Origin of the sequence: Fibrivirga algicola (genome assembly GCF_011742925.1) — a bacterium.
Taxonomy (GTDB): Bacteria; Bacteroidota; Bacteroidia; order Cytophagales; family Spirosomataceae; genus Fibrella; species Fibrella algicola.
In genome coordinates this window covers 403701-461371 of sequence record NZ_WAEL01000007.1, presented here as the reverse complement: position 1 = coordinate 461371, position 57671 = coordinate 403701, and the positions used below count along the sequence as shown (strand labels likewise).

At 50.1% G+C, this 57671-nt stretch carries 43 protein-coding genes and 1 tRNA gene (2 of these 44 cut by a window edge); 24 read left to right on the top strand and 20 right to left on the bottom strand.

Annotated features, from left to right (window positions below):
* Both F7231_RS20055 and F7231_RS20050 read left to right on the top strand, forming a co-directional pair.
* A protein-coding gene (locus F7231_RS20055; protein ID WP_085413868.1) for a glutamine--tRNA ligase/YqeY domain fusion protein crosses the window boundary here: on the top strand, positions 1–1194 show its 3' portion. It extends 522 nt beyond the left edge of the window; the window shows 1194 of its 1716 coding nt (coding positions 523–1716); its start codon lies off the left edge, out of view; its stop codon occupies positions 1192–1194.
* 235 nt (positions 1195–1429) lie between these two features.
* Positions 1430–2224, top strand: coding sequence for a hypothetical protein (locus F7231_RS20050; RefSeq protein ID WP_166693295.1), 795 nt, complete (start codon positions 1430–1432; stop codon positions 2222–2224).
* 97 nt (positions 2225–2321) lie between these two features.
* On the opposite strand, the gene F7231_RS20045 is transcribed toward F7231_RS20050, so the two are convergent.
* The 3 genes from F7231_RS20045 to F7231_RS20035 all read right to left on the bottom strand — a co-directional run bounded on the left by F7231_RS20045 (position 2322) and on the right by F7231_RS20035 (position 5966).
* Complete coding sequence (locus tag F7231_RS20045; protein ID WP_166693294.1) at positions 2322–4424, bottom strand: vWA domain-containing protein; 2103 nt, start codon at positions 4422–4424, stop codon at positions 2322–2324.
* A 151-nt stretch (positions 4425–4575) separates the two neighbouring features.
* The gene (gene fabG, locus F7231_RS20040) at positions 4576–5322 is read right to left on the bottom strand and encodes a 3-oxoacyl-[acyl-carrier-protein] reductase (protein WP_085413871.1); all 747 of its coding nucleotides are present in this window, start codon (positions 5320–5322) and stop codon (positions 4576–4578) included.
* Positions 5323–5498: 176 nt separating this feature from the next.
* Positions 5499–5966 (bottom strand): hypothetical protein, encoded by a 468-nt coding sequence (locus F7231_RS20035; protein ID WP_085413872.1) that lies wholly within the window; start codon positions 5964–5966, stop codon positions 5499–5501.
* Between the two features lie 373 nt (positions 5967–6339).
* Here F7231_RS20035 and F7231_RS20030 point away from each other — a divergent pair, with 373 nt between their 5' ends.
* On the top strand, positions 6340–7884 hold the full coding sequence (locus F7231_RS20030; RefSeq protein ID WP_166693293.1) for a hypothetical protein: 1545 nt from the start codon (positions 6340–6342) through the stop codon (positions 7882–7884).
* A 38-nt stretch (positions 7885–7922) separates the two neighbouring features.
* On the opposite strand, the gene F7231_RS20025 is transcribed toward F7231_RS20030, so the two are convergent.
* The gene (locus F7231_RS20025) at positions 7923–9425 is read right to left on the bottom strand and encodes an ATP-dependent DNA helicase (RefSeq protein ID WP_166693292.1); all 1503 of its coding nucleotides are present in this window, start codon (positions 9423–9425) and stop codon (positions 7923–7925) included.
* Between the two features lie 204 nt (positions 9426–9629).
* On the opposite strand from F7231_RS20025, the gene F7231_RS20020 reads away from it, so the two are divergent.
* From F7231_RS20020 to coaD, 4 genes are read left to right on the top strand one after another with little or no spacing between them, the layout of a single operon-like run.
* Positions 9630–10067 carry a CBS domain-containing protein gene (locus tag F7231_RS20020; RefSeq protein WP_085413875.1) on the top strand — a complete coding sequence of 146 codons (438 nt, stop codon included), beginning with the start codon at positions 9630–9632 and terminating at the stop codon, positions 10065–10067.
* A 55-nt stretch (positions 10068–10122) separates the two neighbouring features.
* Positions 10123–10620 carry an NUDIX domain-containing protein gene (locus F7231_RS20015; protein ID WP_229364929.1) on the top strand — a complete coding sequence of 166 codons (498 nt, stop codon included), beginning with the start codon at positions 10123–10125 and terminating at the stop codon, positions 10618–10620.
* Positions 10621–10629: 9 nt separating this feature from the next.
* On the top strand, positions 10630–11514 hold the full coding sequence (locus F7231_RS20010; RefSeq protein ID WP_085413876.1) for a DUF3822 family protein: 885 nt from the start codon (positions 10630–10632) through the stop codon (positions 11512–11514).
* Between the two features lie 32 nt (positions 11515–11546).
* Positions 11547–12005 (top strand): pantetheine-phosphate adenylyltransferase, encoded by a 459-nt coding sequence (gene coaD, locus F7231_RS20005; RefSeq protein WP_085413877.1) that lies wholly within the window; start codon positions 11547–11549, stop codon positions 12003–12005.
* 69 nt (positions 12006–12074) lie between these two features.
* On the opposite strand, the gene F7231_RS20000 is transcribed toward coaD, so the two are convergent.
* The 5 genes from F7231_RS20000 to F7231_RS19980 form a co-directional block, all read right to left on the bottom strand.
* Positions 12075–13130 (bottom strand): saccharopine dehydrogenase family protein, encoded by a 1056-nt coding sequence (locus F7231_RS20000; protein ID WP_166693291.1) that lies wholly within the window; start codon positions 13128–13130, stop codon positions 12075–12077.
* Positions 13131–13333: 203 nt separating this feature from the next.
* Entirely contained in the window at positions 13334–13900 is a 567-nt protein-coding gene (locus F7231_RS19995) for a 50S ribosomal protein L25/general stress protein Ctc (protein ID WP_085413879.1), read from the bottom strand.
* A 96-nt stretch (positions 13901–13996) separates the two neighbouring features.
* On the bottom strand, positions 13997–14938 hold the full coding sequence (locus F7231_RS19990) for a ribose-phosphate pyrophosphokinase (protein ID WP_085413880.1): 942 nt from the start codon (positions 14936–14938) through the stop codon (positions 13997–13999).
* 59 nt (positions 14939–14997) lie between these two features.
* Positions 14998–16047 carry an AMP-binding protein gene (locus F7231_RS19985; protein ID WP_166693290.1) on the bottom strand — a complete coding sequence of 350 codons (1050 nt, stop codon included), beginning with the start codon at positions 16045–16047 and terminating at the stop codon, positions 14998–15000.
* 1 nt (position 16048) lies between these two features.
* Positions 16049–16507, bottom strand: coding sequence for a QcrA and Rieske domain-containing protein (locus F7231_RS19980; RefSeq protein WP_166693289.1), 459 nt, complete (start codon positions 16505–16507; stop codon positions 16049–16051).
* Positions 16508–16631: 124 nt separating this feature from the next.
* Here F7231_RS19980 and F7231_RS19975 point away from each other — a divergent pair, with 124 nt between their 5' ends.
* The 3 genes from F7231_RS19975 to bshB1 all read left to right on the top strand — a co-directional run bounded on the left by F7231_RS19975 (position 16632) and on the right by bshB1 (position 18817).
* The gene (locus tag F7231_RS19975; protein ID WP_166693288.1) at positions 16632–17087 is read left to right on the top strand and encodes a DUF2452 domain-containing protein; all 456 of its coding nucleotides are present in this window, start codon (positions 16632–16634) and stop codon (positions 17085–17087) included.
* 89 nt (positions 17088–17176) lie between these two features.
* The gene (gene menB / locus F7231_RS19970) at positions 17177–17998 is read left to right on the top strand and encodes a 1,4-dihydroxy-2-naphthoyl-CoA synthase (protein WP_166693287.1); all 822 of its coding nucleotides are present in this window, start codon (positions 17177–17179) and stop codon (positions 17996–17998) included.
* Positions 17999–18094: 96 nt separating this feature from the next.
* On the top strand, positions 18095–18817 hold the full coding sequence (bshB1, locus tag F7231_RS19965) for a bacillithiol biosynthesis deacetylase BshB1 (protein ID WP_166693286.1): 723 nt from the start codon (positions 18095–18097) through the stop codon (positions 18815–18817).
* A gap of 87 nt (positions 18818–18904) precedes the next feature.
* On the opposite strand, the gene pdxH is transcribed toward bshB1, so the two are convergent.
* The gene (gene pdxH, locus F7231_RS19960; protein WP_085413886.1) at positions 18905–19546 is read right to left on the bottom strand and encodes a pyridoxamine 5'-phosphate oxidase; all 642 of its coding nucleotides are present in this window, start codon (positions 19544–19546) and stop codon (positions 18905–18907) included.
* A 784-nt stretch (positions 19547–20330) separates the two neighbouring features.
* Here pdxH and F7231_RS19955 point away from each other — a divergent pair.
* Entirely contained in the window at positions 20331–22760 is a 2430-nt protein-coding gene (locus tag F7231_RS19955; RefSeq protein ID WP_166693285.1) for a DUF349 domain-containing protein, read from the top strand.
* 142 nt (positions 22761–22902) lie between these two features.
* Positions 22903–22975, top strand: a tRNA-Thr gene (locus F7231_RS19950).
* A gap of 1256 nt (positions 22976–24231) precedes the next feature.
* Here F7231_RS19950 and F7231_RS19945 read toward each other — a convergent pair.
* Positions 24232–24432 carry a hypothetical protein gene (locus F7231_RS19945; RefSeq protein ID WP_085413888.1) on the bottom strand — a complete coding sequence of 67 codons (201 nt, stop codon included), beginning with the start codon at positions 24430–24432 and terminating at the stop codon, positions 24232–24234.
* Positions 24433–24833: 401 nt separating this feature from the next.
* Here F7231_RS19945 and F7231_RS19940 point away from each other — a divergent pair, with 401 nt between their 5' ends.
* Complete coding sequence (locus F7231_RS19940) at positions 24834–27296, top strand: PAS domain-containing protein (RefSeq protein WP_166693284.1); 2463 nt, start codon at positions 24834–24836, stop codon at positions 27294–27296.
* A 523-nt stretch (positions 27297–27819) separates the two neighbouring features.
* Positions 27820–29664: a sensor histidine kinase gene (locus F7231_RS19935; RefSeq protein WP_166693283.1), complete on the top strand. Its 1845-nt coding sequence runs from the start codon at positions 27820–27822 to the stop codon at positions 29662–29664.
* A 195-nt stretch (positions 29665–29859) separates the two neighbouring features.
* Here F7231_RS19935 and F7231_RS19930 read toward each other — a convergent pair whose 3' ends face one another.
* The 5 genes from F7231_RS19930 to F7231_RS19910 form a co-directional block, all read right to left on the bottom strand.
* Positions 29860–31008, bottom strand: coding sequence for a cystathionine gamma-synthase (locus F7231_RS19930; RefSeq protein ID WP_085413890.1), 1149 nt, complete (start codon positions 31006–31008; stop codon positions 29860–29862).
* A gap of 54 nt (positions 31009–31062) precedes the next feature.
* The gene (locus tag F7231_RS19925) at positions 31063–32439 is read right to left on the bottom strand and encodes a cystathionine beta-synthase (protein ID WP_166693316.1); all 1377 of its coding nucleotides are present in this window, start codon (positions 32437–32439) and stop codon (positions 31063–31065) included.
* Between the two features lie 65 nt (positions 32440–32504).
* Positions 32505–34730: a B12-binding domain-containing radical SAM protein gene (locus tag F7231_RS19920; protein ID WP_166693282.1), complete on the bottom strand. Its 2226-nt coding sequence runs from the start codon at positions 34728–34730 to the stop codon at positions 32505–32507.
* An 84-nt stretch (positions 34731–34814) separates the two neighbouring features.
* Positions 34815–35855 carry a tetratricopeptide repeat protein gene (locus F7231_RS19915; RefSeq protein WP_166693281.1) on the bottom strand — a complete coding sequence of 347 codons (1041 nt, stop codon included), beginning with the start codon at positions 35853–35855 and terminating at the stop codon, positions 34815–34817.
* Positions 35856–35858: 3 nt separating this feature from the next.
* Complete coding sequence (locus F7231_RS19910; protein WP_166693280.1) at positions 35859–37787, bottom strand: PAS domain-containing sensor histidine kinase; 1929 nt, start codon at positions 37785–37787, stop codon at positions 35859–35861.
* Positions 37788–37996: 209 nt separating this feature from the next.
* On the opposite strand from F7231_RS19910, the gene F7231_RS19905 reads away from it, so the two are divergent.
* Positions 37997–38239 carry a hypothetical protein gene (locus tag F7231_RS19905; RefSeq protein ID WP_085413894.1) on the top strand — a complete coding sequence of 81 codons (243 nt, stop codon included), beginning with the start codon at positions 37997–37999 and terminating at the stop codon, positions 38237–38239.
* Between the two features lie 65 nt (positions 38240–38304).
* On the opposite strand, the gene F7231_RS19900 is transcribed toward F7231_RS19905, so the two are convergent.
* Positions 38305–40209, bottom strand: a complete 1905-nt coding sequence (locus tag F7231_RS19900) for a M61 family metallopeptidase (RefSeq protein WP_166693279.1) — start codon at positions 40207–40209, stop codon at positions 38305–38307.
* Positions 40210–40343: 134 nt separating this feature from the next.
* On the opposite strand from F7231_RS19900, the gene F7231_RS19895 reads away from it, so the two are divergent.
* The 6 genes from F7231_RS19895 (at position 40344) to trmB (ending at position 49287) form a co-directional block, all read left to right on the top strand.
* On the top strand, positions 40344–43376 hold the full coding sequence (locus F7231_RS19895) for a tetratricopeptide repeat protein (protein WP_166693278.1): 3033 nt from the start codon (positions 40344–40346) through the stop codon (positions 43374–43376).
* 4 nt (positions 43377–43380) lie between these two features.
* Positions 43381–45042, top strand: a complete 1662-nt coding sequence (locus F7231_RS19890) for a TonB-dependent receptor (RefSeq protein WP_166693277.1) — start codon at positions 43381–43383, stop codon at positions 45040–45042.
* 20 nt (positions 45043–45062) lie between these two features.
* Complete coding sequence (locus tag F7231_RS19885; RefSeq protein WP_166693276.1) at positions 45063–46256, top strand: HU domain-containing protein; 1194 nt, start codon at positions 45063–45065, stop codon at positions 46254–46256.
* A gap of 130 nt (positions 46257–46386) precedes the next feature.
* Positions 46387–47325: a hypothetical protein gene (locus F7231_RS19880; RefSeq protein ID WP_166693275.1), complete on the top strand. Its 939-nt coding sequence runs from the start codon at positions 46387–46389 to the stop codon at positions 47323–47325.
* A 3-nt stretch (positions 47326–47328) separates the two neighbouring features.
* Entirely contained in the window at positions 47329–48618 is a 1290-nt protein-coding gene (locus tag F7231_RS19875) for a bifunctional folylpolyglutamate synthase/dihydrofolate synthase (protein ID WP_166693274.1), read from the top strand.
* A 3-nt stretch (positions 48619–48621) separates the two neighbouring features.
* Positions 48622–49287, top strand: a complete 666-nt coding sequence (trmB, locus tag F7231_RS19870) for a tRNA (guanosine(46)-N7)-methyltransferase TrmB (protein WP_166693273.1) — start codon at positions 48622–48624, stop codon at positions 49285–49287.
* Between the two features lie 47 nt (positions 49288–49334).
* On the opposite strand, the gene gap is transcribed toward trmB, so the two are convergent.
* Positions 49335–50330 carry a type I glyceraldehyde-3-phosphate dehydrogenase gene (gene gap / locus F7231_RS19865; RefSeq protein WP_085413901.1) on the bottom strand — a complete coding sequence of 332 codons (996 nt, stop codon included), beginning with the start codon at positions 50328–50330 and terminating at the stop codon, positions 49335–49337.
* Positions 50331–51456: 1126 nt separating this feature from the next.
* Between gap and F7231_RS19860 the strand changes: the two genes are divergently transcribed.
* The 3 genes from F7231_RS19860 to F7231_RS19850 all read left to right on the top strand — a co-directional run bounded on the left by F7231_RS19860 (position 51457) and on the right by F7231_RS19850 (position 54203).
* Positions 51457–52284 (top strand): 2,3,4,5-tetrahydropyridine-2,6-dicarboxylate N-succinyltransferase, encoded by an 828-nt coding sequence (locus tag F7231_RS19860; RefSeq protein ID WP_085413902.1) that lies wholly within the window; start codon positions 51457–51459, stop codon positions 52282–52284.
* Positions 52285–52415: 131 nt separating this feature from the next.
* A complete protein-coding gene (locus F7231_RS19855; RefSeq protein ID WP_166693272.1) occupies positions 52416–52877 on the top strand; it encodes a helix-turn-helix transcriptional regulator in 462 nt (153 codons plus the stop codon).
* 234 nt (positions 52878–53111) lie between these two features.
* Positions 53112–54203, top strand: coding sequence for a YncE family protein (locus F7231_RS19850; RefSeq protein WP_166693271.1), 1092 nt, complete (start codon positions 53112–53114; stop codon positions 54201–54203).
* Between the two features lie 244 nt (positions 54204–54447).
* On the opposite strand, the gene F7231_RS19845 is transcribed toward F7231_RS19850, so the two are convergent.
* Positions 54448–55926 carry a tetratricopeptide repeat protein gene (locus F7231_RS19845; protein ID WP_085413905.1) on the bottom strand — a complete coding sequence of 493 codons (1479 nt, stop codon included), beginning with the start codon at positions 55924–55926 and terminating at the stop codon, positions 54448–54450.
* Positions 55927–56085: 159 nt separating this feature from the next.
* Positions 56086–57671, bottom strand: partial view of a DNA gyrase subunit A gene (gene gyrA, locus F7231_RS19840; protein ID WP_166693270.1) — the 3' portion only. Its footprint extends 952 nt past the window's final position; only the last 1586 of its 2538 coding nucleotides appear in the window; its start codon lies beyond the right edge, outside the window; its stop codon occupies positions 56086–56088.

Genomic DNA, 57671 nt, shown 5'->3' with positions numbered 1-57671 from the left:
GCCAAGGTGTTGCGCGCCAAGATCGATATGGCCTCGCCGAATATGCATTTCCGCGACCCAATCATTTACCGGATCAAGCACGCGCACCATCACCGCACGGGCGATACCTGGTGTATCTATCCGATGTATGATTTTGCCCACGGTCAGTCTGATGCCATTGAGCAGATCACCCACTCGGTATGTACGCTCGAGTTCATTCCACACCGTCCGCTATACGACTGGTTTATTGAGAAACTCAACATTTTCCCGTCGAAACAGTACGAGTTTGCCCGTCTGAACCTGACCTATACGGTGATGAGCAAACGTAAACTGAAAAAGCTGGTTGAAGGTGGGTTTGTGTCTGGTTGGGATGACCCCCGCATGCCGACACTGGCTGGTATTCGCCGCCGCGGCTACACGCCCGACAGCCTTCGCGAGTTCTGCGAGCGCATCGGTGTGGCCAAACGTGACAACCTGATCGATGTCGGGCTGCTGGAATTCTGCATTCGCGAAGAGTTGAACCGTACCACCGACCGGGTTATGGCTGTGGTTGATGATAAGCCGATTAAACTGGTGCTCACCAATTACCCGGAAGGGCAGGAGGAGACGCTGCATATCGAAAACAATCCGGAAGACACCACCTCAGGCACGCGGGCTGTTCCGTTTAGCCGCGAGTTGTATGTGGAGCGGGATGATTTCATGGAAGTGCCGCCTAAAAAATACTTCCGCCTGGCCCCCGGTCAGATGGTTCGGCTGAAAGGCGCTTACATTGTTCGGTGCGACGAGGTGGTTAAAAACGACGCTGGTGAGGTGACTGAACTGCACTGCACATACATACCTGAAAGCAAAAGCGGGCAGGATACGTCAGGAATCAACGTAAAGGGAACGATTCATTGGGTGTCGGTAGCGCATGCTGTTCCCGCCGAGGTACGTCTCTACGACCGTTTGTTTGCCGTAGAGAATCCGGCTGTTGAGGAGAAGGAAATGGAGTCAGACGATGATAGCGCGTTTCTGTCGTTGCTGAATCCAACGTCGCTGGTCGTCGTTAAGGCGCTGGTTGAGCCAAACCTGGCCGATCGGGCCGTAGGGAGCCGCGTGCAGTTCATGCGCAAAGGGTATTTCTGTGTCGATGCCGATTCAACGCCGGGTCATCTGGTGTTCAACCGCACCGTAACGTTGAAAGACGCCTGGGCCAAGGAAACGAAGAAAGGGTAGTAACCAAAAACGTTTAATGCCTCAGGTTTCGGGTCTCGGTTAATCTACTTGTTCGCTAATTGGCCGACAAGCAGAGCACCCGAGCCCTGAAACTTGAGGCATTAAACGTTTTTCTGTATCCGTTTATCACTTTTAATTCTCGATTTACAACCAGTTTTTCATTTTTGTACTCTATTGAGTACCAAACTAATAGTGGTACCTCTTCACACCAGGTGAATCGCAATCAGGCTGAGTTATGAATCGACTTGTTTACCCTTTTCGGCAACTTCTCTTAGTACCGGCCTTTGCTACCTGGCTGGTTAGCTGCACCCCAACACAATTTGTCAGGCTGCAGCCGGTATCAGGCCCTGTGGCCACCGTCGATGGTCGGCTGGTGACGAAAGCAAGCGTCGATAGCGTGGAAGTGGTGGCTTCGTTCGAGCGGGAGGATATGGAGTACCTGGCTCTCGATATAGAGGTAAAAAACCGCACGCAGTCTCCAATCGATGTAAACCCGGCTGATTTTCAGATCGACCTGTTGAGCGCCGATCGGCAGCCGCTACGCCTCGGCGATCAGGTTTCTATTCGGCAGGCCGCCGATCCAAACTACGAGTTAGGGCGAACCGATGTCAAGATCAGAAAAGAGCAACGGCGGTTAAAAACGGCCAAGATTCTAAATACAGTAGCGATGGTTGCTGTGGTTGCCAGCGATATTGCGTCCTCTTCGTCGCGGAGCACGAATCGTGATTTCAGAAGCTGGGCTTCGAACCGCGCTTCCCATGATGCCGTTTACAGCCTGATTCAGGCAAAGCGCGTCATTGACCACGGCGTATTTGCCGACCGGATGCAGCGTTTTCAATTTGAGGAATACCGCTGGCGTGAATTGGCCCTGAAGCGGTCGGTGGTGCAGCCGGGCGAATCGGTGCGGGGGTTTGTTTACCTGCCCAAAGTGAAAGAAGCGACCTATCTGAACGTCGGCTACCCGGTTACCTCAGGTACGTCTGTTCAACTGCTTTTCGAACAAAGCCTTACGAATGCCAGGCCTAAATAGGGTTTGCCGTTTGATGTTTGTGGTTTGACGTTGCTCCGCTAATCAACTATTGCATTGAATTAGTGGAGTAAGGTCAAACCACAAACGGCAAACCATTTTAATACCCTCCGTTATACTTTCTGAGTGCCCATTCAGTAGCGGCCAGCGTTAGGATCAGGAAGAAGAGCCAGCGCCAGTTAATCAACTCATTGAGTGCTTCGGTGCTGCTCAGGCGGGCCGGGTTATCACGTTTTGTCAGGTCGTTTACCAGGCTGGCGGCACTGGCAGCATTCCGGAACGTACCCCCCGTTTGTGTCGCTAGCTGCCGAAGCAGGCCGTGGTCGGCCGTCGTGTTCAGTGCTTCCAACTGCACATCACGCACAATAAACTGGCCCGACGACTGCTCGGTCCGGTTGTTTAGCGTTGCCGATGCTTTGTAGCGATACACCCCGTCGGGCAGGCGGCTGATATCAAAGCGGCTGTTGGCTACAGTAGGGGTGTAGGCGTACGACCGCGTTACTTCGCGCTCGTCTGTTACCTCAAGTTTGATCGGAATATCGTAGAGCCGCTCGTAAATATCATTGTACAGTTCGGTTTCAAACGATACCGTTTCGCCCGCAATGAACTCGTTCCGGATTGGGTACACCCGCAACTTACGCCGGTCTTCTTTGACCGAGATGAGTTGCAGTACCTTTTGAATCAGTTCATCCACTACTTCCTGTTTGTCGGTCAGGGCATATTCTTCGAGTCGCCATTGCCAGATGCCTTCACCCAGCAATACGGCCGCTTTTCGGCTGCCCGTTGTATTAAGGGCCAGCATGGGTTTGGTGGTGCGCACGGTGCCAATCTGTTGCCACAACACCGTTTCTGACCCCGGAAGCAGCTTGTATTCACCGTAAGGCGAGGTCAACGGAGGGAGCTTATCCAGCAACTCCAGCTTCGACGGGTCGAGGTTCAACTGCTTGAAGTTACTGTTGAAGTAGGCCGTGGTTTTGTCGACCTGGTTGGGTGGCCCCAGCACACTGATGACCGGATTGATCGGGTTCAGCGCGGCCGTAGATGACTGTGTACCAACCACAAACAGTGTTGGCGTATTTTGCGCCATCAGTTTCGCCACCGCCGCATTGCCCAGATTTGTGATGTCGGGGAGCTGGTGGAGAATCAGCAAATCATAGGTTTTGTCAATGGGAATGCTGGTACCTTCGGCGGTGGTCAGCGTCCGCACGTCGACTTCGTAGTTCTGGTTTTTTTCCAGAATAGACCGCAGTGCCTTCAAGTCAGGATGGGGGGCAAGGCCGAGCAAGAGCACTTTCTCGCGCCCGTCAATCACTTCAATGTACACATCCTGCCGGTTGTTGGCGGTGCTGAATTCACCTGACTGAGGGAGTACCTCCACGGTCAGTCGCTGCACGCCCTTCTGCGTAGCCGAGGTCTGGAAACTGACCTGCGCAAAGGTCTCTTTTCGATCGAACCGCACGGTTTGCCGACCTACTTCGCGCGTGCCCTGCCGAAGCACAACTACCGCACTACGCCCTTCGAACCCGTTGCTAATAATTTCGGCCCGTACCGGGAAGGCATTGTTCAGGTACGCTACCCGGTTGGCGATCACGCCCTTGAGCGAAACATCTTTTTTAGCTACGGTATCGCCCAGTCCAACCGCGTGTACGGTGAATGGGTAGGCCGTGAAGGTAGGCGAGAGGCCCTGATTGGCGATGCCATCGGTTACCAGCACCACGTCGGTGAGGTGTCGGCCTTCGTAGTCGGAGCGAATTCCGGTCAGCAGCGAAGCCAGATCAGTTGTTCGCTGCCGAAAGGGTAACTGAGTCAGGTCGTCGCCCGCTGTGGTGTCTGACAGGGTTCGAATGGCTACCTCATATCCTTTGTCCGTCAGTTGCTGGCGCAACGTGTTCAGGAAGGTCAGCGTCTGGTTCAGGGCCGGCCGACCCGCCGCCGCCACTGACTCCGAGTTGTCAATCGCTAAAACGACCTTGGGTGCTTCGGTACGGGTCTGAAAACTACGGATTAACGGGTTCAGCAACAGGAAGGCAACCAGGCTAACGACAACGAACCGCAACACGGCAAGCCCCCAGTTCAAACTGCGCCCCCATCCGCCAGGTATTGACTTTCCGGGTAGCGGCTGGTACATCGCCACTGCGTAGACGGCTCCGGCCAGCAAACAAACCGCTACCCACCAGGGCGAACTTTGGAAGATTAGAGACATAGAATGGATAGTCGTAAGTCGAAAATAGCCCTAAGCGGCCCGCCGCTGCGGTATAAAAAGTCAGCGTAGCCTTGTCTTGCACAAGCGGACAAGATGCGTCAGAAAGATGGTTCTGACGCTCTTGACAGACTGCTACGTCGACTAAATCTTTTTACGTCAACATGCCGCCATCTACCTGAAGTACCTGGCCGGTGATGTAGCGCGACAGATCGGAGGCCAGGAAGAGACAGGCATCAGCGACCTCTTCGGGTTGACCACCTCGTTTTAGCGGAATCTGCTGTTTCCATTCTTCCACTGCTTTCTCATTCAATTCGCCGGTCATTTCGGTTTCAATGAACCCCGGAGCGATGGCGTTTGACCGAATATTTCGCGAACCCAATTCAAGAGCCACTGACTTTGTGAAGCCGATAATCCCTGCTTTCGAGGCGGCGTAGTTGGCTTGCCCGGCATTGCCACGTAAGCCTACTACCGAGGTAAGGTTGATAATAGAGCCGGCTTTTGCTTTCATCATGGGCTTGATAGCCGCTTTGGTGAGGTTAAAGACCGATTTCAGGTTGATGTTAATCACCGTATCCCACTGCTCTTCAGTCATTCGCATCAGCAGGCCGTCACGGGTGATACCAGCATTGTTGATCAGAATGTCGAGGCGACCAAAATCGGCCAGTACCTGCGTCACTAATTCATCGGCGGCTTTATGGTCTGAGGCGTCAGAGCGGTAGCCTTTTGCGGTAATGCCGAATGCGGCTAACTCAGCTTCAAGGGCCTGTCCTTTCTCAACACTCGAGAGGTAGGTGAAGGCGATGTGGGCGCCTTCCTGCGCGAACCGCTGGGCAATGGCCCGACCAATTCCACGCGATGCGCCCGTGATGAGGGCGACTTTTCCGGTAACTAAATTCATGCAGGTAGATAATTGACTCAAAAATACGCCAGGGCTTATATCGAACTGTATAGGGAAGGAGTCAACTGGACGTGATTTACCATAAAAAAACCGTAATTCGTAGCCCAGCAAGCAACGATCCTATCCAGGTACGTTACCCAATTGGCCAAAATTACGGTTTTGTGAGGTGATGGTAACTATTTTTTCGTGCCTGTCAGTGATGTTACCAACTTCAGATCTACATCTTCAGAAACACCCGTGTACGTCACTTTCTGTTGGCCTCCCTCACGCACAAACATACCTGTGGCACTGAACTGGCCTGTGAAGGAAGTTCCATTCAGAATAATTGGCTGGGTCTTTTTATCCAGTACGGTGAACGTGCTATCAACCAAACTGGCTCTTAGCTTCTCTTTCATACCGGGCGCATCGAAGTCCAGGAAGAGTTCGTTCGGGCTAGTTGATTTAGTGACGGCTAGTGTACCCGTGTAGGTTTCCGGCGTTGTGGCTTTAGAACCGAACCGGATAACGACACTATAGCCAATGTCATACGTACCCACCATGCGGTCGCGTGGGTCAACAGCTGGGGTGATTAGTTCTTCAGTTGTTGTTTTGCAAGAAGAGGCGAGACCCGCAATCAGAAGTAGGCAGAGAGCCAATCGGTTCATAATGTTGGATGTTATGGGTTATAGTTTCTCTATTAACTATAAACACAATTTGGTTCAAAAATCGTACCCAGGTTTTACCATTACCGGAGTCTTTGTAGTAACGTACTGGACGGTTAAAATGAGATTGAATGTGCAAATATCTTTTTAAACGATTCAGCGATCTGATTGCTACCCATTGATTATAGAGCTGAACTACTGGCTTTAGGGTGCCAGGTAAAACTTGCCTATAATCTTGTCAAATCAGTTACTAGACCACGTTAATGTAAGGTATGTGTAGGATAAATTTCTTAAGTGTGGCTTGCGATGGGGAAAGGGAACTTCTAGTTTTGGTGCCACCATTAGCGACCAGTTCCTACGTTACGTCCTGCCTACCGTGAAGAAATTCGAACGATTTACAGATTATGCTACCCTATTTTATCTAAGTCTTCCTGTTCTGATTTTTCTTGTCGGCTGGCTTAAACTGATCATAGGTATCCCATTAGCTCTGCTGCTCTGTGCTGGTGTAATTGCTTACCTAAGCAGAATAAATACCCGGTCGGTCAATTGGCAGGCAGTAGCTAAGCCGCAGATCATGCTGACTTTACTGGTTGCTTTCGGTTGGGTGTATCTTTCCGGTATTGGTGGCTATTCAAACCAGGACTGGGATCATCATTACCGGAACGCCGTCTTCAACGATTTACTACAATTCGACTGGCCAATCTATTTCAAGTTTGCTCCCGACTACACGTTCGAATTTTTGGCAGGTCACAAAGCCGCACTCAATTATTACTTTGCCTATTGGCTTCCGGCAGCACTTATGGGCAAGTGGGCTGGACAGGGGGTAGCCAACGCCAGCCTGTTAGCTTGGACGTACCTGGGGGTGTTGCTTGTCTGCTTCCACCTGTTCAGACTACTCAACTCGAAACATCTGCTACTAGCAGTGGTTCTTTTTGCCTTGTGGAGCGGATTGGATGTGCTGGGCAAACTGCTCATTCAGCGACATCTGGTTGGGTTCAATGAGCCGATAGAAATCTACTATTACTTCTCGTATACCTCGTTCACTACCGATTTATTCAACGTATTCAATCAGGCGCTCCCCGCCTGGATAGTTACGCTGTGGGTGCTGACGTATCGGGAGCGAATTCCGGTGCTGCCTATTGCCCTGTTATTTCCGTATGGTCCCTTCCCATTTATCTCGCTGACGCTATTCTACATTCTCTATTTTATTGTAGAAAACTACGACTACTGGCGCTCGACTTCGACGCTTGCCTTTATTCAAAAGTCCTGGTCGCGTATCGATTTAATCAGTGCGAGTGCCGCCGTTGTAGCGATAGGTTTTCCCTTCCTGGCCTTCTATAAGGCGCACTTTCCGGTAAACATTAACCAATTTTTTGGTGCCCGATTGGTTGGTGAATCCATGTCGACCAGCTTGATAATCATCGGATTTTATGTACTCACGTTTAGTCTGGAAGCCGGTTTGTTTTACGCGTTGATTCGCTGGATTTCTCCCGCAACCTATAAAGCGCACAAAACCGTGTTCTGGTTGTCTTTCCTGCTGCTGCTTTTGATTCCATTGTGGGAGGCTGGACTCTGGCGGGATTTTGCATCGCGGGGATCTATACCGATGCTCACTGTGCTGGCCTTTCTGATGATTCGGGCGATTAGTCAAGTGATCGAACAGCGGCCAATCCAACTCTCAATGGTCGTTGTGGCGGTTGTGTTGCTACTGTCCTGGTGCACTCCGTTTTGGCTGCTGTTGAAAGCGCCTGCCGTTGGGGAGACTCCCCGTTTGCGTAACGATGTTGTCTCGCTTGGGAATACAAAGGCCAGTCTGGACTCGGATAAGGATGGCGTACTGTCAAGCTTACCCTATTATTATTCGGTTGACCCGCAGCACAAATTTTTCTACCGACTGCTGGCAAAAAAACAGGCTCCCTAGCAAATGCCAAGGAGCCTGAAAGCCAACACCTAACGGAATTAGACAAAGAAATCGGGGTTGAAATTCATCAGAAAGGCTTCGTCGGTGGCGCGGGTAAGGGCCGTGTACAACCAGCGAATAAACTCCTGATTAGTTTGGCCTTCCGGCAAATAACCCTGATCGATAAACACTGCACTCCACTGCCCGCCCTGGGCTTTGTGGGTGGTGAGGGCATACGCGAACTTTACCTGTAAAGCACTCAAATACGGGTCTCGACGAATTGCTTCCGATCGCTCTTTCTTGTTAGTAATGTACTGGTAGTCCTGCGATACACTCTCGTACAGGGCTTTGTTCTGCTCCTGGCTCAGCGAAGGCGTAGAGGTATGCAGTGTATCGAGAATGATTTTTGCTTCAAAATCGGGCTGGTCTTCGTAATCGACCAGATGCAACGTTACCGTGGCAAAACGAAAGCCGTGCATTTCCTCCTGCCGACGTACCTTCATCACTTCCGCAAATTCACCGTTAGCCAAAAAACCCGCCGGTGAGTCGTCGCCGAGGATCGTGTAGTTATTCCGCGCAATCATCAGCATGTCGCCGGCATCCAGTTCGTCTTCGCAGTTGTCGATCATCCGCCGGATAAACTGATTGTATTGCACTGCCATCTTGTTGGAGCGGCACAGAATGGCGGTGTTTTCACGACCATACTTGTTGTAGGCGTACCGAATGCCGTCTTCCAGCTTGTTGAGCGGCATTTTGAAGAGGTCCTGGAAAGGCTTCGTTGTGATTTTGATGGGTAACGAATCGGTCGACGAAGACGGAGAGTCGTCGCTCATTAGCCGGTCAAAATTTACGGGTGCTGGCTCCTGCGACGGATTCAGGATATCGTCGGAAAGTAGTTGACGCAGTTCGGTGGCATTGTACAGAATACCTGATTCAACGTCTTGCCGCATCACCTCAGTTAATTCCTGTTCATAGACGGTCATATCGTAGGAGCGCGCCAGAAAGCCCCGATCGAGTGCGGGGCTACCATCGCGGCCAACGGGGGGCAACTGGGCCGTGTCGCCCACCAGCATAAGTTTGTTGCCGGGGTTCTCAAATACGAACGAGATCAAGTCACTAAGTAGTCCTTTTCCGCCAAATTCGGCCTCATCGGAGATCATAGAGGCTTCATCGACGATAAAAAGCGTGTCTTCGTGGTAGTTTTTCTGGCGCTGAAAAGCCAACGTACCTGAGCCTTGCTCGGCCACCTGCCGGTAAATCTTACGGTGAATCGTTTGCGCTGATTTTTTCGAGTAGTTCGACATCACCTTGGCGGCCCGGCCAGTCGGAGCCAGCAAGACGGATTTATAGCCAAATCGGGGTAGCACTTTGATGAGCGTACTGATCAGTGTGGTCTTACCCGTACCGGCATAGCCTCGTAAGAGAAAGCAATCGCGGTAATGTTCAAAATCTTCGCGGGTGATGAATTCGCCAATCTTTCCAAAGAATGAAAGTTGCCCTTCTGTTGGCTTGTACGGAAACCGTTTAACTAAAAGTTGGGTTGCCGTTTGCGTTTCGTTCATAGCTCTAAGTTACAAAAAAACGGCCAGAAAGAGAAGGAACAATCGGGACAACTCCGTCATAAAACCAGGTCTTGTAAGGAGGGTTCGACGCGTCTAAACGACCAATCGAAGCGAACGGAAGGCCGCAAAACTGAAAAAGAGGTGTGTGGTTGCGTCGACGATTAAAAATGCATAGATTCAGCCTTCCATTAACCCTTCACTCGTATGAATATCAGACAAGTACTCCAGCGCAAGACGATTAACACCATTTACTCAGTTGCTCCCGGCGAGACCGTGTACGCCGCGCTGGAACTGATGGCTGCCAAAAATATTGGTGCCGTGCTCGTTATTGAAGGGGGCGATCTGGTCGGTATTTTTTCAGAGCGCGATTACGCCCGAAAAGGTATTTTGCAGGGACGAGCCTCGAAAGACACCACAATCCGCGATGTGATGACGGCCAATGTGATCACAATCACCCCGGAACAATCGCTGGAATCATGCATGGTGACCATGGCCGACAAGCACATTCGCCACCTGCCTGTTATGGACGGAGAGAAGCTGGTGGGCATCATCTCGATCAATGACGTAGTAAATACGATCATTCATGATCAGAAAGCCCGCATCAACTCCCTGGAGAGCTACATTACCGGTAGCTCGTACTAAAAGCGGCATCTAAAAGGTTTGCGTATCTTTACCCTCCGTTTAACTCAACGCAACATTGCCTCAATCGTCCAGCCACTCGCATACGTTGGTGACCGACCTGTACGGGAACCGACTTCGACTGCGTGTATGTGGTCTCTACCGCGAAGGCGATCGGTTACTGATGGTGAAGCACCGGGGCCTGGGTACGTCAGGTACGTTCTGGTCGCCTCCGGGTGGCGGCGTTGATCTGGGCGAAACGGCTGTGGCTGCTGTGGCGCGTGAAGTACGCGAAGAAACCGGCCTGATTATTGAACCACTACGGCTAATCTGTGTGTATGACTTCGTTGCCTTACCGCTGCATGCCGTTGAATTGTTTTTCGAGGTACAGCGAACCAGCGGGACGTTACAAGTTGGACAAGACCCGGAAATGAATGCCGCCGATCAACTTATACTTGACGTGCGGCTCATGACGTTCGAACAGATAAAGGCCTTGCCAACCCACGATGTTCATGGCCTGTTTGACCGATGCCACTCGCTCGATGAGCTCTTCGGATTAAATGGGTATATTAATTAATACAATAAAATGGTTACTCTTTCCACACTTTCGCCTACGTTGTCTATCCGGCCCGAGGTCTTAACGCCCAGCCAGGCGGCAACGTCTGTGCTGTGCCTGGAACTGGCCGCGCAGCGTCTCCGGATTACGCTGCTTGATCCACAACGGCGGATGGTGTGGTTGGATGAGTACGCACAGCCCTCGCTACTCACTGAACAATCATTATTAACGTACCTGCCTGCTGTTTTTAAGGATCACCCGCTGCTGAGCTACGATGAGTTTCAGCACGTGAGGGTCTCGGTGCTATCGCCGGCTTTCACGCTGATTCCATCCTCATTGTATCGGAAGGAGTACGCCAGCAGTTACCTCGCGCTGATGCGCGGGCACCAGCCGCCACCAAACGAGCTGGCACATGCCTATGAGCATAAAGAAGGGTTTGTCTCCGTGTTTGGTATCGACCGCGACGTGACCGAGTTCATGGGCGAACAGTATCCCATGCAGCCATTTACGTACGTGCATCAGCACACGACCCTGATCCAGGCTACCCGTGCTGTCGACCGGCAGTTAACGACGAAGGAGAATCTTTTCCTGTACTTCGAAGACGAGTATGTAACCGTTCTTTTTCGCGATGAGCATCAGTTGAAGTACTGCAACCGGTTCGGGTACAAGAATGTGCAGGACCTAACGTACTACGTGCTGTATGTGCTTGATGAACTGGGCGTTGATCCCGAAGCCGTCCACGCGTTCGTTTACGGCGAAAGCACTCCCTTTGCCGAAAGTTACGTGGCGCTCTCCCGCTTTGTGCCCACGATGAGTATTGGTCAGCTACCTCCTGGTTTGAACCCATCTCCTGAACTGGAGGAACTGCCCGAACATCGGTATCTTGGGCTTCAGGGGTTATGTTTGCTGGGCTAAAGTCATCCTACACGCCAGCACGCACGTCCCTTATGTCCCGTATTGCTCTATTTCCTGGTTCGTTTGACCCTTTTACAAAAGGACACGAAGATATCGTCCGCCGTGGGCTGCACCTTTTCGACGAGGTAATTATCGGTATTGGTCGCAATGCCAACAAGCAGCGTTATTTCACCCTGGAACAGATGACCGCCTGGATAGAAGGCACGTTTCGCGATGAGCCCGCCGTACGGGTAGTTAGCTATGATGGTCTCACCGCCAACGTAGCACGCCAGCTAGGAGCCCGGTTCCTGCTTCGTGGCCTGCGTAATACAACGGATTTTGAGTACGAGAATGGGATCTCACAAGTAAACCGGTACGTCTACGAAGAAGTTGAAACCGTCTTCCTTATTACGTCGCCGCATTTGGCCCCTATCAGTTCCAGCATCATTCGTGATTTGCACCGTTACGGCCAGCCGGTAGATGCCTTCCTGCCGTACAAGCTGGAAAAGTGAGCGATTGGCATTCAGTAGGGTTCGGCCTCGTTGACAGAAGCCAACGGGGCCGAACCCTACTGAATGCCATTAATCGTTGAAAAAGCTTCCGTTCACCGTCTCCAGATAGGCTTGTAGCGGTATGTCTTCCTGCTTTAAAAAGCCTTGCTGAGGCAGTTTACCATCAGCTACCAACTCCACCACGGCCGCAATGGAGCCTGCGGTTGTCCAGGAAATAGCCCGCCACGATTGCCCATCGATAAGCCTGGGGTGGTAGGCCCGGTAAAACTCTTCGCGGCTCAGCTGCCCGTTCCGCCAGCCTTCAACTACGGCATACACGTACACTACGTCATCCTGCACGGGTGGTTTGGCTTCGGTCAGAATTTTCTCGGTTAGCTCGCGCTGATCTTTCAGGATCAATTCATAGAGCAGAAACCGCATGAGCTTGCAATGGCCGGGGTAGCGGATGGTTTTGTAGTTCAGTGTATCGACTTTGCCTTCGTAGGTCTCGCACAACGTACCCAGCCCGCCCGAGGTACTAAACGCCTCAAACTCCTGCCCTTCGATATTAATTACCTCAATGCCGTCGAGCGCAGGCACCATCTTACGCTGTCCGTTGGCAATGACTTCGCAGTCGTTGAGGTACTCGTTGATGACTCCCGCTGGCGACCAGGTAAATGAATAGCCCAGCAAGCCGTTTGGGTAACGGGGGAGGGCACCAACCCGAAGTTCAATGTCGCGAAGTCGGTCGAACCGGTTAGCCAGGTCGGAGCCGACAATGCCAATCAGACCAGGAGCAAGGCCACACTGGGGAGCCATCACCCCCTTTGCCGTATTTGCCATCTCCCGAATGGCGTCGGTAGTAGGTACGTCTTCGGTTAGATCGAAGTAATGAATGCCTAATTCATGGGCAATACGGGCAATTGGCAGGTTGAGGTTGTAAGGAAGGCACGACACCACACCATCGGCATTTCTGAGGGCGCTATACAGTGCGGCTGTGTCGCTAACACTGCCAAGATGGACGGGAAATGGTAATTCTTGTACTGGTTTTTGACGATCGAATCCACTGATGGTGAACCGTTTATGAAGGAGGAGGCCCACAAGCGACCCTACTTTGCCAAGACCAACGACAACAAGGTTTTGCATAGCGTTTGATGGTTGATGAAGTAAAACTTTAGCTGCACAAACCACCGATAAAAAATCCACATCCCCAAATAACACGAAAAGCCGACTCATCCGAGTCGGCTTTCGCGTATCTATTAGCTTAGAATTGGTTTACCGTCTGCTGTCATTCTGCTTAATACTCAATCGGTAATAAGCAGCGTAACAGCAAACGGCAAACCAATAAATTACTTCGCCGAAACCTGGCCACGCAGTGCACGTGGGATTTCGATGCTGGCAACAGGGTTAGCTGCTTCTTCCAGCATGTCGATGCCGTTCAATTCGATCTGACCAACCCGAACAACTTTGCCCAGATCAAGTTTCGATACGTCGACGTCGATGTATTCGGGGATGTTGTCAACTGGTCCACGAACGCGCAGTTTCCGCATCCGGGTAACCAGTTTGCCACCTTTCTGCACACCGGGAGCTGTACCGTTCAAGCGAACAGGAATAGCTACTTTAACAGGCTTATCGGTTACCAACAGGAAGTCGGCGTGGATCAGCGAGTCATTTACCGGGTGGAATTGAGTTTCCTGTAAAATGGCACGGTACTCTGCGCCTTCGATGTTCAATGTGATGTCATACACATCAGGTGAGAACACCAACGGACGGAATAGAATGGCAGGAACTGTGAAGTGAACCTGCTCAGCGCCTCCGTACAACACACAGGGTACATTACCCTCGGCACGAATGGCTTGTGATTCCGTCCGGCCGAGATTCGCTCGTTGATACCCTACAATCTCGATTTTTTTCATGATGTATCACGGACTGTTGTCCGTATTTATTACTGGTAAAATGTGGTATTCAACCATCTACATCGCCGAGCCAAACAGGACTCGGGCAGCATCTAGTTAGTACCGTATAAAAAGTGAACTAATAGATTCGTGGTCACGGATACGGCCAATGGCTTTCGCGAATAGTTCCGCTACCGACAGTACCCTAATTTTTGGATTTGGCTGACTCAGTGGCAGCGTATCGGCTATCACTAATTCTTCCAGCACCGAATTGGCAATGTTTTCGTGCGCTTTGCCCGACATAATGGGATGCGTACAAATGGCCCGTACTGACTGCGCGCCCTTGTCGAGCAGAATTTGTGCCGCCTTGCACAGGGTACCTCCCGTGTCGATCAGGTCATCAACCAGAACCACATTCATGCCTTCTACATCACCAATTACCTGCATCGAAGCAATTTCGTTAGCGCGCTTCCGGTGCTTGTCGCACAGGACGATTTCGGCATTGAAGTGCTTGGCAAATGTGCGGGCGCGGTTGGCGCCACCAACGTCTGGCGAAGCAATGATGAGGTTTTCCAGCGCCAGACTTTTTATGTAGGGTACGAATACTGATGTACCTTCCAGATGGTCGACGGGGAAATCGAAGAAGCCCTGAATCTGACCCGCGTGTAAATCGATGGTCATCAGCCGGTCGGCACCAGCGGCGGCCAGCATGTTGGCGACCAGCTTGGCAGCAATGGCTACGCGCGGCTTGTCTTTTCGATCCTGCCGGGCATAGCCGAAATAGGGGATAACGACCGTTACGTAGTGAGCTGAGGCGCGGCGGGCGGCATCAACCATCAGGAGCAATTCCATCAGGTTATCGCCCGGCGGTGGAGTCGACTGGATCAGGAACACATCACAACCCCGAACTGACTCTTCAAAGCTGGGCGACATCTCGCCATCGCTGAAGCGGCGGCAGGTGTATCCGCCCAAGTCTTTTCCGTAATAGTGCGCAATTTTTTCCGCGAGGTACGTGGATTGACTGCCTGAAAAGATTTTGACGGGATTAAACGAAGCCATGTTGCGGTGCCTTAATTTCCCGCAAAAGTACGGATTTAATCGCAGGAAATCCAGCTTCGTTAGGCCATATCTTGGATATATGGCGCAACAATGCGCTTACGGTCCACCTTACCCGTTGCTGTTTCTGTAAATACAGGTACGTTATACAAGGATTTCGGTACCGCATATAGACCGACTGATTCGCGAACCGACTGCTGAATGGTTGCCCACTGGGTTGCGGTCAATTCAGTGTCCTCCAGAAACAAGACAACCCGCTGCCCAAGTCGCTCATCCGAAAGACCCGCCACAAAAAGCCGGGTTGTTAGCCCCCAAGCGGTTAGTTGTGTGTCAATCGCTCGCTCAACCGCTTCTGGTTGCACCTTCACGCCACCGGTATTGATGATCGAGTCAGCACGACCAAGCAACTGGAAACATACCTGACCAGTCGGCGACTCGGGTGTGACCAACTCGACCACGTCGTTAGTCTGAATACGCTCAAAATTAGAAGCCGCGGCAGTGATATGCAGACAGCCCCTTTCATCAACACCAACGTCAACGCCGGGTAATACTGTGAAGAGATCAGTTCGTTGGGTGCCATTCAGGCGGCGTATGGCAATGTGCGATACGGTTTCGGTCATACCGTAGGTGCTGTAAACGGGAGCCTCAATTACTTGAAGGGCTTCTTCCAGTGCAGGGCTGGTAGCAGCGCCGCCTACCAACATGGCCTTCATTCGGCTCAGAATCGGTAAGGCCACTGGCTCGCCGTGCTGATCCAGATCAGTAAGCATCGTTTGCAGTTGCAGGGGGACGAATGCCGCAAAATCAAAGCGCGTGCTGGCCGGATCGAACGTACCCAGCGGGTTGGCTGATGGCTCTACGATCGTTAGCTCCAGCCCAAGCACTTCGCCTCTGACCAGCATCATCACCCCGGCAACATAGCCTGTATTTAGGCAAACCAGGGCTTTGTCACCAGTCTGTAGGCCAAACGTCTGTCCGGTCAGGCGGGCCGAGGCTTCCATCTGGGCACGCGTTAAGTTGATTGGTTTCGGCGTTCCAGTTGAGCCCGACGTGTGAAGGGTGAATTGCAGCTGGCCGGCCCGCCAGTCGGCCAGAAACGGATGTTCGTCCATATTATCCCTTCACCCGAATCTCGCCGGTGGTTTGGTTGACGGTTACGGTGTAAGTTTTTAAGGCAACGGAAGCCGGACCGTTAATTACGGCGCCCGAGGTACTGAACATCGACATATGGGCGGGGCAGTAGAACCGGTTATTAGTTCCCTGAAACACCAGCGCATTCCTGTCGTGCGTACAGATCGACGATACCGCGATAAACTCGCCCGTCAGCGTCTGGGCAACGATCACATTCTGTTCAACAACGTACCCACCCTTTGTTTGTAGATTGCTGTAGGGACTGTTGGCCCAGTTCACCGTAAAATCGACCGTGGCGGCGGGGGCAGGGTCACCGCCGTCTGTACCGCAGGCAGCTATACAGTTGGTGAAGGCTATAAGGCCAATGCTTGTACCAACCAGTCGCACAAAATCAGTGCGTGTCAGGATGGTGGCAGGTGTGGGAGCAAGTGGATTTTCCATAATACTGGCGTCGGGATGATACCCAAATTAAGTACTTTTGTGGCATAAAACCGTATCTGAACGGTCTGACTTTATCAGCAACACCGCCCGAACAATCCCACAGACAGGTGGTTACTAACACAGTATGGAAGAAGCCAAAATCGTCAATCCGATTTCGCCCGATAAAGTGACGGATCGGCCCGGACTGCTTGAATACGCGCACACGGCGGGTGGAGCGATCATTCGGCCGGAAGACAAAGGCAAAATAACCGGCCGTGCCGTGGCGGCTATGCGTGAGCAAACCGACATGCAGATCGCGCAATTGTATAAACAGATGCAACTGCTCGCCGAACAAGCCACGGCTATTCGTAACCGAGTTGAAGTATCGGAGCGGATTTACAGTGCGCAAATGAGCTTCGAGCCCGTTATTGGTCATACCTACTACTTTTACCTCCGCAAAAACGGTTCCGACGCCCTGTCAATGATTGCGCCGCACGAATGGGGCCGCAAATTTCCTTTTGAACGCTGCGTGGCTACCGTTCGCATGCTTGCCGACCATACCTGGGACGTTACTTATCACGAAGTACAATTTAGTGACTAACTGCTTGATTAGCTGACTGACTACGCTTCACTTATGCCAGCTTGCTGGACAGTCATGTATAATCAGGCAGTCAGTCACTCATTCACAACATGAGCACATATAACTGGCAACCGATCCGCGAGTACCGCGAGATTAAGTTTGATCACTTTGAGGGTATCGCTAAGATCACCATCAATCGGCCACACAAGCGCAACGCATTTACACCTTTGACGGTCAAAGAAATGTCGGAGGCGATGGAAATTGCCCGGCAGGATGAGCGCATCGGCGTAATTATATTAACTGGCGAAGGCCCCGACGCATTTTGCAGTGGCGGTGACCAGTCGGTACGGGGACATGGCGGCTACATTGGCGAAGATGCCGTGCCGCGCCTTAACGTGCTGGATTTACAAATGCAGATTCGACGCAGCTCGAAACCGGTAGTCGCTATGGTGGCTGGGTACGCCATTGGCGGTGGCCACGTGCTGCACGTCGTCTGTGACTTAACTATTGCCGCTGAAAATGCCCGCTTTGGCCAGACAGGACCAAACGTCGGCTCATTCGACGGCGGGTTTGGTGCCTCTTACCTGGCGCGGGTTGTTGGTCAGAAAAAAGCCCGGGAGATTTGGTTCCTTTGCGATCAATACAATGCTCAGGAAGCTTTAGACATGGGGTTGGTCAACAAAGTTGTTCCGCTGGACAAACTGGAAGAGACCACCGTAGCCTGGTGTCAGAAAATTCTGGAAAAAAGTCCAATTGCACTCCGTATGCTGAAAGCATCGTTCAACGCGGAGCTCGACGGTCAGGCCGGGATTCAGCAATTGGCCGGTGATGCTACACTGCTTTATTATTTGTCGGACGAAGCTAAAGAAGGAAAGAATGCTTTCCTCGAAAAGCGTAAACCCGATTTCAGCAAGTTTCCAAAATTCCCTTAACAGTAGTTTGGCGTGTATGGGTTTTGGGTTGATGTTGCGATGCTTACTTGCATCGCAACATCAACCCAAAACCCATACACGCCAAACTTTCTTTTTATGAAAGTTGACGTATTGTGCATTGCGGCCCACCCCGACGATGTAGAGATGACGAGTGCCGGAACGGTATTATCGCTGGTAGACCAGGGTAAAACAGTCGCTGTAATCGACCTGACCCAGGGGGAGCTTGGCACAAGGGGGAGCGCTGAAATTCGATTGCAGGAAGCCGCTGAAGGAGCGCGAATCATGCGGTTGACGGATCGCCAGAACATGGGCTTCAGAGACGGTTTCTTCCGGAACGATGAAGAACACCAACGGACTCTTATTGCCTGGATTCGGCACTACCAGCCATCCATTGTATTGACAAACACCGTCGAAGATCGCCACCCCGATCACGGCCGTGCGGCAGAGCTGGTCACGGATGCCTGCTTTTATAGTGGCCTTCGTCAGATTCAGACTACCGACCCCATTACCGGGGAATTACAGGTAGCGCATCGGCCCGGCTACGTTTATTACTTTATACAGGACCGTTCGCTCATGCCTGATTTTGTCGTTGATATAACGCCATACTGGGAGCAGAAACTGGAAGCTATCAAGGCTTACAAAAGTCAGTTCTTTAATCCTGAAAGCCCCGATCCGCAGAGTTATATATCTGGGGAGCCGTTTATGAAGTTTCTGGAATCACGTACCCGCGATCAGGGGCACATGATTAACGTTGAGTTTGGTGAAGGATTCATCAGCAAACGGATGCTGGGGGTGGCGAATTTGTTTGATCTCAAATAAGGAATCTATAACAACGAGTGAACAGACAGATAGCAGGTTCATAACCCTGCTATCTGTCTGTTCACTCGTTGTTATAGATTCCTTACTCTAGGGCGAAACCCGTTCGATCTGCCACGTACCTGCCTCAAGGCGGTAGCGAATCCGGTCGTGCAGGCGGCTTGGGCGCCCCTGCCAAAACTCAATGCTATCCGGGATGACCCTGAACCCACCCCAATGTGGGGGACGGGGAATTGGTTTCCCCGCAAACTGAGCCTCAAACGTTTCCTGCTGCGCAGTGAGCACATCACGTCCTGAAATAACTTCGCTCTGCTGCGACACCCAAGCGCCAAGCTGACTACCGCGTGGGCGACTGTTGAAATAAGTGTCTGATTCAGCTTCCGAGACCTTTTCTACCTGGCCCTCAATCCGCACCTGACGCTCCAGCTCAGGCCAAAAAAAGGTAAGCGACGCCACTGGATGCACCGCCAGCGACGCAGCCTTTTGGCTATTGTAATTCGTATAGAATGAGAAGCCGGTTGCATCAATCCCTTTTACAAGTACGATACGACCTTCTGGCCGCCCCTGGGCGTTTATTGTTGCCAAATGCATTGCATTTGGCTCATGAACGCCAGCGGCAAGTGCGGCGTCGAACCACTGCTGAAACTGAGCAATCGGATCGGGCAAAACATCGGTCTTATCCAGACCATTTAGCGTGTAATCTTTACGCAAATCGGCAATCGGAACTGTCATAATGAGTGTGCGCAAGGGCAATGTATGAGCTAGCTGTGCAGATGCCACGGCTGTTCATTGCTGCCTGTATTAAGGTACGGTACGAGAGTATCAACTCTCAGGTATAGGGCAAAGGGTTGTCTTGTTTAATTGGTTCCGTTCTGGATTAGCACCGTTAGGTGAAGAAACAGATCGTAACTAATTAGAAACTGGCTCCATGCCAAGAACGGGAATCCTTAAATACGTATGGCCAATTACTGAAAGATAGGGTGCAGTCAGTTTATTTAGATTGTTTGGAGGTCAGCATGATCTAAATGGCTACTGTCATATGGTAGTTTGACCCCTACGACGTAGATTCTCTATGTGTGTATTCCTCAGCGCAACCACCATTCTTTTCGACAAGGTACCTGATGGGAAGAGTTCAGAAAGGGTACATGGGTCAGGTAAAATGAAATACATTGACCTATACACCCGCATACAAGGAAGGTCAGCCAGCCAACGTTTACTACTGACTTAGGGCGCATCCGCCCTGAGTTTAGTATGGCTCCGTCCGTGAATTTGTAGCCCAATTGGTGAACATAAAAAACGCCTGGGCAGTTAGCATTGTTCAGGTGTTTTAGTTGTGTTCAGGTACGTTCGTTTTACTGAACCGAGGCTAAAACATGACTGAAACAAAGCGCGAAATTAGACGAAGAAAAAGCTTTCGCGCCCCACATACAAATGGTCAAAATGCGGCTTACTAAAAGAATAAGCAGTTTTGGTTCCGTTTGTGTACTTTTGCAAAAGTAATTGGTGCGTAACCAACATGACAAACGAAGAACAGCAAATCGACCGGCCTGAGGAAGTGAGCCAGCCTGACAACCACCAGCCGGAAACGACTACGGCGACCGATGAGGTCGCTTCAACGCCCGTATCGGAAACTGACGAAGCCACTGTGCCTCCGACAGCCGAAGCCCCTATCGCCGAACAGCCCACCCATGCGGTTGCTGACGAGGCGGTAGCAGAGCCCGCTGCCGAACAGCCAACTGCCGACGTGACTGATACAGTGCTTACAACAGCCACCAGCGAAGCCGCTGAGTCTGATAGCCCTGAACTAGCTGTAGCCGATGCGCCCGCTGCTAGTGACGAACCTGCTACAGAAGCGCTACCCGTGGATGACCCTGCCCAGGCTGGTCTGCCAGAGACTACATCGGGAGAAGAGGAACCGACGGTGGCGGCTGAAGTTACCGAAGCAAATTATGGCGAGGTAGAGACTGGTGAGGCTGAAGAAGCCCCCGCTCAACCCGCCGTTGATTATAGCAACTACTCAAAGCAGGAGTTGGTTGACGTGCTCGATCAGACCCTGAATGGCTTAAAGGCCGAGACTGTGGCTCCTGGTTTGTTCCGTCAGGCCGATGATGTGTTGAAGCAGACCAAGCCGGTGATGGATCAGTTGAAACGGACTGAACGTCAGGCTGCACTTGCCAAATACGTTGAAGATACTGGTGCCGAAGAAGGATTCCAGTTCCGAACCGATGACCTGGCTATTCGCTACGAAGACCTGTACAAGCAGATTAAGTCGCAGAAAAACACGTACTTCCAAACGCTCGATAAAGCGAAAGATTCGAACTTCAACGCTAAGACAGATCTACTTCGCCGACTCCGTGAATTGGTTGAGTCAGATGAATCGAACGCTGGAGATGCCAAAACGAGTTGGAATGGATTCAAGGCCATTCAGGATGAGTGGAAAGCCGCTGGTAATATCAACTCGCCACACAATGCAACACTCTGGGCTACTTATCATGCCCTGGTTGATCGCTATTACAGCAACCGGAATATTTATTTCGAGCTAAAAGAGCTGGATCGTAAGAAGAACGCGACTCAAAAAGCGGAGGTGATTGACAAGGTTGAGGCTATGGTGAAAGCGTACGCTGAAAAAGACGTTACGCGCCAGACAATCGACGATGCCAACGCGCTGTTTGAAGAATATAAGCACATTGGTCCTGCCCCAAAAGCCGAGCAGGAAGTGCTCTGGCAGCGGATGAAAGTGGCACTTGATGCCCTTTATGAGAAGCGTCGCGGTCAGAATGAAGAGAACCGGAAAGAATCATCGCAACTCTACGAAGAGAAATCGAAGATTTACGAGGAACTGGTTCCACTTACTTCGTTCACATCGTCGGGTATCAATGACTGGAACGACAAGACCAAAGAGGTCATGGCAATTCAGGACCGCTGGAATGCCATTAAAGGGCCAATGCCTCGTGAAGAAGGCAAAGAGCTTAGCAAGAAATTCTGGGCCGCGCTGAAAACATTCTTTGCCAACAAAGGCGAGTTTTTCCGTCAGCTGGAAAGTAAGCGTGAAGAGAATTTGAAAGCGAAAACGGACCTGTGTGAGCAGGTTGAGGCGATTCTAGCCGCTGGCGACGAGTCAGCTGATGCTACCCAGCGTGTCATCGAGTTTCAGCGTCAGTGGAAGAATATTGGCCAGGTACCTGAGAAACAGAAGAACAGCATTTTTGAGCGTTTCAAAGCGGCGTGCGACGCGTTCTTCGACAAAAAGCGTAACCGTAATCAAGATACCGACCGTGAGTTCGAGGCTAACCTGAGTAAAAAGGAAGACTTGATTGCCCGGATCGAAGCATCAGCTACGCAAAGTGCTGACCTGTCGCAGTTAAACGCCTTTAAAGAGGAGTGGAACAGCATTGGATTTGTACCCAAAAAAGATAAGGAGCGCATCCAGAAAGGTTACATAGCAGCTATCAACGCGCTGGTACGTGCCAATGGTGCGCTATCGACAACGGAGAAAGAACGGGCTATTCAGGATAATGAAGCCGAAGTGTCTCGGTTTGGTGGTCCTCGCGGTGACCGTGGCGCGCGTTCAGACGCTCCCCGTGGTGATCGTGGATCGCGCGATGGCGGTAACCGTGGACCTCGGCAGGGCGGTGGCGAAGGGGCAGCCCCTCGCCGCGATAGAGGCCCCCGTGAAGGAGGTGGGTTCCATGGAGGTCGTGATGGCGGCCGCGATAGTGGTGGTTATCGCGACAGTGGCGATTACGCCGCCTACCGCCGGAGTAGTGAAGGAAGTGGCAGCGAAACCCGTCGGCGGATCTCTTCGCTTGAGAATGACATTGCGACCTACCAAAATAACATCGAGTTTTTCGCTCGGTCGAAGAACGCCGATCAGTTACGGGCTGATATTGAGAAAAAAATTGCTGATGCACAACGTCAGATTGAGCAGCTCCGGAATCAGGAGTAAGACAATCAGCTAGTTATAAAAAAGAGCAACTAATGTTAAATTAGTTGCTCTTTTTTTTGCGTCGAACGCTTGCAGAAATACTCTGAAACGCCTACTTTTGTATCACGATTCGCAGGAAGCATAGCCATAGCGAAAAGAAAAAGCCTCCATAGCTCAGCTGGTAGAGCAACTGACTTGTAATCAGTAGGTCGTTGGTTCGATCCCGACTGGAGGCTCTAAAATTCAAGCCGTTACGTTTATTCGTAGCGGCTTTTTTATTTGCCTCGCCCGTAGCCCTAGCCCACAAAGAAGCCCGATCGCAGAGCATATCAAGCTTGGTCATTTATAAAGTATGACTCGCTATGAGTCAATGAAAAAACGCTGGCGACTACGTACTGGTTTACACCGAACGTTTCTGGTCCATCCTAAACGATTCAGGCGCTATATCTCAGCAGTTTGGTGCCCCAGCGTTCTGACTAAAAGTAGGGTTGCAGTCTGCAGCCTAACCGTAGCGCATACCGGACAAATAGTGTGGGGATAGACGGAGTCTAACCGCCAGTATTAGTACGAACGCCAGGGTTACAGTCTGGTGCTTAGCCAAGTACAGCCTGAGCTAATAACACATACTAACCAAAAAGCCAGCCTATTGTAAAACAAGCGGGCTTCCCGTCGATGGCTTCGAAAAGTTGAGGCATCAGGAATCCGCCTGCTCAGGTGAGCAATACAAACAATCCCAATTTTGACCCTGCATTTTCAGGCTGCAAGTACAAGGTACGTTCAGGAATTTATAGATGTAGAATGTGCTTTATACTTGCACAGGCACTCCTACGCCTTACCAGCCACTAGCTGCTCTTCCGTTATGCCAATGATGGAACATTCTTCTGTGACATACGGAGGGGCATAGTTTACCGTCGATGAGCATGCCGTGAAGAATGCTCTACTCACCGCCTATTTTTTGACTAATGGCTGTCATCGACGGCTCTTGGCTGTAGATAATTCACAAAGGCTGCTAACCATGGCAGGGGTGGTTATAGCAGTGGGTTGCCTACGAGTAACGGAGGGGTAAGGTTGTTAATTGGTCGTAAAAGTAGCGAGGTCGAATCCAAGGAGGTGGGACAAACGCAGACCTTTTTCTGGCACCAAGTGAGGCACTATGTCTTACCTGATGAGAGTCCAAAATTCAGTTATGCAATCGCCTAAAAACAGGTGAGCACTGAATCTAGACGAAGTTCTTTCTGCGAGCGATTGCCATTGGTAAAACTTGGTTTGCCCTCGCTAATTTGTACCCTGCAAATGTCTCCTGCCGACGCCTTTCCCGTTGGATACTTTTATAAAGACTTTATATAATTGCGCACATCCCCCCTCGATAGGACAGATAGGCGTACTAACAAAAAAAGCCTACCAGCAGAGCTGGTAGGCTTTTCACCTTATCCACACCTTAAAACAAAATTTTTAAATCGCTTTACGAGGTAAGAGATTAAACTGTCTCTTCTTATTTCTTACTGTCTGATGATGGAACGGCAAACTTGATAAAGCTGTCAGTCAAGTTTCTCTCCACGATCTGGCTGGCTACGAACAAGTAGTTACTAGCCCGTTGCCAGCGGTAATACAGGGCAAACGCCTGTAGTTTCTTGTTGAATATCGAAGTTGGTACATTCTCGACATTGAGTTGTTGGTAGTAAGTAGTGCCCATAGGTTGAATAGTTGAATATAAGTAATTACACTACAGCAATAACTACACCAATTTATACACATGGTAACTTCGTGGTAAGCTAATTACTTCGGCCATTCGACTCATTTGCACCTGTTTAAACACCCAATTTCGCACATCACATCTATGAGAATACCGCAGCGATGGTACGTTTTCCAGCATAAGCCTAACTACCTCTTGACTATCCTTGTAGTCTATATTGTTTATAGTCAGAAACCGTATAGTTCTTCGGTAGAGCAGCTGATTTTAAGTTGACCCATACACATGCATAGATGGCGCGTCTAAAGATTAGTTTAAGGAATAGCCATTTTAATATCTTTAATGTTTAGTTAGTAGCATATGCTTATGGTATTTTTACATTTATATTACCTAAATACCTACTTATGTATCCATCCCGAATGCCAGATGCGGAAGCAAATCGATTGGATGCACTTGGTAGTTATAATATACTTGATACCCTCCCCGAACAGGACTACGACGAAATCACGCAACTTGCATCGCAAATCTGTCAAACACCGATCGCCCTCATCACGCTAATTGATGCTAAACGACAGTGGTTTAAATCCAATCATGGATTTCAGATCTGGGAAACACCACGCGAATTCGCCTTCTGTGCCCATATCCTGATGAACCCTGATGAAACGTTAGTTGTCACGGATTCACGCCAGGATGACCGATTTGTCAATAACCCCTTGGTTACTCAAGACCCGCAGGTTATTTTCTATGCCGGTACCCCGTTGGTAGATGAACAGGGATTTGTTTTAGGATCGCTATGCGTGATCGATCAGGAGCCTAAAGAACTCACTCAGGCACAACTGTCAGCCCTTAAGATTCTAGCCAAGCAAGTCGTCAATCTGTTGATACTGCGCCGACAGAACAAGAAAGTCATGGAGAGCGAAGCTCAATTCCGCTCTACTATGCAGGAAGCTCCAATAGCCACTGCTCTTTTTACTGGCCGTGAACTGCGGATCGACTTGGCCAACGACTTAATGTTACGCTATTGGGGAAAAGATTCTACCGTATTAGGAAAGTCGTTGGCTAAGGCAATGCCGGAATTACAGGGTCAACCGTTTTTACCAATCATAGAGACCGTCTATACGACCGGAGTACCCTATACCGCTCAAGGTGTGCCGACAGATTTAGTCGTCAACGATACCTTAACTACTTATTATTTTGACTTTACCTACAAACCGTTGCGCAACGCCAAGGGGCAGGTATATGCCGTGATGAACATGGCCGTTGATGCGACCGACCGGGTGATCGCCCAGCAACAGATTGACGAGGCTCAGCGACAGATTCTGCAATCCTTTGAACAGTCACCCGTGGCGATTGCTCTGTTGGACGAGCACGAACTGACCTTTCGCATGGTCAATCCGTTCTATGCGCAGTTAGTGGGCCGCACACCGGAACAGCTTGTTGGAAAGCCCCTCTTGGTTGCCTTACCCGAACTGAAGGGACAGGGTTTTGATCAGCTTCTGCATCAAGTCATCGCATCGGGACAGCCTTATGTGGCTCAGGAAATAGCGGTCACTCTTATCCGTCGAGGCCAATTAGAACTTATTTACGTAGATATGACCTATCAACCCCGACGCAGGGGTGATGATCAGACCGTGGGTATTTTGGTTATCGCAACTGACGTAACGAGTCAGGTCAAAAGCCGTCAAAAACTCGAACAGGCGCAGGAACAACTAACCAGTGCAGTTGAACTGGCTCAACTGGGCAACTGGGCCATTGAGGTAGCCAACATGAACCTGACTTTTGATGAACGCGTGGCTGAATGGTGGGGCTATGAGAAAGACGTCGCGGTGGCACAGGCCTTCAACTTTGTTCATGCCGATGACCGCAAGCGGGCAGAAGCCGCGTTTATTCAGATTAGTCAGCCAGGAACTGAGCCCACCAATCAAGTTTCGATTGAATACCGTATTATCAACCCGAAAACGGCCCGCCAACGTACGTTACGCGTCTTTGCTCAAGCTTATTTTGACCCGCAAGGGAAACTGCTCCGAATTATTGGTACGTCCTTAGACATTACCCAGCAACGCGAGCAACAGATAGAATTGGAACGTCTCGTGCAGGAACGGACGCAGGAACTGACGCAGGCCAACCAGGATCTTCAACGGTCGAACGATAATTTGCGGCAGTTCGCTTACATTGCCTCGCATGATTTACAGGAGCCGCTGCGCAAGATTCAGTCGTTCAGCTTATTACTAAGCCAGAATTACGAAACTCGACTAGATCCTGCAGCTTTCGATTACCTGAGCCGGATAACGGCAGCAGGGTCCAGAATGTCTTTGCTGATTAGGGATCTATTGAATTACTCACGTATCAACACCCGGCAGCAAAGCTTTGGATTAGTTTCGCTCAATGCTATTCTGGCCAGCGTGTTGGATACGCTATCCTTGGACATCGTGGAACGTAGGGCGCACATTGAGGTAGATGACTTGGCGTTTGTAGAAGGGGATGAAACTCAGTTAGGTCAATTGTTCCAAAATCTACTCTCCAATGCAATCAAGTTTACCGCTGCCGGTAAGCAGCCTCAGATCAGCATCACTTATAGATCATGCAGTCTCCACGAGCTGCCGTCGGGAATTTATCCCACGAGCACTACCCAGTACTACCACCAGATCAGTATCAAAGACAACGGAATTGGCTTTGATCTAATGCACCTGGATCGCATCTTTCAGGTTTTTCAGCGGCTACATGGCAAAAATAACTATCCAGGTACGGGGATAGGACTAGCCATATGCGAGCGCGTTGTTGCTAACCACCGCGGAGTCATCACAGCTCATAGTGAACCCGGTACAGGAGCCACATTTTACGTTTATCTGCCTAAACAAATAGAATGACTTTGAATGACTTTCTCGTCTTGATACACCTCCGCGACTCCTACAACTGGCCACCGAGCAGCCTATCCGTCTACTCAGGAGCCAGAACAGAACTAAACAGCTTAACAACAGCGAAGATCACCGATCGAAGCGCGTACCAAAATAGCACCTTCATTAGCTAATAAAGAGTTAGTAGGCCTTTTTCAATGAGCAGTAAGTCCAGTGGCCATTAAAACAAAACGGACAACGTTGCCCCTTTATTGGTAGCTTTAGGGACCGGCTAAACATGGAGTCAAAGCTACCTACTTAGCCTGTGGATGTTCGGGCATAAATGAAGTGTTCATTAACCGTTTTCTGTTAGCACGTGTCTCTTTCCTCACAAGCCATTTCAGGCTCACCGGATCACACAGATTCGTTAAGTACACGTTATAAACGGGCTAGCAACTGGCTAAGCTATCTGGTTGGTTTAATCGCTTTTCTGGCTTTAGTGGGTTGGCAGCTGGAGCTTGATTTTTTGAAACGTCCCCTGCCAAATTTGGTTGCCATGCACCCGCTAACGGCAATTTGTTTGCTGGCAATCAGTGGCTCTCTCATACTGACGAATCATTGTCGGTTCGCCTTAGGACGAAGCCTAGCCGGTATTCCCCTGTTGATTGGCCTGCTTATGCTAATCAAGCGGCTCACTGGCTGGGGCCCCAACTTACATTCGCTCTTTTTCAGCCAGCAGCTTCAGGCCGATTCAGTCGGCAATCTCTCTAATCTGATGGCCCTGCACACGGCTTTCTGCCTGCTAGTGTTAGGTGTGGTGCTAACGGGACTTGGCGGATCCGGCCGGCGCATACGCGTAGCTCAAGGCCTGGCCCTTCTTGTTGGCGCAATAAGCTTGCTAACGCTGTTTGGGTACACCTATGGGGTGCAGGCTTTTTATGGTGCACTGGCAAGTTATCCGATGGCCATTCATACGGCAGGCTGTATACTGGGACTTTCCCTGGCAAGCCTATTGGCTAGGGCTGACCAAGGTTTTATGATTCAGATCGCTAGTCCACTCGCAGGAGCACGTTTCGGGCGTTCCCTGCTGGTAGTCGCCCTGATAGTGCCAGTGGGGGTTGGACTGCTGGCCCTGAATGGGTATTGGCGTGGTTTATTCACTACTGAGTTGGCCATGGCTTTTTTCGCTGCGGTATTAACGACAATCCTGGTGGCACTCATCTGGTATAACATCCGCCGGTTGAACCAGACCGATGCACAGCAACAGCAGGATGCGGCCACCTTACGCCAGCAGGAGGAACAGATTCAGTCTATCTTCGGGGCCGCTCCTGACGCTGTTTTGGTGTTCGATCAACAAGGGCAACTGATTACCTGGAATACACAGGCTACCCACGTGCTGGGGGTAAGTCAGCAGACTCAGCACGTAGGCAGCCTGTTTACACCGGCCGCCTACATTGATTTTCAAAGGAGCCTGGCGATTTTGAAGGTTACCACTGACCGTTTCAAAAACCTTAGTCTTGAGTTGACCGCCCTAACACCTCAGCAGCAGCCTTTCCCAGCCTCGTTGAGTCTCTCCCACACGCAGGTGCAGGGCAAGCCTCTGTTTATCGGTTTTTTACGGGATATAACTCAGCAGCGGGTAGCCGCCCAGCAGTTGCAGCAAGTGAATGCCGATTTGGTACGTTCCAACACGAGTTTACAGCAGTTTGCCTCCGTGGCTTCCCATGATCTGCAAGAACCTTTGCGTAAGATTGAGTCATTTGGCGTCCTGTTGAAAAACCAGCATAGCGACCAGCTAGGCGACGGGGTCCTTTATTTGGATCGCATGCAAACCGCCGCCCGCCGCATGGCAACACTGATCAGAGACCTGCTTACTTTTTCTCAAATCAATACCCAACCAACCAGCCAGCAGGACGTGTCTTTGAAGCAGTTATTGCGGACTGTCATCTCAAACCTGGAATTGTCTATTGAAGAAGCTGAAGCGGTCGTTGTGGTTGATGACTTGCCCACGGTTGGGGGGGATGCATCCCAGTTGGGCCAGTTGTTTCAAAACCTGCTCTCAAACGGACTTAAATTTCGCCGTCCTGGTGTCACCCCCGAACTCACTGTTCGCAGTCGATCGGTGGCGGCGGCTGATTTACCAGCCCATGTTAAGCCGGCCCTCGAGGTGTCCGCATACACATGTATAGAGGTGACAGATAACGGCATCGGTTTTGACGAACAGTATTTGGACCGTATGTTTCAGATGTTCGGGCGGTTGCATGGGAAGCAAGCCTTTGCTGGTACTGGGATTGGTCTGGCGATTTGTGAACGGGTTGCAGCCATTCATGGAGGGGCAATCACGGCTAGCAGTCAGCCTGGCCAGGGCGCAACCTTCAGCGTGTATTTGCCTGTGCAATAAATTAGTCTAACTCCAACCCGGTGAAAGTGGGAATTTAGATAGAATCGGCGACGTGGGCGGGCTATAACGGGTAGCGAGCCATCTCTCACACCGCAACAAACAAAAGGCCGCTCGATATATCGAGCGGCCTTTTGTTCGTTGTCTCTTATTAAAACGAATCGGATCGTGGATGTAACATTCACGATCCGATTCGTTTTAATAAAAATAGCCTAATGCCTGTTCCAGGTCGGCGATCAGGTCTTCGGCATCTTCGATGCCTACACTGAGTCGAATAAGGGTGTCTTTCAGCCCGTTTTTCTCCCGCTCTTCTTTTGGAATGCTGGCATGGGTCATGCTGGCGGGATGCGTACAAAGTGACTCGACGCCACCGAGCGATTCGCCCAATGAAAATAACTTGATGCTTTCCATGACTTTGATGGCCTCGGGATATGAATCGCCATGTAGTTCAAAAGAAAGCATACCACCAAACCCGCGCATTTGTCGAGCGGCTAGCTCGTGGCCGGGGTGGGTTGGCAAACCCGGGTAATGTACCTGACTGACCCGGGGGTGTTGTTGCAGGTACTCGGCTACGCGCTGGGCATTTTCGCAATGGCGTTGCATCCGAATATGAAGCGTCTTGATACCCCGCAACGCCAGGAAACAGTCCTGAGGACCTGGCACTGCGCCACAGGCATTCTGGATAAATTTTAGCTGCGACGCTGTCTCGTCATCATTGCAGATGATCGCACCCATCACTGTATCTGAGTGGCCCCCCAAGTACTTAGTTACGGAGTGAACGACCACATCTGCGCCCTGATCGAGTGGGTTTTGCAAGTAGGGTGAAGCAAACGTATTATCGACAACCAGCCGGACACCCCGTGACTGGGTACGTTCGGCAATGGCCTGAATATCGACGATGCGCAGTAGCGGGTTGGTTGGCGTTTCAATCCAGACCATTTTTGTCTTCTCCGTCAACGCCTCGTCCAGATTGGCGGGATTATCGAGTGACACGAATTTAAATGTCAGGCCGAAAGGCTCAAAGACGCGGACCATTATCCGGTACGTGCCCCCGTAAAGGTCGCTGCTGGCAATGATTTCATCGCCGGGTTTGCAGAGCTTCAGAATGGCGTCGGTGGCCGCCAGACCTGAGGCATAGCAAATACCATGCTTTCCATTCTCCAGGGCCGCCAGATTGGCCTGAAGGGCATCGCGGGTTGGGTTCTGAGTACGGGCGTATTCGTACCCTTTGTGTTTTCCCGGCGACTCCTGCACATAGGTCGACGTTTGATAGATAGGTGTCATAATCGCCCCTGTTGTGGGATCGGGATGCACACCAGCGTGAATGGCTTTGGTTCCAAAGTTCATAGAAAGGGAAGTTCGAGGCGGCGCAGCTTAATAGTACCAGGCACCAACCTTGCTTTATGCCGTTACTGCAGCCAGTAGGTCAGCCTGGGTGATTACATGGATAGTATCTGAATCATCACGAACGAGGAGTGCCCGGTTTTCGCGGTCAATTAATGACGATAGTACGTCGAGTGTGTTGTCGAGCCCAACGAACTTGAAGGGTTTGTCCATGACCGTCTCTACGGGCTGATCTTTCACCGATGGATCGTCGATCAATAGGGAGAGTATGGCTGAATCGGTCAGGCTTCCGACAATATGACCGGTTGAGTCGGTGACGGGCATCTGCGAAATACTTTGCTGATTCAGGATCTTGATGGCTTGACTTACAGGTACGTTGCCAGCAATGGTTGTTAGCGAACTATGTCCGTTGCGGCTTTTAACGATGTCGCGAGCAGTCGCAAACTGACGCGATTCCAGAAAACCGTGGTCTTTCATCCAGGTGTCATTGTAAACCTTGCCCAGGTAGCGAGTACCGTGGTCGGGAAGCAGAATGACCAGAATGTCGTCTTCCTGCAGGTGTTCTTTCGCCCATTCGAGTGCACCGTGCACTGCCGAACCGCAGGACCAACCGACAAAAAGTCCTTCTTCGCGGGCTAACCGCCGCGTCATAATCGCCGCATCTTTGTCGGTTACCTTGATAAAATGGTCGATAATAGTGAAGTCGACGTTCTTTGGCAGAATATCTTCGCCGATTCCTTCCGTAAGGTAAGGATAGATTTCGCCTTCGTCGAAGACGCCCGTCTCTTTATACTTCTTGAAAACGGAGCCGTAGGTGTCAATTCCTATTGAAACGACCGTTCCGTTCTGCTCCTTTAAAAATTTGCTGGTGCCGCATATCGTGCCTCCAGTGCCAACGCCAGCTGCAAAATGAGTGATACGACCATCGGTGTCCCGCCAGATTTCAGGGCCTGTTGTGGCATAGTGCGCTGCGGTGTTCGACAGGTTATCGTACTGGTTCGGGTATAACGCATTGGGAATCTCACGGCTCAGGCGCTTCGCTACTGAGTAGTAGGAGCGGGGGTCGTCGGGCGTAACATTCGTTGGGCAAACGATCACCTCCGCGCCAACAGCCCGGAGGATGTCAATCTTCTCCTGCGACTGCTTATCGGCCATGGTAAAAATGCACTTGTACCCTTTGCCGATCGCCGCGAGTGCCAGGCCCATTCCCGTATTGCCCGATGTGCCCTCAATGATGGTGCCACCCGGTTTGATTAGTCCGGCTGCTTCGGCATCGTCGATCATTTGAACGGCAATGCGATCTTTTACGGAGTTGCCCGGATTAAAATATTCTACCTTGGCCAGCACCGTGCCACGGATGCCCCTGGTTACTTTGTTGAGTTTCACGAGTGGGGTGTTGCCAATCGTGTCAATGATGGATTCGTAGTAGTTCATGATGAAGAAAAGTTTGCTAGCCATATAAGACGTTTGAAGCCTTAGAGGTTTGAAAGATGCAAAAATTAAACCATCAGCAAACCTGCTTCTTTCCAATCGGCCCACGTTTCTGAAGCTAGCAGCTTGTCGGCGCTTCCCAGCCCGGCTCGTTCATAGTCAAACTGAAACTGGCGGTAGGTCAGCGGGCTGGTAGCTTGTGTACTAAGTTTCGGCCACATTGTCGTCAGCCAGTCGCCTAGTTCAACCGGCATATCGATAACCACATCGTCTTGTCGGCGCGACAATAGCAACTCAGCGCGTTCGACAGTTCGTTTCCCCTGTTTAATCTGAATGCGGTCGAGACTGGGTGCATGCCCGGGCCAGACTAGCAAGGCATTGGCGCGCGGTTTAGGTACGTCTGGTTCGGCAATGGCCCGGTCAATGTAGGTGCGGGGAATAGAGGTAGGCGGGATTGGAAACGGGAACCACTTTTTCAGGGGAAAATCTAGGCCAATACCGTGCATGAAGTTAAAGAGTGACTTACGCAGCCCTTCGCTGAATTGCTCATGATCGGCGCCCAGGGGGTCATCGTGGTACAGGTCATTATCGGCGAACGGACCCATCTCAGGACCAACGCGTTGCACATCAAATTGGGCTGGCTGCAAACCAACGGGTGAATGAGCGGTCATGGCGAATCGATGCCAGAAGCCGGACTGCACCACACCAGCGGCAAACAATTGCCGCACCATTTCGAGCGAGTCGATGGTTTCCTGGGCGGTCTGCGTAGGAAAACCGTACATCAGGTAAGCGTGCACCATAATGCCGGCTTGCGTGAAATGATCGGCCACCCGGGCTACCTGCGCTACGGTCACGCCTTTCTGCATGCGGGCCAGTAACCGGTCTGAGGCTACTTCAAGCCCTCCTGATACGGCAATGCAACCTGATTGTTTCAGCAACTGGCATAAGTCAGCGGTAAAGGCCGACTCGAACCGGATGTTGGTCCACCAAACGATTGTCAGGCGACGGCGGATTAGTTCGAGCGCCAGGTCACGCATGAGGGCGGGTGGGGCGGCTTCATCCACAAAATGAAAACCATGTTGCCCGGTCTGCGCAATGAGCGCCTCAATACGATCACAAAGTAGGTTTGCCGTAACCGGCTCATAACGAGCAATGTAATCGAGCGATATGTCGCAGAAGGAGCATTTGCCCCAGTAGCAGCCGTGCGCCAGCGTTAGTTTATTCCAGCGGCCATCGCTCCAAAGGCGGTGCATCGGGTTGGCTACTTCAATGACCGACAGGTACGTATCTAGGGCCAGGTCACTATAGTCGGGCGTACCTACTTCGCGCTGTGGTACATCCTTATCAGTAGCGCCGTTCGCATAAATGACCCGCCCCTCCGCATTGAGGAGAAATGTACGCTTTAACGCATTCTGCGGACGATGACCCCGAACGTACTCGAGAAGAGAACGAAGCGGGGCTTCCCCGTCGTCGAGGCTCACAAAATCGACGTACCTGAACAGACGTGGCTCTGCCAGGCTGCGGAGTTCCGTATTGGCATAGCCCCCGCCAAGTACAACCTGTACGCCTGGATAGGTTTTTTTTATATGCTGTCCACAAAGTAAAGCACCGACCAGGTTGCCGGGAAACGGTACGGTGAGACAGACTAGTTTGGGGACGTACTGCGTCATTTTTTGATCCAGTAGCGACAGCAACAACGTACCTATTAGTGAAGGAGCTTCCTGCAGGGCTGCGTGTAGTTCATCAAAATGCGTTGCCGATCGACCCAGACGTTCAGCGTAGCGACTGAATCCGAAATGAGGATCAATCGCCTCTACAATTAAATCGCTGATGTCTTCCAGGTACAGTGTCGCCAGGTGGCGGGCTTTATCCTGTAACCCCATCGTGCCGAACGCCCATTCCAAATCGTCGACTTCGGCGAACCGGCTGGCTTCCGGTAAGTAACTCCGGCCGGTGATGGCGTGGGCTAGTGTAGGGTTTTTATGCTGCAGAAACCGGATGGTCGGGTCGATCGTCGCCGTGTAAGCTTCGCGTAACCTACTGATCCGCTGGCTGTTTTCTGACAGGCTAATTCCCTGGGCTACAGCTGTATCAACTGCCGAAAACAAGGTGTTCAGACCAGCCGTAGAGAATAACGCCAAAATGGTGTCGATACCCAAATCAGCCTGATGCACAACAACCTGCCCATCGTCCCAGGCAAGTGTATTCAGGTACCCTTTCAGGTAAGCCGTGGCCGGGTAGGGCGTGTTCAATTGAGTAAACGGAGGAGTAAGCAGCAGAACGTTGGTCAGCACTGGAAGTCGGGGTTGTTACGATTACCAATGAACAACGATCAGGGCACAATGGCTCCATACCATGAAAAGAAGCGAGTGGGACGATTACCGGCAATTGGCTGTTTGCAGGGCGATTGCTTTGGCATCACCCGCCAGTTTACCCCGGCTCCAGGCTTCACAGGCGGCCACCTTATTGCCGGCCAACTGGTGTGCCTCGCCTAGATATGCGTATAGGTTCTCGACCGATGGGTCAAGGCTTTCCGCCTGTTTGAGCGCCGTGAGTGCGTCGGATGCTTTTTTCTGACGAAGCCAGTAAATGCCCAGGTTACGCTGCGCCCAGGCATTTTGTGCGTTGAGTCGAATGCTTTCGCGCAGCAGAGGCAGGGCCTCGGCATCCCGGTTCAACAGGAGCAGAATATAACCTTTGTTGTTGAGGTAAAATGGCTGATTAGGCTTCTGGCTTAGCGCTTTCTCTATTATAGGCAGGGCCTCGGCAACTTGCTGATTCTGGGCCAGTAACAGCGCTTTGTTGTTGAGCGCTTCGGCCAGTTCAGGATTGAGCGCCAAGGCTTTGTCAATATCAGCGCGGGCGTCGGCGTATTGTTTCTGGGCAAAAGACAGGGCCGCCCTGTTCGTGAGTGCTTCAACGTTACGGGCGTCGAGGAGCAGCGCTTTGTCGAACGCAGCCTGCGCCATGGGTACGTTGCTTAAGCCCGCATAAGCTTCGCCCAGCCGGGTTTGGTAAAAGGTCGAATCCTGATACGTTTTTTGAATGGTGAGCAGGTCGGTTAGTGCGCGTTGTGGGTTATTCTGGGCTAGATAGGTGTCGGCCCGGTTGAGATACGCAGCCTCAAACTCCTTGTCTGTTTCAATTGCTTTGCTGTAATCGGCCAGGGCATCTTCGACCTGCCCATCGCGGAACTTAGCTAGTCCCCGGTTGCTGTACGCATCGGCGAAGTCAGCCTTTTTATTAATAGCTTCAGAATAAAACCGAATGGCTTCTTTATACTCCCGCTTCTGAAGTTGGACATTACCCCGTAGAAAAAACTGGGCTGCCTCGTCGGTATCTGAGGACGAACAGGCGATCAGGAGAAGCAAAAAACTGAACAGGATGAACGGATAACTCCGGCTTGACATCAATATCATAGTTTACGTTAGTGAACGAACAGGCAAATATACCCTGAACGTACTGCCTTCTCCGGATTTACTGCTGGCAGTGATGGCACCATCGTGTTGTTCAACTATTTTTTGGCAGATAGCCAGGCCTATTCCAGAGCCTTCGTAGCGGTTACGGCCGTTTAGCTGCTGGAATATCTGAAAAATCCGGTCGGTATACTTTTGATCGAACCCGATTCCGTTGTCATGCACAGAAATTTCGTGGAAATAAGCAATCGGTGGTTTCTGTCCAGCCGTCCGCCTATCCGAACTCGAGCCGGCAGGAAGCGCTTCGCTCGCAATAATCCGGCTTGTGATAGTGATGGTAGGCGTAGTACCTTTTGGGCAAAATTTAACGGCATTAGCGAGAATGTTCTGAAACAGCTGGCGCATTTGCGTTGGCTCAGCCAGCACCGTTGGCAATTCACCGATTGTCAGTATGGCTTTACTCTGATACATAGAGGACCATAGTTCTTCAGCCGCTAACTCGTTGAAGAGCTGAGTCAAATCGACTGCACGTGCCTGTTCCTGTTGTTTCCCAATGCGAGCATAAGCCAGAACATCCTGAATAAGTAACCGCATTCGGATAGCCGAAGCATTCATGCGCCGGATAATGTCAGTAACGTCGGTATTAAATTGGTCGGCATACTGCGTATGCAAGAGATTGGCGAATGAAGTGAGCTTTCGCAGTGGCTCCTGGAGGTCATGGGAAGCGATATAAGCAAATGATTCCAGGTTTTCGTTCGATCGCTTCAAATCAAGGTTCGTTTGTTCGAGTTGCTGCCGATAGGTGCGTACAGCTGTACTATCCTGAACCGCCACCACAATGCCGTCGCCAAAGCGCGCCACCGAAAAATCGAACCACCGGTCGCCCCAGGGCACATCCATTCGGGTAGATGTACCGGTTTTCACCACTTGCTTGTACGCTCTGAATAGCGGTGTGTCTGCAAGACCAGGGAAATAAGTCGAAATGCGGCGGAACTGCACTTTGTCGATAGAGCTCTGAAGCAAATCGGCAGCTACCTGATTCAACTGGGTCATTCTAAAATCGATGATCTCTCCGGCTTCATTCCGAATGGACTGGTGCACCACGATCGAGGCGGGTGTTGTATTCATCACCTGCTCGAGCAATGCGGCCTGCTGTTGCTGAGCCATCTCGGTTTCTTTCAGGGGCGTAACATCGGAGTAGGTGTACATGATACACCCCTCTACACAACTGAACGTCCCGTCGAACCAGCCCTTCATGCCAAACTCTTCATAGGCAAACGTGATGCGTTTTGTCTGATTGGTTTCAACGGCCTCTGTGTAGTAGCGAAACAACTCTGAACCCTGCCAGCCGGGAAAGAGATCATTGATTCGGGCACCGGTCATTTCGTCTACTGTCCGCCCGGTAATGCGGGCATTATAGTCATTCGTAAGTACGAATTGAAAATCTATGATTCGGTGGTGCTCATCACGAATGGGGCGGGCCAGCACGAGGCCAGCCTGCATGTTGTCGACTACCTGCTTCAGGATGTGCGGCGGGTGATCGATCATCTTTCCGGTTGAATTTGCTTCTGGCTCTTTCCGATACGTTAGCTGAATACACTCATCCTGCCTGGCCGCTCTAACCACGTACCTGACCGTTAAGTCTGTTCCTGGCTGGGTGTAGGCCAGCTCGAACTGAACAGGGCGGTCATACTTCAATACGACAGCCAGTTGGCTGCACAGAAATGCAGCATCGTTGGCGGGGAATAGCTCATATACAGAGCTACCGATAACGTGCGCTGGTGCCTGTCCCCCTGATTCTGGTGTAGATGAGTCAGCACTGATCAGGATGAAGTCAGTTGGTTGCTCATCCGGATTACTCGTGCTCCTGTATATGGCTTTGCCGGCTGGCGATGGGTGATCTCCCAGTTCACGGCCAATAAAGTTGATGTTCATGCCATCGGTATTAACGAACGTGACGGATGGGTCAACTCAATAACGGGAGCCAATGCGATTCGTTGGCACCAAACATACTAATTTTAGGGGCCTGTAGACCGGTTAGAGACCAGAAACGGAATACTACTTACGCAGTGGTTGTTTCGTATCGCTTACCGGCCGACCCTACATCAGACTAACTTGAGTCAACCGTATTTTCCCCTACGCCTATGCGTTATTTGAAAGATATCGCCCATTCACAGTTAAAAATAAGCCTTTATGCCTGGAATAGTAAGTATATCATCAAGATTGAAGCGGGTCCTTATGAACAAACCTATAAGGTAGCCGAATTTGATCTGACTGGCCCTGATGACGTGGAGGAACTGCTGACCGAGACTTTTTTAGCCACTGTGGCCGCTCGTTTTCAAGAGATGGATGCTGACTGGACTGCATCGCTCAATAATCTGGATTAAAAAAAGGGTGGCTATTCCGGAAATAAATCCTGTGTAGCCACCCTTTTTTTAAAATTGCCAATCAGTTATTTGCTGTACAGCCACTTAGCATAGAGTGCCTTCTGCTTCTCGGTCTGATTAGGAAGGGCTTCGAGCCGGTAATTCACCAGTGGATTCGTGCCCAACTGAACTGATAGTTCACGGGGCTGACCACCCCGGTTGATCGCGAGTCGCACTGTTTCTCCGGTTTTTTTACCGGCTAGTTGTTTTGATAATTCATCCGAAAGCCGATTGCCATCGATTGCTAAAATAACGTCGCCAACGTTGAGGCCTGCCTGTTCGGCCGGGCTTCCCCGGCGTACCGAGGCAATAACCTGCCGGGCCGCCGCCGGGTTGGGCGAAGGTGCTACGGATGCGCCGAAGAACCCGTCGGTTGAGGGGGGACCCACATTCACGAGGCGTAGGCCTACCGGGGCAAAGTACGTATCGTAGTCGATGGTACCGGTGCCGTTGACACCTTTATCGAAGAAGCCGGCGAGCGATGTACCAGCCACCTGCTCAGCGGCCCGCCGAAATTCATCATCGGTAAAGCCACGCTTCAGTTTCTTGTAATAGTCGCTGTACAATAGCCGCAGTAAATCATCCATTGACCGCTGCCCATTGCTGCCCGACAAAATAGCCAGGTTTAGCAACGTACCCAGCACCGATCCTTTAGAGTAGTAGGAGATGGTGCTGTTCGATGAGTTTTCGTTGGGCCTGTAATTTTTAATCCATGCGTCCCAGCTTGCTTCAGCCACCGTTTGCACCTGGTTGCCCGGTTGGTTTTCGATCCCCGTAATATCGCCCGCTACAATTCGGAGGTACTCTTCCGGTGTGTGGAAACCCGCTCGGCGAAGGATATAATCTTCATAGAAGGACGTGCAGCCCTCCGATAGCCAGAGCATATGCGTGTAGTTCTCTGTTTCGTAGTCGAATGGGCCGAGAGCAATGGGCCGAATCCGTTTCACGTTCCAGAGGTGGAAATACTCGTGCGCAACCAGCGTCAGGAACCCTTTGTAGTTACGGTCTGTGGCGTACGCATTCAGGGTTGTTTGCAGGGTGGTTGAGTTCAGGTGTTCGAGGCCACCGCCGGGTTGACCTGTGTGGTGAACCAGAAAGGTATAATCGGTACACGGCTGCTCGCCAACCACCGTAGCGGCCGTTTCGCACACCCGCTTGTAATCGGCGGCGAGTTTTTCGGCGTTGTACTCCAGCGGGCCATTAGCAAACATGGCCACGGTGTGGGGTACGTTCGAGGCTGTGAAGCTAAGTATCGTGTGATTGCCAATTTCAATCGGCGAATCGACCAGGATGTCGTAATTGGGTGCCTCGTAAGTAAACGGCGCATTGGCCACCGCTTTCATGCCCGTCGATACTTTTTTCCAGCCCGTAAATGGATTGATCTGCACCGTTAACGGCTGATTTTTCAGCGGATCACTATACAAAAAAACACTAGCTCCGTTCAGGTAGCCGTGCTGATCGTCGAGGTAGCTGTTGCGAACACTGAATTCGTAGGAGTAAACCCGATAATGAACCTGCACATCATCGCTGTTGGTGTACACCCGCCAGGTATTCTTATTGATTTTGTCTGATTGTACGGGCTGGCCACCGGCTTTGGCCGTAAACCCTTCCACGTTTTTAGCATACTCACGGATCAGGTAGGAACCGGGCGTCCAAACGGGCATTTTTAAATCCAGGTAGCCGTTTTTACGGGCGTTGGTTGCAGAAGCTGCATTTTGAAGCCGCATATCGACCTCAAAATAGTGGGTTTGTGGTTGCGGCATCGCCAGCGTATAGCTGATACGAGCCATAGCTGCTTCTGTTGGATCGGTGCTTTTCAGGCTATCGCCCGTGTTTGCTGCAGATGAAGAGGGTACGGGATAAAGTGCCAGGCCGGTGCATAGTGTTCGTTGGATCAGCAGTAAAATCAGAACTAGCAAGCGTTTTTTCATACGGAAAGACCAGTACATTCGTTGAAACAATCGTAGTATGGGTAAGTTTATTTGGCGACAACGGGATAACAAATCCGGTTTGGTCAGCTAAACTACAACCCTTTCTCTTCATTACACAACCGTTAATCGGTTCTATGCATCCAGCATCTCACCGCGTTTTGGGGGCTTTATGTGTGGTCGCCGGGTCACTTGTGACTCCGTCCCTCATAGCTCAACGAACGTTAACCTACACCGAACCCGATCTGCACTACCGCAATGGGGTTGAACTTTTTGAACGAAGCAACTATGCTGCAGCCCGCTCTGAGTTTGAGCGATACCTGAATCAGCGCCGACCGTTGCTCAACACGTCTGGTACACCCGCTGCCGGGTCACCCTCGGCTGATCCGAACGCGGTATCAGCCGAATATTACATGGCGCTTTCCAGTTTGTATGCCGATCAGCCGGGTGCCGAAGCACTGGTCGATCGTTTTGTGCGCAACCATAGCGAGAACCCCAAGGCGGGGCAACTCTATGGGGATTTGGGTTTGTACTATATGAGCCGGCAGGATTTTACCAGCGCGATCACGTACCTGCAAAAAGCCGTAAACCAAACAAATACCGCCGCCAAGCAACGGGATTATCAGTTTAATCTGGCGCTGGCGTACTATAATACCCAGGACCTGGCTCGTGCCCTGCCATTACTGAATGCCGTAAAGGCCGATCCCGATTACGCGAATGCAGCGGCAGCCTCGTACTACGCTGGCGTGATCAATTTCCGGAATGGCCAGTATAACGAGGCGGTCAGCGATTTTCGCCGCATCGAGAACAACCCTACGTACCAGAGCGATGTACCCAATTGGTTGGCACAGGCATACTATAAACAGGGGCGCTACGATGAGCTGACTGCCTACACCGAACCGCTGCTGAAGCGGAACACCGGGCCTGCCCTGGCTGAGGTTGCGTTGTTTACGGCGGAGGTGTACTACCGGCAGGGTCAGTACGCGCAGGCTATTCCGGCTTACAAACGGTATCTGGCCGCCAAAGGCGCAACGGCTCCCGCAGCGGTGAAGTACAGGTACGGTCAATCGCTGTACAAAACTGGAAATTACACCGATGCCATTACGCAGTTGAAACCAGTTGCGGCCGGTAAAGACACGACAGCTCAGTACGCAGCCTATACGCTTGGCATCAGTTACCTGCAGACAGACAATCCATCGTATGCCCTGACTGCCTTCGATCAGTCGGGCCGGCTGGCTTTCAATCCGTCTATTCAGGAAGAGTCTCGGTTTACGCACGCCAAGCTGCAACTTGATCAGAAGCGAGGGTCGGAAGCGATTTCCGAACTAAACGATTTTATTAAAAAGTACCCGGACAGCCGTTTTGAAAACGAAGCGAACGAGTTGGTAGGGGAGGCGTACCTGGCGTCGAACAATTACCCGGCCGCGATTGCTTACATTGAGAAACTGAAAAACCGGACGGCGCGTATCAACGCGACCTACCAGCGGTTGACCTTCAACCAGGCGGTAGCTGATTATAACGCGGAGCGATATCCGGCGGCCCTGATCAATTTCAACAAATCACTGACCGTGTCGGGCGATCCGGAATTGAAATCGGGGGCTACTTTCTGGAAAGCGGAGGCATTGTCTGCCCAGAAAAAATGGGCCGAGGCGATCCCGCTCTATTCGCAGGTACGTTCGGGTGAGTATGGCCAGAAAAGTCTGTATGGACTTGGTTACGCTTTCTACAACCAGAAAGACTATACCAAAGCTCTTGGTTATTTCCGGGAGTATATCAAGGCTGCTGCCGGCAGTACTGACCCGACTGTCGGTGATGCCTATATTCGGTCGGCCGACTGCCTGCTCGCTACAAAGCAGTACAACGAAGCCATGAAGGCCTATGACCAGGCCATTGCCACGGGGCGTGCCGACTCAGACTATGCCACTTACCAGAAGGGCGTCATCTTGACCTACGTAGGTCGTGACGCGGAGGCAAAAGCCCTGTTCGACCAGGTGCAGCGGAACCCGTCATCGCGTTACGCCGATGATGCGCTGTTCCAGACGGCAAATGTTGATTTCGAAAAGGGAAGCTTTGCTGCTGCTGTGGCTGGTTATTCTAAACTGATCACCTCGCGGCCCAATAGCTACCTGTTGCCGGCTGCCTTGTTGAAACGCGCTGTCGCTTACGCGAATCAGCAGCAGTATGATCCCGCAGTGGCCGACTACAAACGCATTCTGGATGACTATGGTACCTCGCCTCAGGCGCAGAGTGCCCTGCTGGGTCTGCAAAACACCCTCGACGATGCCAACCGTACCGACGAATTCTCAGATGTGCTGGGTAAGTACAAGCGGAGTAACCCGGGGAGTACTGATGTCGAGAAAGCAGAATTTGAAAATGCGAAATCCCTCTATTTTGCCGAGAAATACCCACAGGCACTGAAGGCATTCCAAACGTTTTCGCAGGAATACCCCAATAGTCCAAGCCGCAACGAGGCCCGTTATTACGGAGCCGACTCCTACGCGAAGACGGGCGACGTACCTGCGGCCCTTCGTTTGTACGGCCAACTGATTCAGGAAGGTAAATCGACATTCGCCGTGAAGGCAGCCAGCCGCGCTGCGGAACTGGAGCGTCGTCAGAAAAACTTCCCTGGCGCAATCAAAAATTACCAGTATGTCTTGTCCCGTTCGAACGAGCGAACCGATCAGGTTACGGCGCAGCTGGGTATGATGGATACCTATTATAGTTATAAAGTTGACTCGGCGGCTGTTATCGCCCGTCAGATCGTGACGGCAGGTAACGTGGTCCCGGGGGCTCAGAACCGGGCGCAGCTGATGCTGGGTAAAGTAGCGTTGTCGAAAGCCGACTATAAAACGGCTACGACAGAATTTGAAAAAACTATTGCGCTGGCCAAAGACGTCAGTGGTGCCGAAGCGAATTACCTGATTGGCGATGCGCTCTACAAGCAGAAGAAGTATAAAGAATCGATTGCAACGCTGCTTCGTTTCAACGAACAGTTCGATGGCTTTGAATTCTGGAAAGGCAAAGCGTTCATTCTGGTGGCTGACAATAATGTAGCCCTTGGTGAAACCGCGCAGGCAAAAGCCGTGCTGACGTCGATCATTGAAAATGCCGCTGAAGCCGAGATTGTTGCCGAAGCGAAAACCAAGTTAGCCGCCATCGAGACGAAATAGCCCTATGTCACGTACCTACAAATCGCTGTTTCTGAGTGTGTTCGCCTTATCGGTGGCCCATGCACAGCAGCCCGGACGAATTGAAAATCAAGAAATTACGGTCGAAAAAAGCCGGCGGATCGAGTTGCCGCCTGCTGATCGTATTCAAAATAAGATCCCATCGCCCAAAGCCAATACCGACGCTAAAAAGCTGACCTATGAGTTTCAGGATCGAAAATTGACCATCGGTGACCCCCGTATTCAACCAACGGTGTTGCCTTTGACCGCTACCAAAGCTGAGGTACCGACTGCCTTTACCAATTACGTAAAAATTGGCGCGGGGAATTACAATACGTTTTACGGTGAGGGCTTTTATGGCCTGACCACAGAGAGCGGCCTTGGCGTGGAGGCATCGGCCCGGCACCTGGGTTCGGGCATTGGGCCTGTCGACGGGGCCAATTCAGCTCAGCGGGAAACACGCCTTGATGTAAAAGGAACCTACAATACAGATCTGTTTAAGCTGACAGGAGGTTTGGGTTTTGAGCAGGAACGCTATTTCTTTTATGGCTATCGCCCGCAGTTTCTGGATGGTAATCGGCTGGTCCCAAATCGGGATTCCCTTCGCCAGCAACTGAGCACGTTTCGGGTGAACCTGGGTATCGAAAACAACGGGAAAGACCAAACGCTGGACTACGCGCTCAAGACGAGCCTGACAACACTGAAGGATGCTTACCGGGCGTCGGAAACGGATTGGGCGACGAATTTGCAGACGTCACTGGCCATTACCGACAATGTAATTGCGCTGCTGAATGCCGACGCGTACATCACGCAACGTACCGATCAGGAAATCGATAACCGGAATTTGTTCAGACTTCGCCCGGCGTTCCGCTACACGTCACCAAAACTGACTATTACAGCCGGATTGAATGCCGTCAACGAGACCGATAAACGGTTGGGCATCAACAATACCCTTGCTTTTCCTGTGGCAAATGTTGACGTTGTCCCTGCCGGAAACATTCACTTCTTCGCAGGTGTCGATGGTGATATTGTCCGGAATACGCTCCGTAGTTTTTTGAGTGAAAACCGGTGGATGGCCCCCAATCTGGTCTTAGCTAACACTGTTAAGTCGTATGATTTGTATGGCGGATCGAAAGGGCAGCTCGGTAATGGGTTCAATTTTGAGGGTAAAGTATCCTATGCCCGTTACCGTAACTTCTATGGGATCAATAATTCGTGGCCCGATACGTCAAAGTTCTTTGCTGTATATGATGGAGGCATCGCGCATGTGTTGACTATCTCGGGGCAGCTTGGCTACTCGCTAAACGATCGCTTTACGTCGACCCTGAAAGGAGACGTATTCCGTTACGATCTCGATCGGCTCGATGATGCCTGGGGACGGCCCCGGGCGACGGTACAATGGCTGAATAGCTACACGCTCAACAAGAAGTTATTTGTCACGTCTGACCTGTACGTCAACACTGGCATACGCAATAAGAACTTCGTGACAAACGAGGTGGTACAACTCCCTGTCATATATGATCTGAATCTGAAAATCGATTATTTCCTGGGAAAACAGCTGTCAGCGTTCGTATCGTTAAATAACATCTTCGGTCAAACCTACCAGCGGTATTTGTATTATCGCGTACAGGGGCTTAACTTTCTCGGAGGAATTTCGTACTCCTTCTGATTTTACTTTCAAGACTGACTATGCAACCCATCGGCGATTACCTGAAAAAGCTGCTGTACCAATACGATTGTATTGTTGTACCTACGCTGGGCGCTTTTCTGACTCACTCGGTTTCGGCTTCTTTCAATGAAGCAACGGGTCAGTTCCTGCCGCCACGCCGCAAAGTTGCGTTTAACGAAGCACTGATGCTTGATGATGGCATCCTGCTGAATTACGTTATGCTTCATGAGGGCATCACGCGCGATGAGGCACTTCGCGGGATCAACGCGTTTGTGGCTATGCTCAAGGAACAAGCTCATAAAATGGGGAGCTTTTCGATAGAGGGGTTGGGCTTATTTTCATACAACGCTGAAAATCGATTACAGTTTGATCCAGAGTTGCGCCATAATTTTCTTGGCACTACGTATGGTATGCAACCGGTGATGCTTGCCAGTAAGGTAGTGCATCTGGCTAAACCGGTCGTCGCTGTTAAGCCGTTGCCTGTTCAGGAAGCTGCGGTTCGCCAACTGCCGGCCACTGCCTCTGTTTCTACAACGGCGCTTGCCACGACTACAGAAGCGGTAGACGGACAGGTTCTATCCATGCCAGTTCGTCGGTCGGCTATCGTATGGCGCTGGGCCGCTGCGGCGCTTTTGGTGGGCTCATTGGGCGTAATCAGCTACTTCTCGGTCATTCGCCCCGGCGATCCGCTTCAAAGCAGTCTGAATCCGGCTGCGTTGTTTCGCGTCCCCTCTTTTTTGCTGAATGAATCTGCCGAGCCAAGTGAGCCAGTTGCCCGCCCGATGAAAAAATCGGTTGAGGTGCTCAAACCGGTTGAGCCTGTAACTGTTACTCCCATACCATCTGCTGCACCGGTACCCGTTGCCGTAGCTTCGTCTAAGGAGGCGGCTGCTCCTGCTAAAGAAAGTGTGCGGAAGACAGAGGTCTCTGCTGTTGAGCCAAGTAATGTATCTTCGTCGGCTGTTGATGCGTCACCAGCGGTAAAAACTAACTTCACCGTTATTGCCGGAAGCTTCGCCAGTCGCCGTAATGCGGTTCGGTTTCAAAAGCGCCTGGTGCGAGCGGGGTATTCAGACGCCTACATTGTACAGGGACGTGGCTTAATCAAGGTAGCCGCTATTGGTACAGAATCGCTGTCGGAGGCGGAAGGTGGTATTGATTCATTGCATTCATTGACGGGCATTACACCCTGGATCATGCGAAACGATAAGTAAACAGTGATTTACCTGTTATAAAAGGCGACCATACGGTTGCCTTTTTTTATGTTTGCACTATTCCGTATATAACGAAAGGCGATTGCCAGTCGTTAGGAAATAAATCGGTACACATTGCCGACGCTCAACTATGCGTATTGCCTACGAAAACGAAACCGAAGCTCGCACCTTTGCCCTTGCCGCTGCAACGGTATCAATGGTGGCTTTGCTGATCGTCCTCTTTCTGGTGACTCTGTCGAGTTCTACGCCTAATCCACCTCCCGTGGAGTATGTGGAGGTGAACTTTGGTACGTCTGATGTTGGGAGTGGATCTGTTCAGACCTATAACAAGCCGAATCCATCACCCCGGGCCGAGAACGTGAAGAAATCGGAAGATCGGCCTAATCCAAAGGTGACCACAACGCCCCGCGTAGAACGTACCCCGGTCACCCCCAGAGAGCGGACAGAAGAGACGAAAACGAGTAAAACACCGGCCGAAAAGCCCATTATTGCCAGTCGCACTGAAAGTCCCGTCAGTGTTCCGGATCGGCCCGACCCGAAGCGACCCGAAGCGACTTCACCTAGATCAACGCCTGCACCTCCCCGCGCCGAACCTGTAAAAAAGGTAGAAACAGTCGACCCCAGTGCTCTTTACAAACGGTCTTCTGGTGGTGCCGGATCGAACGGTACCAACGGACGGGCTGCTGGTACTGGCGGCAATAATAATGGTGATGATAAGTCCGGTGTTGGCGACAAAGGAAATCCAGATGGAAACATCAACGCCAAGGAATTTTATGGGAAGCCGGGTGGTAGTAAAGATGGTGTCGCGTTGAATGTGTCGGGCTGGTCTTTTGGGAATAACAAACTCGATAAAGATGATTCGGATGACAGTGGCAAGATCATCTACCAGATTAAAGTAGACAGCGACGGAAACATCGTCTCGGCCCGGGCGATTCAGCAAACAGTGAGTCCATCGGTAGAAAGTTTTTACCGTCGTCAGGTATTACGCTTTAAATTGCGTCCTAAAGGCTCTGTAACGCCTTCAGAGCTGTCGACAGGTACGTTGACAATATCTATTAGTTCGAATTAATATATGACCTATAACGAGGCTATCTCGTACTTGTATGATCGCCTGCCCGTTTTTCATCGGGTGGGCGTTTCTGCTTATAAACCTGGGCTTGCCAACGTGCTATCGCTTTGTCAGGCGCTGGGAAACCCGCAGCATCAGTTTCGGACCATTCATGTTGCTGGTACAAATGGAAAGGGGAGTACGTCCCATATGCTGGCCAGTATATACCAGTCTGCGGGTTACCGGGTTGGTTTGTACACATCGCCTCATTTAAAATCGTTCACCGAACGAATCCGCCTCAATGGCCATCCTATCCCAGAAGCGGTCGTGGCTGATTTTGTTGAGGCGCAACGATTGTCGATCGAGCAGATTCAGCCTTCATTCTTTGAAGTTACTGTCGCCATGGCCTTTGATTACTTTGCCCGTGAGCAGGTTGATTTGGCTATCATTGAGGTTGGGCTGGGAGGGAGGCTTGATTCGACTAATATCATTACGCCGATAGTAAGCGTGATTACCAATATTGGCTGGGATCATGTTGACGTATTGGGTGATACACTTCCAAAAATTGCGGCCGAAAAGGGAGGGATCATCAAACCGAACGTACCGGTAGTGATTGGTGAGCGTCACGAGGAGACAGAGTTTGTATTTCGGTCAATTGCAGCGGTCAATGAAGCACCAATTGAGTTTGCTGAGGACGATTGGACGGTAGTTGATAGAGGGCTGACTAATGGGTTCAGACAGGTAGACTGTGTATCCCGTTCCTTTGCCGAGACGTATTCGATTGATCTGCCTTTATTAGGCATCTATCAGTTGGCTAACGTTAAAACGGTATTGGCTACCATTCAGCGTGCCCAATCTTTCTTCTCTGTATCCAATGCGGCCATACTTGATGGTTGTCGATTAGTCGTAACAAATACCGGGTTAAAAGGGCGTTTTCAATGGATTCAACAGCGTCCGATCCTGATCGCTGATACCGCTCATAACAAACCCGGGATTGATGCGCTATTGACTAGTATTCGAACGATCGCGTATGCTCACTTACGAATTGTGGTTGGGTTTGTCCGCGACAAAGATGTCTTATCTATCTTAAATCTGTTACCCGCCGATGCCATTTATTACTTTTGTCAGGCTGATTCTCCGAGAGCCTTTCCCGTGGAGGAACTGGTTCAGCAGGCTTCGTCTGTCGGTTTATTGGGGCAGGGTTACCAGGATGTCAATGTGGCTTTAGCGGCAGCGTTGGCCGAGGCTACTCCTGACGATCTTATTTTAATCACTGGCAGCACTTATGTGGTTGCCGAAGTTAATTCCTTATAGTATATGGCTAGACGCCGGAAAATGTATCGTTTTGAGCAGAACAAAGAAGCATACAATGTAATTGAGCGAGGCAAACCGTTATATACGACTATTAAAGGGCATTGGCTTACCGACTATTTTAAGAATGATAATCCAATCGTAGTTGAGTTAGGTTGTGGTCGGGGCGAGTATACCGTGGGTCTGGCTACTGCATACCCTGATCGTAATTTTATAGGTGTAGACATCAAAGGTGACCGTATTGCACGTGGTTCACAAGCGGCGCTAGAGGCTGGTTTGTCTAATGTTGCTTTTCTTCGGACGGATGTCAATTATTTACTCGAGTTTTTCGACGAGGAGGAAGTAGATGAGGTTTGGATCACGTTCCCTGATCCTCAACCACGTGATAAGCAGGAAAAGCATCGTCTGACCTATTCATCTTTCTTGACGCTCTATAGATCAATTCTAAAAAACGAGGGAGTACTGCATTTAAAAACGGATCACGCTCCATTCTTTGAGTATAGTCTTCAGTCTTTACCGGATAACGGATTCACGATTGTTGCTTCTACAACTGATTTGTATCAATCGCCTTTGAACGATATTCATCTGGGAATAAAGACGAAGTACGAGGCGATGTTCTATGCCAAGGGGTTTTCAATTAATTACCTTCAAAGCAGAAAGGGGGATCAATAGCTTAACGCTATTGATCCCCCTTTTTCAAGAATCCTGTTTTGGAACGATTAGTTGAACAAACGCTCCATAAGATCGGCAACCCGACTAGAATAGCCATACTCGTTATCGTACCAACCGACTACTTTAGCAAAATTGCCCATTGACGTAGTCAGTTTAGAATCGAATATGCACGAGTGTGGGTTTCCAATGATGTCAATTGAAACTAATTCGTCGGTAGCAAATTCAAGGATGCCTTTCATTGTTGTTTCAGCAGCCTGCTTCATTACGGCGTTAATTTCCTCAGCTGTCGCTTCGCGTTTCAAGATTACAGACAAATCTGTAATTGATCCATCTGGTGTTGGAACCCGCATGGCATTGCCATCAAGTTTACCCTTCAGGTGTGGTAATACTAAACCAACAGCTTTAGCAGCACCCGTAGAAGTAGGCACGATTGATAAGGCAGCTGCACGGGCGCGTCGTAGATCGGAGTGAGGCGCGTCATGTAGGTTCTGATCAGCTGTATAGGCGTGAATTGTGGTCATAAAGCCCTTTTCGATACCGAAGTTGTCGTCAAGTACTTTAGCCATTGGGGCCAGACAGTTAGTCGTGCATGATGCATTTGAAATAATTGTCTCGCTTCCGGTTAGTGTGTCGTCGTTTACACCTAATACGACTGTAGGAATATTTCCTTTAGCGGGAGCAGAGATAACTACTTTTTTACAGCCAGCTGTCAAATGTTGGCCGGCACCAGCTTCATCTACAAAACGTCCTGTCGACTCGAGCACAACATCGACACCGAGGTCTTTCCAAGGAAGAAGTTTAGGATCCCGTTCTGCGTATGCGTTGATACGCTTACCATTTACAGTAATACTGTCTGCATCCGCTGATACTTGCCCCGGAAAACGCCCATGAACAGAATCGTATTTCAGTAAATGTGCCAGTGTGGCGTTGTCGGTGAGGTCATTGATTGCTACAATTTCAATGTTCTCCTTTTCCAATAATCGACGGAACGATAGACGGCCAATGCGTCCAAATCCGTTAATAGCTACTTTAATGGTTGCCATTCGTTATGCAAACAGGTTTGGTTAACGTGTCAAAGATAGGGAGGCTATACGACAATGAGGGGTATTTAGTAAAAAGTCTTAAATTTAGTAAATATTAAATAGTTTAGCATCGTATTTTAGTAAAATGATTCTTTTACTAAAAAATTGTTAACAAAAATGCTTATTCTTTAGCCAATTTAATAGTATTACGCTATTTATTTTGTCATTGCTAGTTATTTACTAATATTTTTATCCATTTAGTTACTAACTGCCTTGAAAGCATTAGGTTTTACTAAACAGTCTCTCTTAATTACTAATACGAATTGCTAAACTATTGTATCCTCTATCTAACGCTCCTCATTGGTCTTAACGCCTTTCTTTTACTATATCTTTTGAGAATAGGAGAGGTGCCTCATTGGCATAAAGACCTGTAGACCTTTATAGGTAATCAATCGCGAGTGATCTAATGTATGTAACCAATTTTTGGACTGACCGTTCTACATTATAATTAATCTTACAACCCATTCACAAGTAATTACCATACGTAGATAGACAAGTGAAATTTTACCAGCAGTTCTTAATATTCCAGTCATACTGTTCTATACATCTTATGTAAACAATAGGTACATAGATATGACCAGTGAATTCAGATAATGAGAGTGTGTAATATCGTTCACACTTTGACTTCACTAATACACACATCAAGACATAGTACGGTTGTGTAAAATTGACAAGTAAAAGACGAAACATCAATTACAGGAACTCAGCCATCATCAAGTAGACAGATATGTATCAGATAACTTTCAAGGCATTAATCTTGCTGTTTCAACTGGTAGGGTTACTTGACTTTTTTCACAATATCCCTAATCAAGTTTAAAACTGCGTAATGTAATGCGAGTTGGCTATAACGTCCTATGCAGTCAAAATGGATGTAGAATACAGCCACTGCATATAAAGGCGGATAGGAAGCTTATATTTACAAACTGGTTGATTGGCCTTTATAGTCACGTCTGAATAGATTTGACTTTAATTACTATCTGCTCAATTTTTATGACAAAATAAAATTTGCTCTAACAAATTTGACTTATCGTAAAGCCACTCACTATCAGCAACTTAAACAATTATTAATAAAGTTTTACTTTCTATTATGAGTAGCAAAATAACCCAAATCCTTGAGGCGTGGGCAGATCGTTCACTGATCAGTAATCCAATTTACAAAGCCACCATTGACGATGTTATACAAGATCTTAACGATGGCAAGATACGCGTGGCTGAGCCTGTAGGTGACGAGGAAGGAGGGGAGTGGCAGGTAAACGAATGGGTGAAGAAAGCTATCCTTCTTTATTTCATTAGTCAGACGATGAAACCCCAAGAAGTTGGCATTTTCTCATACAATGATAAGATTCCATTAAAGACTGATTTCGTAGCAGCAGGTGTTCGCGTAGTCCCGCCAGCCACTGTACGCCACGGCGCCTACCTTGAGGCTGGGGCAATACTTATGCCATCCTATGTCAACATAGGCGCTTACGTTGGAGCACGAACGATGGTCGATACCTGGGCCACTGTTGGAAGCTGCGCTCAAATCGGAAGCGACGTTCATCTTAGTGGTGGCGTTGGTATCGGCGGTGTACTTGAGCCCCCGCAAGCAGCTCCCGTCATCATTGAAGATGGGGCCTTTATCGGTTCACGGTGCATCGTTGTAGAGGGCGCTCGTATTGGCACCCGGGCTGTTCTTGGCGCTGGTGTTACAATTACGGGCTCATCAAAAGTGATCGATGTCACAGGTGATGAGCCCATCGAGTATAAAGGATTTGTTCCTGCCAATTCAGTTGTTATTCCAGGTAGCTACACTAAAGAATTTGCTGCAGGAAGTTACCAAGTACCTTGTGCACTAATCATTGGCAAGCGAAAACCTTCTACTGATTTAAAAACGTCACTTAATGAGGCGCTGCGTGAGAATAACGTAGCAGTTTAATATTGTAACCAATACCGACACAAATAGCCCGGTTTTACACTTGTAAACCGGGCTATTTGTTTGGCCTATTGATTTACATTATTATATTTGGCTTATATTTACATTGTTAACAACCTTAATCCATTTTACACATGTCAATTAATGACAAAATTAAACAGGTGCTGACAATCAAGAATTTGTCACCTTCCTATTTAGCTGATGATATTGGCGTTCAACGTTCCAGTATATCACACATTTTATCAGGCAGGAACAGACCCAGCCTTGACATTATTCAGAAGATTGTCCGCCGCTTTCCTGAATTTACATATGAGTGGTTTCTTGAAGAAGATGGACAATTGTCAACTGATGAACCACCTGCACAAGCATTAAGTACCACAAGGACACAGCGTGACTCGACGTCTAACACAAGACAACTACCCCATAAGTCCTTCCAGCCCGCCTCATCAGATCCGGCACCTGGTATTGTTGATCAAATAAACTCTTACAACGAAACGGTCATTCCAAAACAGGAGATTTCAGCGAAACAGATTATTGATCGTATCCTGATCTTTTACACTGACGGTACTTTCCGTGAATACATGCCAGCGTCCTAATTTTCACCAATTAGCCACTTCGCCACCTTTTTAGTTGTTCAAGGCGGTTCAATTCTCCTCTTCCTATTTCTACAGTTTACTATGGATAGAACTCAAACTAATTGTATAGTTAATTGCCAATCTTTATAATTACTATGTACAATGCCTTGGTAGAAATGGGGGATGTCTGAATCCGTTAATAATGATAGTAGTCAACCAACTTAGCGGGTATCTTTACTATTTCATTCGCTATTTATGAGACAGCATCATTCATCGTTTACTTTTCTGTCTATTGGCTTGTCACTTCTAGCCCTTTCCGAATCCTGTACTATTACAGATCCTCTACGCACAGAGCCTTATGAGAAAGGCGTTGTAGTACTGGAATCGGGTCAATCAGGAAAAAACAATGCTTCAGTAAGTTTTCTCAGAGACAAACAAGCTATTCCAGATATCTTCTCCACTGCCAATGACCGCTCGTTAGGGGATCTGCTGCGTTCGTATACGGAAATTGATGGCAAAGGCTACCTAATCGTTAGCAATAGTGATAAAGTGGAAGTTGTCGAGAACAGTACATTTCGAAGCATCTCATTTATCAACGAAGGAGTAGAGCAGGGGCGTTATATGGTAGCAGCACCACCTCAACGCGGTCTTTTTCTGAAGGGATATATCAGTTATTGGGGCGGTAAAACGCTTTCACCAGGCGTGGCCGTGGTTAGCCTGGCTGATCGTAAAGTTATAAAGGCGATTCCTACCAATGCAGGTCCCGAACAGATGGCTGTGGTAGGTGATCAACTGTTTGTCGCTAATTCAGGTGGAACCGGGATAGGCAATACTATCTCCATTATTAATACGACAACAGATCAACTGGTAACCACGATCTCGGTTGGTGACGTACCCACGTCAATCGCCTATGATCCCGTTGGGGGACTATTACATGTACTTTGCAGCGGTCGGCCACTAACTAATGGCGGTGGAACAACGTTAGCTGAACTTGTTCGGATAAACCCAACAACTAGACAAGTCGTAAATCGGGTTAGTATTGGCGGGCGTCCTCTAACGGGCAATCCGTCAAACCTGGTGATTAATCCAATCACCCAGATGCTCTATTTTCTTCTCAGAGGCGCTGTGTATGCAAGCCCTATCAATGCGGCAACTATTTCCATTGATAGACCTATCCTGAACCAGTCATTTACCGGATTGGGAATCGAACCAACTTCGGGAATCATCTATGGTGGTTATTCACGCGACTCTACCAGCAAGGGAGTAGTCAGACGATTTCAACCAAACGGAACTCGTATCGATTCAGTAACCGTTGGCTTTGTTCCAAGTGGCTTTTACTTTAAGTAGCTTACTGGTGTAAAAACACGGTTCTCCACTTAATCTGATAAATCCTCACTATAAAAAACGCGCTATACAGCTTGTATGGCGCGTTTTTTAGCTAACTACCTCTATAGTAATACATTAACGTTTCACGTGGATATGTTGTGGACGAGCAGTGGCTAACGTCTACCTATTTAGTTTTATAATTTATATTATGTTAAGTAATAATCGTAAAAATGAAGGGAGGCTAAAACGGCCTCCCTTCATTTTCTTATTTACCTGGGTCTACACAAGCAACTTTCTTCTCTTCAAATTGCTTGAGAATACCTTCCAGTTGCTCGAGCGTACTGTTCAACGAGGTGTCGTTGCCATTCACCGATTTTGCTTTCTGGAAGAATGGTAACGCCTGCTTAAACTTACCACATACGCGGCCTTCAACTTCTTTACCGCTCTTCGAGTATTCAGCCATGCTCATGTTATCAACTTCGCGCTTCATCTCAACGGCGTCGTTGAAAATACCAACACCCATGTTAAAGTTAGCTTCGAAATTGTTGGCATCCGTATTCAGGGCTTTCTGGTAGTAGTCACGGGCCATTGCCTTGGTCTCGTTGGCTTGCTTGGTCAGACCAGTCGCTTTAGCTTCCAGAGCAGCACCATCTACACCTTTTCCAGCCTCGGCTTTAACCTGCTGATCAACCTCAGCGATTTTAGCTTTCTGCTCGGCTACTTTTGCCTGCACATCCGTTAGCTGACGCTTTAGATCGACACTCTTTGGCTGTTTCTTAATCGACGCAGTCAGACGAGTTATTTCGCTCATGTAGGTTTCCAGCAGCGCTTTCTCGTCGGCCAGTTTCTTCGTCATCTTACCACCCTTCCTGGCGTCGTCCATCGCTTTTTTCGCTTCATCAGACAACCGCACGTAGGTATTATCGTACATGATGCCGAGGTTAACTGCCGATTGAGCATCACTCGGATTCTTCTCATACAACTCCTTCATGCTGTTGATTGCCTCATCCATACGACCAGACGACTGCAGGATGCTTACGCGCGTAGTACCCAAGTCCCGGTTACTTGGAAAAATCTTCATAGCACGGTCCAGTGTGGCCAGCGCCTTGTCGACTTCTTTGTCGCTGTTGTACATCTGGGCCAGACTCGCCCAAATCGTTACATCACGACCGCCGTTCTCAGCATATTTTTCAAACTGCTGTTTCGTCTTAGTCATGTAGTCAGCGCGATTGGCCCCCTCTCCTTTCGCAGACATAGCCTGTTGGGCGCTGATACCGGCGTACATAGGTGCCGTGGTATCTTTTACATTGATGTTTGCGGCCAGCGCCATTGCTGTATACGCTGCATCATAGCTTTTAGCCTGGTAACGCCGGATACCCTGGTTCATCATAGCCGAATACAACATCTGTCCCGACAGGGCATCGTTGATTTCCTTCGTCATTTTGCCATTAGGCTCTACCTCCAGTGCTTTCTTGTACGAGTCATACGCAACCATAGCGGCATTAGAGTCTAATGCTGCCGCTTTAGTATCATTCGCCAGCGCCTCGTAGATCTGCGCACGGCTCACCCACGTTTTGGCCTTCGTAGCCAGTTTGGGATCGTTGACGTTGTTATCAATTTCGGTTTTGGCTTTATCTAAAGCACCCTGTTCTTTAAACAGAAGGGCTTTATTCTGGGCCATTGCTGACACTGATAAAAGCGTCGCAGCCGATACGGCCATCATGGTTTTCATGGAATGTGTCATGGAATGTGCCATCGTTTGATGTGCCATGTAGTCTATTACTAAGTTTTGTTCAACAATAGGGCGAAAATACACATTTCACCCGGCATTTTGACAGAAAAAAGAGCCTCCGGTTTAATCCGAAGGCTCTTCCTGATCTGTATTTAAGCGGCTATTACTGATTTATTCTGCTGCTTCAGGTGTTGGATCAACGGGGACATCAACCTCCGGCGCTTCATCGGCTATCTCCGTTTCGTCGCGTACTACGGTCATTACAGACGAGATCGAATCACCCTCACGAAGCTTGATAATTCGCACGCCCTGCGTGTTTCGCCCAATGACGTTGATCGCATTGACGGGTGTCCGTAATAGTATTCCTGAGCGGTTTATCACCATCAGGTCGTCGCTATCAGAAGCCTGGAGAATACCGACCAATGCACCTACTTTTTCGGTGATCTTCAACGTACCTACGCCTTTAGCGCCCCGGTTCGTCACGCGGTATTCATCAATTGGCGACCGTTTGCCGTATCCATTCTCTGAGATTACCAACAACTGCGCATCTGGTCGGCCAATGCAGACCATACCAATGACGCGATCGTCTTCCGCCTCGTCGTCGAGTGTGATACCTTTTACACCAGCCGCTGTACGGCCCATCGGACGTACCCGGGTCTCGTGGAAACGAACCGCCTTACCCGCCCGCGATGCGATCACCAGATCATTATCACCGTTAGTCATCACTACGTCGAGCAACTGGTCGCTCTGGTCAATGGTAATGGCGATAATACCCGTACGGCGAACATTTGAGTAAGCCTCCAGCAACGTTTTCTTGATGGTCCCCTGCTCAGTACACATAACAATGAAATTGTTCTTCGTGTAGTCGGGATCATCCAGGTTCTTCACGTTGATGACCGCCCGGACCTTGTCATCACTGTCGATCTGAATGTAGTTCGGTAATGGTTTGCCTTTTGCGTCACGGGCACCTTCCTGTATCTTGTAAACAGGAAGCCAGTACATCCGACCCTTTTGGGTAAAAATCAACAACGTATTGTGCATCGTGGCCGAGTATAGGAACTCCGTGAAGTCACCATCTTTCGATGAAGCCCCCTTCGATCCTTTTGTACCCCTCCCCTGCTGCCGGTATTCAGATAATGCCGTCCGCTTGATGTATCCTTCATGCGAGATGGTGATGATCATTTCCTCATCATCGATCAACGATAAATCATCGAGATCACCATCACCCAGGGCATTGATCTGGGTACGGCGTGGATCACCGTAACGAGACCTCAGGTCGGCTAATTCTTCTTTGATAATCTGACGCTTGCGCTCCTCCCGGGCGAGAATATCATTGTAGTCGGCAATGGCCGCCATCAACTCATCGTACTCGCCCTGAATTTTGGCACGCTCCAGACCCGTCAGGCGTTGCAGGCGCATTTCCAGAATAGCCTTTGCCTGAATCTCAGACAGCGCGAACTTGGCAATGAGTCCATTCTTGGCCACCTCGGCATCTTTCGACGAACGAATCAGTTCAATAACCGCGTCGATGTTGTCGAGTGCAATCAGCAACCCAAGCAGAATGTGCGCCCGCTTTTCCGCTTCCCGCAGTTCATACTGGGTACGTCGGGTAATTACCTCAAAACGATGCTCTACATAGTAGCGCATCATGTCTTTGAGGTTCAGAATCATCGGGCGGCCTTTAACCAGCGCCACGTTATTAATACTGAACGACGATTGTAGGGCGGTATGCTTATACAGGTTATTCAACACCACAC

Bases quoted from the DNA above. Each gene is read 5' to 3' on its own strand.
- F7231_RS20050 (WP_166693295.1), top strand. From the start codon at position 1,430: ATGAATCGACTTGTTTACCCTTTTCGGCAACTTCTCTTAGTACCGGCC.
- F7231_RS20045 (WP_166693294.1), bottom strand. From the start codon at position 4,424: ATGTCTCTAATCTTCCAAAGTTCGCCCTGGTGGGTAGCGGTTTGTTTG.
- fabG (WP_085413871.1), bottom strand. From the start codon at position 5,322: ATGAATTTAGTTACCGGAAAAGTCGCCCTCATCACGGGCGCATCGCGT.
- F7231_RS20035 (WP_085413872.1), bottom strand. From the start codon at position 5,966: ATGAACCGATTGGCTCTCTGCCTACTTCTGATTGCGGGTCTCGCCTCT.
- F7231_RS20025 (WP_166693292.1), bottom strand. From the start codon at position 9,425: ATGAACGAAACGCAAACGGCAACCCAACTTTTAGTTAAACGGTTTCCG.
- F7231_RS20020 (WP_085413875.1), top strand. From the start codon at position 9,630: ATGAATATCAGACAAGTACTCCAGCGCAAGACGATTAACACCATTTAC.
- F7231_RS20010 (WP_085413876.1), top strand. From the start codon at position 10,630: ATGGTTACTCTTTCCACACTTTCGCCTACGTTGTCTATCCGGCCCGAG.
- coaD (WP_085413877.1), top strand. From the start codon at position 11,547: ATGTCCCGTATTGCTCTATTTCCTGGTTCGTTTGACCCTTTTACAAAA.
- F7231_RS20000 (WP_166693291.1), bottom strand. From the start codon at position 13,130: ATGCAAAACCTTGTTGTCGTTGGTCTTGGCAAAGTAGGGTCGCTTGTG.
- F7231_RS19995 (WP_085413879.1), bottom strand. From the start codon at position 13,900: ATGAAAAAAATCGAGATTGTAGGGTATCAACGAGCGAATCTCGGCCGG.
- F7231_RS19990 (WP_085413880.1), bottom strand. From the start codon at position 14,938: ATGGCTTCGTTTAATCCCGTCAAAATCTTTTCAGGCAGTCAATCCACG.
- F7231_RS19985 (WP_166693290.1), bottom strand. From the start codon at position 16,047: ATGGACGAACATCCGTTTCTGGCCGACTGGCGGGCCGGCCAGCTGCAA.
- F7231_RS19980 (WP_166693289.1), bottom strand. From the start codon at position 16,507: ATGGAAAATCCACTTGCTCCCACACCTGCCACCATCCTGACACGCACT.
- F7231_RS19975 (WP_166693288.1), top strand. From the start codon at position 16,632: ATGGAAGAAGCCAAAATCGTCAATCCGATTTCGCCCGATAAAGTGACG.
- menB (WP_166693287.1), top strand. From the start codon at position 17,177: ATGAGCACATATAACTGGCAACCGATCCGCGAGTACCGCGAGATTAAG.
- bshB1 (WP_166693286.1), top strand. From the start codon at position 18,095: ATGAAAGTTGACGTATTGTGCATTGCGGCCCACCCCGACGATGTAGAG.
- pdxH (WP_085413886.1), bottom strand. From the start codon at position 19,546: ATGACAGTTCCGATTGCCGATTTGCGTAAAGATTACACGCTAAATGGT.
- F7231_RS19955 (WP_166693285.1), top strand. From the start codon at position 20,331: ATGACAAACGAAGAACAGCAAATCGACCGGCCTGAGGAAGTGAGCCAG.
- F7231_RS19945 (WP_085413888.1), bottom strand. From the start codon at position 24,432: ATGGGCACTACTTACTACCAACAACTCAATGTCGAGAATGTACCAACT.
- F7231_RS19940 (WP_166693284.1), top strand. From the start codon at position 24,834: ATGTATCCATCCCGAATGCCAGATGCGGAAGCAAATCGATTGGATGCA.
- F7231_RS19935 (WP_166693283.1), top strand. From the start codon at position 27,820: ATGCACCCGCTAACGGCAATTTGTTTGCTGGCAATCAGTGGCTCTCTC.
- F7231_RS19930 (WP_085413890.1), bottom strand. From the start codon at position 31,008: ATGAACTTTGGAACCAAAGCCATTCACGCTGGTGTGCATCCCGATCCC.
- F7231_RS19925 (WP_166693316.1), bottom strand. From the start codon at position 32,439: ATGAACTACTACGAATCCATCATTGACACGATTGGCAACACCCCACTC.
- F7231_RS19915 (WP_166693281.1), bottom strand. From the start codon at position 35,855: ATGATATTGATGTCAAGCCGGAGTTATCCGTTCATCCTGTTCAGTTTT.
- F7231_RS19910 (WP_166693280.1), bottom strand. From the start codon at position 37,787: ATGAACATCAACTTTATTGGCCGTGAACTGGGAGATCACCCATCGCCA.
- F7231_RS19905 (WP_085413894.1), top strand. From the start codon at position 37,997: ATGCGTTATTTGAAAGATATCGCCCATTCACAGTTAAAAATAAGCCTT.
- F7231_RS19900 (WP_166693279.1), bottom strand. From the start codon at position 40,209: ATGAAAAAACGCTTGCTAGTTCTGATTTTACTGCTGATCCAACGAACA.
- F7231_RS19895 (WP_166693278.1), top strand. From the start codon at position 40,344: ATGCATCCAGCATCTCACCGCGTTTTGGGGGCTTTATGTGTGGTCGCC.
- F7231_RS19890 (WP_166693277.1), top strand. From the start codon at position 43,381: ATGTCACGTACCTACAAATCGCTGTTTCTGAGTGTGTTCGCCTTATCG.
- F7231_RS19885 (WP_166693276.1), top strand. From the start codon at position 45,063: ATGCAACCCATCGGCGATTACCTGAAAAAGCTGCTGTACCAATACGAT.
- F7231_RS19880 (WP_166693275.1), top strand. From the start codon at position 46,387: ATGCGTATTGCCTACGAAAACGAAACCGAAGCTCGCACCTTTGCCCTT.
- F7231_RS19875 (WP_166693274.1), top strand. From the start codon at position 47,329: ATGACCTATAACGAGGCTATCTCGTACTTGTATGATCGCCTGCCCGTT.
- trmB (WP_166693273.1), top strand. From the start codon at position 48,622: ATGGCTAGACGCCGGAAAATGTATCGTTTTGAGCAGAACAAAGAAGCA.
- gap (WP_085413901.1), bottom strand. From the start codon at position 50,330: ATGGCAACCATTAAAGTAGCTATTAACGGATTTGGACGCATTGGCCGT.
- F7231_RS19860 (WP_085413902.1), top strand. From the start codon at position 51,457: ATGAGTAGCAAAATAACCCAAATCCTTGAGGCGTGGGCAGATCGTTCA.
- F7231_RS19855 (WP_166693272.1), top strand. From the start codon at position 52,416: ATGTCAATTAATGACAAAATTAAACAGGTGCTGACAATCAAGAATTTG.
- F7231_RS19850 (WP_166693271.1), top strand. From the start codon at position 53,112: ATGAGACAGCATCATTCATCGTTTACTTTTCTGTCTATTGGCTTGTCA.
- F7231_RS19845 (WP_085413905.1), bottom strand. From the start codon at position 55,926: ATGACACATTCCATGAAAACCATGATGGCCGTATCGGCTGCGACGCTT.